The 55,088-nt window shown below is 72.4% G+C and carries 58 protein-coding genes and 1 pseudogene (2 of these 59 only partly in view); 22 read left to right on the top strand and 37 right to left on the bottom strand.

What is annotated here, in order from left to right; all coding sequences use genetic code 11:
* On the top strand, positions 1–84 hold the final stretch of the coding sequence (locus ACNTMW_RS01870; protein WP_426631530.1) for a LysE/ArgO family amino acid transporter. It extends 555 nt beyond the left edge of the window; the window shows 84 of its 639 coding nt (coding positions 556–639); its start codon lies beyond the left edge, outside the window; the stop codon is at positions 82–84.
* A gap of 194 nt (positions 85–278) precedes the next feature.
* Here ACNTMW_RS01870 and ACNTMW_RS01865 read toward each other — a convergent pair whose 3' ends face one another.
* The 4 genes from ACNTMW_RS01865 to ACNTMW_RS01850 form a co-directional block, all read right to left on the bottom strand.
* Entirely contained in the window at positions 279–1,505 is a 1,227-nt protein-coding gene (locus ACNTMW_RS01865) for a glycosyltransferase 87 family protein (RefSeq protein WP_426631528.1), read from the bottom strand.
* A 166-nt stretch (positions 1,506–1,671) separates the two neighbouring features.
* Positions 1,672–2,268 (bottom strand): copper resistance CopC family protein, encoded by a 597-nt coding sequence (locus tag ACNTMW_RS01860; protein WP_426631527.1) that lies wholly within the window; start codon positions 2,266–2,268, stop codon positions 1,672–1,674.
* Complete coding sequence (locus ACNTMW_RS01855; protein WP_426631526.1) at positions 2,253–2,843, bottom strand: hypothetical protein; 591 nt, start codon at positions 2,841–2,843, stop codon at positions 2,253–2,255. Before ACNTMW_RS01855 ends, ACNTMW_RS01860 begins: the two co-directional genes overlap by 16 nt.
* A gap of 368 nt (positions 2,844–3,211) precedes the next feature.
* The gene (locus ACNTMW_RS01850; RefSeq protein WP_426631525.1) at positions 3,212–3,922 is read right to left on the bottom strand and encodes a zf-HC2 domain-containing protein; all 711 of its coding nucleotides are present in this window, start codon (positions 3,920–3,922) and stop codon (positions 3,212–3,214) included.
* 193 nt (positions 3,923–4,115) lie between these two features.
* Between ACNTMW_RS01850 and ACNTMW_RS01845 the strand changes: the two genes are divergently transcribed.
* Positions 4,116–5,048, top strand: coding sequence for a cation diffusion facilitator family transporter (locus tag ACNTMW_RS01845; RefSeq protein WP_426631524.1), 933 nt, complete (start codon positions 4,116–4,118; stop codon positions 5,046–5,048).
* Here the strand turns inward: ACNTMW_RS01845 and ACNTMW_RS01840 are convergent.
* The gene (locus ACNTMW_RS01840; protein ID WP_426631523.1) at positions 5,039–5,236 is read right to left on the bottom strand and encodes a hypothetical protein; all 198 of its coding nucleotides are present in this window, start codon (positions 5,234–5,236) and stop codon (positions 5,039–5,041) included. The two genes, ACNTMW_RS01845 and ACNTMW_RS01840, sit on opposite strands and share 10 nt — an antisense overlap.
* A 220-nt stretch (positions 5,237–5,456) precedes the next feature.
* Between ACNTMW_RS01840 and ACNTMW_RS01835 the strand changes: the two genes are divergently transcribed.
* A complete protein-coding gene (locus tag ACNTMW_RS01835) occupies positions 5,457–6,278 on the top strand; it encodes an ArsR/SmtB family transcription factor (RefSeq protein WP_426631522.1) in 822 nt (273 codons plus the stop codon).
* Between the two features lie 14 nt (positions 6,279–6,292).
* Here the strand turns inward: ACNTMW_RS01835 and ACNTMW_RS01830 are convergent, their stop codons facing one another.
* The 3 genes from ACNTMW_RS01830 to ACNTMW_RS01820 form a co-directional block, all read right to left on the bottom strand.
* Positions 6,293–6,775, bottom strand: coding sequence for an ATP-binding protein (locus ACNTMW_RS01830; RefSeq protein ID WP_426631727.1), 483 nt, complete (start codon positions 6,773–6,775; stop codon positions 6,293–6,295).
* Entirely contained in the window at positions 6,762–7,637 is an 876-nt protein-coding gene (locus tag ACNTMW_RS01825) for an MEDS domain-containing protein (RefSeq protein ID WP_426631521.1), read from the bottom strand. The genes ACNTMW_RS01830 and ACNTMW_RS01825 overlap by 14 nt, the downstream gene beginning before the upstream one ends.
* A 108-nt stretch (positions 7,638–7,745) precedes the next feature.
* The gene (locus ACNTMW_RS01820; RefSeq protein ID WP_426631520.1) at positions 7,746–9,911 is read right to left on the bottom strand and encodes an amylo-alpha-1,6-glucosidase; all 2,166 of its coding nucleotides are present in this window, start codon (positions 9,909–9,911) and stop codon (positions 7,746–7,748) included.
* 584 nt (positions 9,912–10,495) lie between these two features.
* On the opposite strand from ACNTMW_RS01820, the gene ACNTMW_RS01815 reads away from it, so the two are divergent.
* From ACNTMW_RS01815 to ACNTMW_RS01800, 4 genes are all read left to right on the top strand, one after another.
* A complete protein-coding gene (locus ACNTMW_RS01815) occupies positions 10,496–11,338 on the top strand; it encodes a metallophosphoesterase family protein (protein WP_426631519.1) in 843 nt (280 codons plus the stop codon).
* The gene (locus ACNTMW_RS01810) at positions 11,329–12,096 is read left to right on the top strand and encodes a 4'-phosphopantetheinyl transferase family protein (protein ID WP_426631518.1); all 768 of its coding nucleotides are present in this window, start codon (positions 11,329–11,331) and stop codon (positions 12,094–12,096) included. Before ACNTMW_RS01815 ends, ACNTMW_RS01810 begins: the two co-directional genes overlap by 10 nt.
* Positions 12,097–12,342: 246 nt before the next feature.
* Positions 12,343–12,831, top strand: a complete 489-nt coding sequence (locus ACNTMW_RS01805) for a hypothetical protein (protein ID WP_426631517.1) — start codon at positions 12,343–12,345, stop codon at positions 12,829–12,831.
* On the top strand, positions 12,824–13,450 hold the full coding sequence (locus ACNTMW_RS01800; RefSeq protein WP_426631516.1) for a class F sortase: 627 nt from the start codon (positions 12,824–12,826) through the stop codon (positions 13,448–13,450). The genes ACNTMW_RS01805 and ACNTMW_RS01800 overlap by 8 nt, the downstream gene beginning before the upstream one ends.
* Before the next feature lie 294 nt (positions 13,451–13,744).
* Here the strand turns inward: ACNTMW_RS01800 and ACNTMW_RS01795 are convergent, their stop codons facing one another.
* The 12 genes from ACNTMW_RS01795 to ACNTMW_RS01740 all read right to left on the bottom strand — a co-directional run bounded on the left by ACNTMW_RS01795 (position 13,745) and on the right by ACNTMW_RS01740 (position 25,365).
* Positions 13,745–14,845, bottom strand: a complete 1,101-nt coding sequence (locus tag ACNTMW_RS01795) for a TolB-like translocation protein (protein ID WP_426631515.1) — start codon at positions 14,843–14,845, stop codon at positions 13,745–13,747.
* Positions 14,846–14,993: 148 nt separating this feature from the next.
* A complete protein-coding gene (locus ACNTMW_RS01790) occupies positions 14,994–15,965 on the bottom strand; it encodes an ATP-binding protein (RefSeq protein WP_426631514.1) in 972 nt (323 codons plus the stop codon).
* A 92-nt stretch (positions 15,966–16,057) separates the two neighbouring features.
* Positions 16,058–16,417, bottom strand: a complete 360-nt coding sequence (locus tag ACNTMW_RS01785) for a VOC family protein (RefSeq protein WP_426631513.1) — start codon at positions 16,415–16,417, stop codon at positions 16,058–16,060.
* A gap of 25 nt (positions 16,418–16,442) precedes the next feature.
* A complete protein-coding gene (locus ACNTMW_RS01780; protein WP_426631512.1) occupies positions 16,443–17,489 on the bottom strand; it encodes a sigma-70 family RNA polymerase sigma factor in 1,047 nt (348 codons plus the stop codon).
* Positions 17,490–17,643: 154 nt separating this feature from the next.
* On the bottom strand, positions 17,644–18,213 hold the full coding sequence (locus ACNTMW_RS01775; protein WP_426631511.1) for a gluconokinase: 570 nt from the start codon (positions 18,211–18,213) through the stop codon (positions 17,644–17,646).
* Positions 18,203–19,432 carry a D-mannonate dehydratase ManD gene (manD, locus tag ACNTMW_RS01770; RefSeq protein WP_426631510.1) on the bottom strand — a complete coding sequence of 410 codons (1,230 nt, stop codon included), beginning with the start codon at positions 19,430–19,432 and terminating at the stop codon, positions 18,203–18,205. Before manD ends, ACNTMW_RS01775 begins: the two co-directional genes overlap by 11 nt.
* A 75-nt stretch (positions 19,433–19,507) precedes the next feature.
* Positions 19,508–20,455 (bottom strand): sugar kinase, encoded by a 948-nt coding sequence (locus tag ACNTMW_RS01765; RefSeq protein WP_426631509.1) that lies wholly within the window; start codon positions 20,453–20,455, stop codon positions 19,508–19,510.
* Positions 20,452–21,087, bottom strand: a complete 636-nt coding sequence (locus ACNTMW_RS01760; RefSeq protein ID WP_426631508.1) for a bifunctional 4-hydroxy-2-oxoglutarate aldolase/2-dehydro-3-deoxy-phosphogluconate aldolase — start codon at positions 21,085–21,087, stop codon at positions 20,452–20,454. The genes ACNTMW_RS01765 and ACNTMW_RS01760 overlap by 4 nt, the downstream gene beginning before the upstream one ends.
* Positions 21,088–21,092: 5 nt before the next feature.
* A complete protein-coding gene (gene dgoD / locus ACNTMW_RS01755; protein ID WP_426631507.1) occupies positions 21,093–22,244 on the bottom strand; it encodes a galactonate dehydratase in 1,152 nt (383 codons plus the stop codon).
* 4 nt (positions 22,245–22,248) lie between these two features.
* A complete protein-coding gene (locus ACNTMW_RS01750; RefSeq protein ID WP_426631506.1) occupies positions 22,249–23,064 on the bottom strand; it encodes a carbohydrate ABC transporter permease in 816 nt (271 codons plus the stop codon).
* Complete coding sequence (locus ACNTMW_RS01745) at positions 23,061–23,990, bottom strand: carbohydrate ABC transporter permease (protein WP_426631505.1); 930 nt, start codon at positions 23,988–23,990, stop codon at positions 23,061–23,063. The genes ACNTMW_RS01750 and ACNTMW_RS01745 overlap by 4 nt, the downstream gene beginning before the upstream one ends.
* Before the next feature lie 115 nt (positions 23,991–24,105).
* Positions 24,106–25,365 (bottom strand): ABC transporter substrate-binding protein, encoded by a 1,260-nt coding sequence (locus ACNTMW_RS01740; protein ID WP_426631504.1) that lies wholly within the window; start codon positions 25,363–25,365, stop codon positions 24,106–24,108.
* A 174-nt stretch (positions 25,366–25,539) separates the two neighbouring features.
* Between ACNTMW_RS01740 and ACNTMW_RS01735 the strand changes: the two genes are divergently transcribed.
* Positions 25,540–26,301, top strand: a complete 762-nt coding sequence (locus tag ACNTMW_RS01735; protein WP_426631503.1) for a FadR/GntR family transcriptional regulator — start codon at positions 25,540–25,542, stop codon at positions 26,299–26,301.
* 89 nt (positions 26,302–26,390) lie between these two features.
* A complete protein-coding gene (locus ACNTMW_RS01730; protein ID WP_426631502.1) occupies positions 26,391–26,684 on the top strand; it encodes a hypothetical protein in 294 nt (97 codons plus the stop codon).
* A 36-nt stretch (positions 26,685–26,720) separates the two neighbouring features.
* On the opposite strand, the gene ACNTMW_RS01725 is transcribed toward ACNTMW_RS01730, so the two are convergent.
* Positions 26,721–27,128: a MerR family transcriptional regulator gene (locus ACNTMW_RS01725; protein ID WP_426631501.1), complete on the bottom strand. Its 408-nt coding sequence runs from the start codon at positions 27,126–27,128 to the stop codon at positions 26,721–26,723.
* A gap of 203 nt (positions 27,129–27,331) precedes the next feature.
* On the opposite strand from ACNTMW_RS01725, the gene ACNTMW_RS01720 reads away from it, so the two are divergent.
* The 4 genes from ACNTMW_RS01720 (at position 27,332) to ACNTMW_RS01705 (ending at position 31,780) form a co-directional block, all read left to right on the top strand.
* Complete coding sequence (locus ACNTMW_RS01720) at positions 27,332–28,678, top strand: hemolysin family protein (RefSeq protein WP_426631500.1); 1,347 nt, start codon at positions 27,332–27,334, stop codon at positions 28,676–28,678.
* Positions 28,675–29,769, top strand: a complete 1,095-nt coding sequence (locus tag ACNTMW_RS01715) for a hemolysin family protein (RefSeq protein ID WP_426631499.1) — start codon at positions 28,675–28,677, stop codon at positions 29,767–29,769. Before ACNTMW_RS01720 ends, ACNTMW_RS01715 begins: the two co-directional genes overlap by 4 nt.
* Positions 29,745–30,614, top strand: coding sequence for a zinc metalloprotease HtpX (htpX, locus tag ACNTMW_RS01710; protein ID WP_426631498.1), 870 nt, complete (start codon positions 29,745–29,747; stop codon positions 30,612–30,614). The genes ACNTMW_RS01715 and htpX overlap by 25 nt, the downstream gene beginning before the upstream one ends.
* A gap of 161 nt (positions 30,615–30,775) precedes the next feature.
* Entirely contained in the window at positions 30,776–31,780 is a 1,005-nt protein-coding gene (locus tag ACNTMW_RS01705; protein WP_426631497.1) for a sporulation protein, read from the top strand.
* 218 nt (positions 31,781–31,998) lie between these two features.
* Here ACNTMW_RS01705 and ACNTMW_RS01700 read toward each other — a convergent pair whose 3' ends face one another.
* On the bottom strand, positions 31,999–32,505 hold the full coding sequence (locus ACNTMW_RS01700; protein WP_426631496.1) for an SRPBCC family protein: 507 nt from the start codon (positions 32,503–32,505) through the stop codon (positions 31,999–32,001).
* Positions 32,495–32,863, bottom strand: coding sequence for an ArsR/SmtB family transcription factor (locus tag ACNTMW_RS01695; RefSeq protein WP_426631495.1), 369 nt, complete (start codon positions 32,861–32,863; stop codon positions 32,495–32,497). Before ACNTMW_RS01695 ends, ACNTMW_RS01700 begins: the two co-directional genes overlap by 11 nt.
* Before the next feature lie 173 nt (positions 32,864–33,036).
* Here ACNTMW_RS01695 and ACNTMW_RS01690 point away from each other — a divergent pair, with 173 nt between their 5' ends.
* From ACNTMW_RS01690 to ACNTMW_RS01675, 4 genes are all read left to right on the top strand, one after another.
* Entirely contained in the window at positions 33,037–33,759 is a 723-nt protein-coding gene (locus tag ACNTMW_RS01690) for a phosphatase PAP2 family protein (RefSeq protein ID WP_426631494.1), read from the top strand.
* 278 nt (positions 33,760–34,037) lie between these two features.
* Complete coding sequence (locus ACNTMW_RS01685) at positions 34,038–34,415, top strand: BlaI/MecI/CopY family transcriptional regulator (protein WP_426631493.1); 378 nt, start codon at positions 34,038–34,040, stop codon at positions 34,413–34,415.
* A gap of 64 nt (positions 34,416–34,479) precedes the next feature.
* Positions 34,480–35,166: a DedA family protein gene (locus tag ACNTMW_RS01680; protein ID WP_426631492.1), complete on the top strand. Its 687-nt coding sequence runs from the start codon at positions 34,480–34,482 to the stop codon at positions 35,164–35,166.
* Positions 35,163–36,104, top strand: coding sequence for an undecaprenyl-diphosphate phosphatase (locus ACNTMW_RS01675; protein WP_426631491.1), 942 nt, complete (start codon positions 35,163–35,165; stop codon positions 36,102–36,104). The genes ACNTMW_RS01680 and ACNTMW_RS01675 overlap by 4 nt, the downstream gene beginning before the upstream one ends.
* Positions 36,105–36,228: 124 nt before the next feature.
* Here the strand turns inward: ACNTMW_RS01675 and ACNTMW_RS01670 are convergent, their stop codons facing one another.
* The 6 genes from ACNTMW_RS01670 to ACNTMW_RS01645 all read right to left on the bottom strand — a co-directional run bounded on the left by ACNTMW_RS01670 (position 36,229) and on the right by ACNTMW_RS01645 (position 41,650).
* Positions 36,229–36,708, bottom strand: coding sequence for a hypothetical protein (locus ACNTMW_RS01670; RefSeq protein ID WP_426631490.1), 480 nt, complete (start codon positions 36,706–36,708; stop codon positions 36,229–36,231).
* Positions 36,709–36,782: 74 nt separating this feature from the next.
* On the bottom strand, positions 36,783–38,246 hold the full coding sequence (locus ACNTMW_RS01665) for a HAMP domain-containing sensor histidine kinase (protein ID WP_426631489.1): 1,464 nt from the start codon (positions 38,244–38,246) through the stop codon (positions 36,783–36,785).
* Positions 38,243–38,950 (bottom strand): response regulator transcription factor, encoded by a 708-nt coding sequence (locus ACNTMW_RS01660; RefSeq protein ID WP_426631488.1) that lies wholly within the window; start codon positions 38,948–38,950, stop codon positions 38,243–38,245. Before ACNTMW_RS01660 ends, ACNTMW_RS01665 begins: the two co-directional genes overlap by 4 nt.
* A gap of 220 nt (positions 38,951–39,170) precedes the next feature.
* On the bottom strand, positions 39,171–40,112 hold the full coding sequence (locus tag ACNTMW_RS01655; RefSeq protein WP_426631487.1) for a M48 family metalloprotease: 942 nt from the start codon (positions 40,110–40,112) through the stop codon (positions 39,171–39,173).
* Positions 40,109–40,504, bottom strand: a complete 396-nt coding sequence (locus tag ACNTMW_RS01650) for a BlaI/MecI/CopY family transcriptional regulator (protein WP_426631486.1) — start codon at positions 40,502–40,504, stop codon at positions 40,109–40,111. The genes ACNTMW_RS01655 and ACNTMW_RS01650 overlap by 4 nt, the downstream gene beginning before the upstream one ends.
* A 294-nt stretch (positions 40,505–40,798) precedes the next feature.
* Complete coding sequence (locus tag ACNTMW_RS01645; protein ID WP_426631485.1) at positions 40,799–41,650, bottom strand: helix-turn-helix transcriptional regulator; 852 nt, start codon at positions 41,648–41,650, stop codon at positions 40,799–40,801.
* Between the two features lie 101 nt (positions 41,651–41,751).
* Here ACNTMW_RS01645 and ACNTMW_RS01640 point away from each other — a divergent pair, with 101 nt between their 5' ends.
* The 3 genes from ACNTMW_RS01640 to ACNTMW_RS01630 all read left to right on the top strand — a co-directional run bounded on the left by ACNTMW_RS01640 (position 41,752) and on the right by ACNTMW_RS01630 (position 45,311).
* On the top strand, positions 41,752–42,480 hold the full coding sequence (locus tag ACNTMW_RS01640; protein ID WP_426631484.1) for an SDR family oxidoreductase: 729 nt from the start codon (positions 41,752–41,754) through the stop codon (positions 42,478–42,480).
* Positions 42,481–42,586: 106 nt separating this feature from the next.
* Complete coding sequence (locus ACNTMW_RS01635) at positions 42,587–43,507, top strand: adenosine kinase (RefSeq protein ID WP_426631483.1); 921 nt, start codon at positions 42,587–42,589, stop codon at positions 43,505–43,507.
* 178 nt (positions 43,508–43,685) lie between these two features.
* On the top strand, positions 43,686–45,311 hold the full coding sequence (locus tag ACNTMW_RS01630) for a methyl-accepting chemotaxis protein (protein ID WP_426631482.1): 1,626 nt from the start codon (positions 43,686–43,688) through the stop codon (positions 45,309–45,311).
* A gap of 102 nt (positions 45,312–45,413) precedes the next feature.
* Here the strand turns inward: ACNTMW_RS01630 and ACNTMW_RS01625 are convergent, their stop codons facing one another.
* Complete coding sequence (locus ACNTMW_RS01625; protein ID WP_426631481.1) at positions 45,414–46,559, bottom strand: inorganic phosphate transporter; 1,146 nt, start codon at positions 46,557–46,559, stop codon at positions 45,414–45,416.
* A 57-nt stretch (positions 46,560–46,616) separates the two neighbouring features.
* Positions 46,617–47,765, bottom strand: coding sequence for an MGDG synthase family glycosyltransferase (locus tag ACNTMW_RS01620; RefSeq protein WP_426631480.1), 1,149 nt, complete (start codon positions 47,763–47,765; stop codon positions 46,617–46,619).
* A gap of 161 nt (positions 47,766–47,926) precedes the next feature.
* Here ACNTMW_RS01620 and ACNTMW_RS01615 point away from each other — a divergent pair, with 161 nt between their 5' ends.
* Entirely contained in the window at positions 47,927–48,679 is a 753-nt protein-coding gene (locus tag ACNTMW_RS01615; protein ID WP_426631479.1) for an SDR family NAD(P)-dependent oxidoreductase, read from the top strand.
* Positions 48,680–48,779: 100 nt separating this feature from the next.
* On the opposite strand, the gene ACNTMW_RS01610 is transcribed toward ACNTMW_RS01615, so the two are convergent.
* Entirely contained in the window at positions 48,780–49,127 is a 348-nt protein-coding gene (locus ACNTMW_RS01610) for a hypothetical protein (protein ID WP_426631478.1), read from the bottom strand.
* Positions 49,128–49,298: 171 nt separating this feature from the next.
* On the opposite strand from ACNTMW_RS01610, the gene ACNTMW_RS01605 reads away from it, so the two are divergent.
* Positions 49,299–49,979, top strand: coding sequence for a pentapeptide repeat-containing protein (locus ACNTMW_RS01605; protein WP_426631477.1), 681 nt, complete (start codon positions 49,299–49,301; stop codon positions 49,977–49,979).
* Positions 49,980–50,002: 23 nt separating this feature from the next.
* Here the strand turns inward: ACNTMW_RS01605 and hpnH are convergent, their stop codons facing one another.
* The 5 genes and pseudogenes from hpnH to ACNTMW_RS01580 form a co-directional block, all read right to left on the bottom strand.
* The gene (hpnH, locus tag ACNTMW_RS01600; RefSeq protein ID WP_426631476.1) at positions 50,003–51,007 is read right to left on the bottom strand and encodes an adenosyl-hopene transferase HpnH; all 1,005 of its coding nucleotides are present in this window, start codon (positions 51,005–51,007) and stop codon (positions 50,003–50,005) included.
* Positions 51,004–51,966, bottom strand: coding sequence for a 4-hydroxy-3-methylbut-2-enyl diphosphate reductase (gene ispH, locus ACNTMW_RS01595; protein ID WP_426631726.1), 963 nt, complete (start codon positions 51,964–51,966; stop codon positions 51,004–51,006). Before ispH ends, hpnH begins: the two co-directional genes overlap by 4 nt.
* Before the next feature lie 87 nt (positions 51,967–52,053).
* Positions 52,054–52,497 (bottom strand): annotated as a pseudogene (locus ACNTMW_RS01590) (phosphorylase family protein); the annotation flags it as partial.
* A 56-nt stretch (positions 52,498–52,553) separates the two neighbouring features.
* The gene (gene shc, locus ACNTMW_RS01585; RefSeq protein WP_426631475.1) at positions 52,554–54,491 is read right to left on the bottom strand and encodes a squalene--hopene cyclase; all 1,938 of its coding nucleotides are present in this window, start codon (positions 54,489–54,491) and stop codon (positions 52,554–52,556) included.
* Positions 54,491–55,088, bottom strand: partial view of a polyprenyl synthetase family protein gene (locus ACNTMW_RS01580; RefSeq protein ID WP_426631474.1) — the 3' portion only. Its footprint extends 416 nt past the window's final position; the window shows 598 of its 1,014 coding nt (coding positions 417–1,014); the start codon falls outside the window, past its right edge; its stop codon occupies positions 54,491–54,493. Before ACNTMW_RS01580 ends, shc begins: the two co-directional genes overlap by 1 nt.

Here is a 55,088-nt window from a genome sequence, read left to right as displayed (position 1 = left end):
CGCCCCCGGGCCTGGCGGGTGCTCGACAGCCTGATCGCCGTCGTCATGGCCGTCCTGGGGGTGTCGATGCTGGTCGGCGCCTAACCCGCACGGCTGCCGCCCGTGGTTGTCGTGTCGGCCGCGGCGAACGGGTGGGCCACCACGATGCTGATGGTGAGCCGTATCCCGCGCCCGTTGCGCCGCTCGGCGGCGCCCCGGTCAACTCGCTGTCCGACGACCGGCCGCGTCGGGTGCCGCCGGACCGTCGCGTCGAGGCGAGCCCCGTCGAACGGAAGCTCTCACGCCTGCGCGGCGGGCATCGGGTGAGGCGTGGCCGGTGACCCAGGTGCGAGCATCCCCGCCGCGTCGTCCGTGGCCGACCGCGGTAGCCGCCGGTCCAGCGGGAGCGCGCCGGCGATCACCATCGCGAGCAGCAGTCGGAGGTTCTCCAGAAGGTCGCCGGCCGGGCCTGGCAGGGAGCCGAGTGACGTGACCGGGAAGATCATCACTCCGAGCGCGACCAGCGGCCAGGCCAGGCGAACGATCGTGCTGCCGCGTACCGGTAGGACGGCTGCCAGTACGAGCCAGATCTGGTGATGGGTCCATGAGACGGGGGAGATCACCACGCTCGCCGCGCCGACCACGACGACGGCGGACAGCCAGTCGCCGGACCGCCCGGCTACCGCCCCGCGCCACAGCGCGAGGGCGCCGACGACCACCGAGGCGGCCGCCGTCAGCGCGAACCTGGTCTCATCGTCGAGACCGAACCGCAGCAGGGCGCCGTTGACCGACTGGTTCCCGCCCGTCGCGATGTGGCCCAGCCGGCTGACCCGCCAGACTTCGGTGCCCCAGAACCGGGCCGAGTCGTCGGGCAGGATCGCCCACGCCAAGGCGGCCGCGGCCGCGAAGGTGATCGACGCGGTGACCGCCGCCCGGCGCCTGCCGGCCAGCCAGAGCAGCGGGATGAAGATCAACGGTGTCAGTTTCACCGCCGCGGCCAGCCCGGTCAGTACGCCACGCCACCGGCTCGGCCGCGGTCCGATCATGTCGATCAGAACGAGGACCGCGAGGACGATACTGACCTGCCCGAACCGCAGGTTGCTGGACACCGGTGAGGACGCGAACAGGGCCGCGGCAAGACCCGCGGGTAACCATCGCCGCCAGGCTCGCGGCATCGCCGGGCGCGCGACGCGGGCGACGAGGGCGGCGATACCGAAGCCGACAGCGACGCTCGCCACCGTCCAGGCGATCCCCGCCTGCCATTCCGGAAGGCCTGCCAGCGGCAGGAGGATCAGGCCGGCGAACGGGGGATAGGTGAACGGCGCATCGTTGCTCGTCATGAAGTCGTACAGACTCTGTCCGTCCAGCAGGCCGGACACGGCGCCCCGGTAGACATACAGATCGGCCAGGCGATCCGGGGGCTGGCGGAACAGGGCCGCGAGGACCATCGCCGCCGCGAGGGCGGTCGCCGGCAGCCAGGCGAGAACGAGGCCGGGCCGACTGTGGCGGTGCACGTCGACGCTCACGCCACTGTCGTCCACTTTGCCCCGTTTCTCGTGGAGTCAGGCGAAATATATCGACAGGCATGATACTCACGGCGGTGTGCCACCCGGTAGTGGCCGGTCGGCCGCGAAGGTACGGCCGGCCGGCGCGCTCGGCGTCCTGCTCCCGGAATGCGCCGCCGACGCGTCGTCAGGCGGTACCGCTGCCGGATGGCGTTCCGGCGGAACGCCGGCGGTTGCGCCGCATCGCCCGGATCAGCGCGATCGTGATACCGGCCTTGATCGCCAGTCCGGTGCCGAGGATCGCGGCCAGGATCGGGGTACCGACGGCCCGGCGCGGCGCCTGGGCCGCCGCCGTACCCGCTGTCGTGGGTGGCGGCAGCGGGCGGCCCTGGCACCCGGCCGGATCGGCGACCGGGTGCCCGTCGGGGACGACCTGGAAGTAGAACCTGCTCTGCTGCGGGTCGCCGTCGTCCGACACCGTCGAGTACGACACCGCGTACACCCCGGGCCGCTGCAGCTGCGCGACGGAGAAGCAGAGGGTCGTCCGGTCCACCAGCAACGGCTCTCCGGTGGCGACCGGCTTGTCGTCGGGGCCGGACACGCTGACCCGGTGTGGTCCCACGCCGCGGAGCGGGGCGAACGTCAGGCCCATGACCCGTACGCCGGGAGCGACCTTGTCGCCGGGGCCGGGGGAGGCGCTGACCAGCGCGCTGTGCGCGGACGCTGGCGCCGGTACGGCCACCAGTACCGCGATCAGCGGCAGGAGGATCAGAAGTCGGCGCATGCCAGTCGGTTGTCCATCGCGTCCATGGGGTGTACGACGACCGCGCGGGCGCCGTCGCCGACCTTGCGGTCGTTGCGGACCGTGGCCGTGGCGGCACCCGTCGCGTCGGCGGTGAGGCCCAGGTGTATCTCGTTGGGTGGCGTCGCCGGGCCGGCCGGGTCGAACCTGAAGTGCGGGCCGCCGTTGTCGCGCGCACAGGACTGGGCGTGCAGGTGGGCCATGTACGCCTGGCCGGGCCTGAGCCCGGTCATCGTGATCGTGACCGTCGTCCCCTGGTCGTTCTGGGCCAGCCAAGCGGTGCCGGCGGCCGCGTCGGTGCCCGGTGGTCGGGTGTCGAGCAGTGTGAAGGTGGACTTCTTGGCGCCGTCGATCCGGTCCGCCGGTGTGGCCGACGGGTCGCTCATCGGCATCCCGGACGGCATCGTCATCCCGGACGGCATCGCCGCCCCTGGCGCCGTGGCCGGGGAAGCGCCGTCGGTAGGCCCGTGTGCCGCGGTGCCGGCCGGGTCACCGCCGCATCCACCGGCCAGTGCCGCCACCGCCAGCAGTCCGGCGACGGAGGCGGCGACGCCCACTCGGCCGGATCCCGGCCCTCCGGTGTGACGTACTCGGACCCGGCGCATGGCACGCTCCCGCATCGACCCTCCACAAGACAGACATGTTCGAATCAGGTAGTCGCCACCCGAGGCGCGCCGGTTCCGGCCGGTGGCGGTCGCCCGGCGTGCCGTACATCACGGTTCGCGGCCGCCAGGGTTCGGTGCCGACCGGCGAGCTGACGTCGTGGTGCGGGTGCACGATTCGGTGGCCGAGGCGGGTGGTCGTGCCGATGTCACGCTCCGTGATGCCGTGGCCGGGTCAAATGGTACAGACCAGCCGTACCGGGCTGCCTGCGACGGATCTTGACGAGGGCGGGAACCGCCGACCGCCGATCGGCCTGCCGGCATCACGCCGAGGCCGGCGCGTCGGCGGGGGCGGTCGCGACCTCGGCCGGCCGGGCGTCGCCGAGCCTGCTGAGCGCCCACAACAGCCCGGCCTCGACCATGGCGCTCGAGTGCCCGAACAGCTCGTGGGCGGGACTGACTCGGCTCTGGAGCACGTCCCAGCTGCCGACGACGGTCAGCAGCGTGGCCAGCGCGATCGCGACGGGGGCGTACGCGCGGGCGATCGACGGGCGGAACGCGACGAACAGGAACCCGATCGCGACCGCGCTGTCGAAGCAGCCCAGCTCCCGTGTCGTGTGCACGTCGTAGCCGGCTCCGAGGATCGACGGTACGGCGAGCCCGAGCTGCATCGCGGCCAGGTATGCGAGGAGCACCTGGACCAGTCTGCGCAGCGCCGACCGTCGGGGGCTCGCGACTCCGCCGGTGTGCGTCGCGGTTCCGGTGGCGAGTGGCCTGACCGCCGGCGGGGAGGCGCGGCGGGCGCGGTCGGCGGCGACGGCGGACACGATCGTTTCGGTGAGATCGGGTACCCGGGCCGGTTGGATGCGCACCAGCCGGGTCACCTGCTCGGCTCGGGCCAGCCAGTCCCGGCATGCGGCACAGCCGTGCAGGTGGGCCTGTAGCTCCTCGACGGCCACGCCGATGGGCTCCCCGTCGAGGCGGGCGGACAACGATGTCCGTGCATGATCACAGCTGAGCGGAGCGGAGTTCATGGTCGGATAGTCGTACCGGTGGGTGGAAGAGTTCCCTGGCCGGGGCGCGAGGGCCCGGTACTATGCTCATATAAGAATTTCTGCATGTAACCGCTCCGGATAGCGGGGGCGCGCGTGACGGTGCGCCCGAGGGCGGGGCGACCCGGACGATCCGGGCGGTACAGACCAGCGACCGCGGGAGGGGGTGGATTCCATGGGTGCCGGGCACGGACACCACGGACACCACCACGGCGCTGTCACCGCCACGGGTCGGCACCGCTCGGTTCTGGCCGGCGTACTGGTGATCTCCGCCGTCATCTTCGTGCTGGAGGTGGTGGGCGCGGTCGTGTCCGGCAGCCTGGCGCTGCTGGCCGACGCCGGCCACGTCCTCGCCGACGCGGGCGGCGTCGCGCTGGCCCTGGGTGCCGCGCTCCTGGCGGCCCGCCCGGCCACCGGCCGCCGCACCTTCGGCTGGGCCCGGGTGGAGATCCTCGCCGCCGCGGTCAACGGGCTCGTCCTCGCCGGTATGGGTGTCTACGTGCTGATCGAAGGCGCGGGGCGGCTGTTCCGGCCGGCCGAGGTCCAGCCGGGCGGCATGGCGTTGTTCGCCATGATCGGTCTGATCGGCAACGTGGCCGGTGTCGCGCTGCTGTACCGGGTCCGCGACGCCAGTCTCAACATGCGCGGCGCGTTCCTGGAGGTCGCCACCGACGCCGCCACCTCCGTCGGCGTCCTCGTCGCCGCCGCGGTCATCGCGGACACCGGCTTCACCCGTGCGGACGCCATCGTGTCGATCGTCATCGGGCTCGTCATCGTGCCCCGTGCCCTGCGACTGCTGCACAGTGCCGCCAACGTCCTGCTCGAGGCCGTCCCGGCGGAGATCGATCTCGGCGAGATCCGTGCGCACGTTCTCGCGCTCGACCACGTCCACGGCATGCACGATCTGCACGTCTACACGATCACCTCGGGACTGCCGATCCTCACCGCGCACGTCGTGGTCGACGACAGTTGCTTCCTCGACGGGCACGCCCCGCAACTGCTCGACGCGCTCCAGAACTGCATCGCCGGGCACTTCGACGTCGAGCACTCCACCTTCCAGCTCGAACCCGCCAGCCACGCCGGCCACGAACATCCCGGTCACGTGTGAAGGGGTCGACGTCCGGCCATCCGGTGACCGGTGACGGCCGGTGCGGGGTCAACGGGTGAGCCGGACGGGCTCGGTGCCGCGGTGCGGCGGGCCCGCCGGAGGGCGGCGGCGAGCCGGCGGCGTTCGGCCGTGCGTACCAGCGCGGCCTGCTCGGCGCGGATCAGGTCGGACATGAGGATGGGGTGCACGGTGACCTCCCGGTGTCGGAATCGGCGTGACACGAGGAGCGTCGTGGGTGGGGCTGTCCGGGCTCTGTCCGATCGCTGAGCCCACCGCCGCACCCGGCGGACGGTGGACGGCCAGCGGGCCGCCAGTGCCGGCGGACGACCGCCGGGTGTTGACATGCAGCCGCCCGGCTGCGTAACTTTAGGCAGCCGGGCGGCTGCATATTTGGACGGATGGCAACGGATGGACGAGGTGTTCAAAGCGCTGGCCGATGCGAGCCGGCGTGAACTGCTCGACAGGCTGAACAGCCGTAACGGCCAGAGTCTGCGAGAGTTGTCCGCCGGGCTGGGCATGGCACGGCAGTCGGTCAGCAAGCATCTGGCCGCGCTGGAAGCGGCCAACCTCGTGACCACGGTCTGGCGCGGTCGGGAGAAGCTGCACTACCTCAACGCGGAGCCCATCAACGCCATCGCCGACCGATGGATCAGCCGGTACCACCGCGAACGCGTCCGGGCGCTCGCGGACCTCAAGGCGGCACTGGAGGCCCCACGGATGAGTGACACCGCTTTCGTCTACACGACGTACATCCACACCACGCCGGAGCGGCTCTGGCAGGCGTTGACCGACCCGGCCTTCACCAGCCGGTACTGGGGAGTGACCTTCGACACGGACTGGGCCGAGGGGTCGACCATGACCTGGCAGGAGGGTGGGGTCGCCACGGCCGACCCGGACCAGGTCGTCCTCGAGGCCGAGCCGTACCGGCGACTCGCGTACACGTGGCACACCTTCACCCGGGAGTTCGCCGACGCCCACGGTTTCGACGCGGAGTTCCTGCGCGCCGCGTCGACGGAGCGCCGGTCGAAGGTGACCTTCGACATCGAACCGCACGGTCCGCTGGTCAAGCTGACGGTCATCCACGACGACTTCGACCCGGGCAGCATCGTGCGGGAGATGGTCGGCCAGGGCTGGCCGGCGTTGGTGTCGAGCCTGAAGACGTTGCTGGAGACCGGCGAGCCCCTGCCGGACGGCGCGGAGGCGACCCGCGACGAGGTGTCGAGCCGGTAGGCGGCCGCGCCGGCTCAGTCCCCGTCACCGGGTGGCGCGGGGCGGTCGGTGAGGCGGAGGACGGCGGTGACGATCGCGCCGTGGTCGTCACCGCCGGCGCCGGCGATCGTGAGGTCGTCGCAGAGCCGCCGGCAGATCCACAGCCCGTGGCCGCCGTTGTCCGGCCGGGCCGGCGGCGTGCCGCCGGCGTTCGGGTCGGCGATGCCCGGGCCATGGTCGCTGACCTGGCAGTACAGCGTGGACGCGGTGCGCCACAGCCGCAGCCGCCCGGCGCCGCCGCCGTGCCGGATCGCGTTGGTGGCCAGCTCGCTGGCCACGATGAGCAGATGCTCGGCCGTCTCCTCGGTCAGCCCGAGCCGGACGGCGTGCGCGGCCAGGGTGGCCCGCAGCGCGTACAGCCCGTCGGCGTCGAAGGGCTGATCCACCCCGACCACCGCTGGCGCCTCGACCAGTGGCCGGTGCTCCTGGTCGCTGACCGGAACGTCAGGGCTGGTCATGCTCACGCGCCCGTCGTACCCGGAGGCGCGGTGCGCCAACCGCGCCGACCAGGTCCAGCATCGTGCCCACCAGCCGCCGGCAGGTCACGGTCATCCGCCGGGACGCCGGTAGCGCCACGGCGGTCGACACGATCACCGCGGCGCAGGCCGCGTCGATGAAGTCCAGCCCGGTCAGGTTGAGGTGCATGTGCCGGTCCAGCCGGCGGGACTCGGCGAGGGCCTGCTCGAGGATGTCGCGGTGGCGGTAGTCCAGCTCCCCGGCGATGCGGACGCCGGGCGGGCTGTACTGGCGGCAGACCCGCAGCAGCGGATGCTCGTGGTAGACCGGTGCGGCGACGGTCGTGGGGTGGGTCCTGGCGGCGAAGGCGAGGGTGACCGCGTCGAAGCGGTCCCGGTCGTACTGGCAGATCAGGCACAGCCGCCCGTCGGCGAACAGGTCGGCCACCTTCGTCTCGAACCCGACCAGGTCATCGGCCGTCGCCGTGGGCCGGGTGGCCCAGCCCATGTCGGCGGTCACCCGCAGCCCGGGGAAGCCCTCCCGGCCGGCCCGCTCCAACTCTCCGGCCAGTGCCTGGACCATGCCCGCCGCGCCGGCCCGGCTGGCCAGCAGGGACTGCCCGGCCGCCGCGACCCGTAGCTGCCCCCGCCGCAGTGCCGAGCCGGGACGCACCGACCGGGCCGCGAGCTCGTCGACGAGCGCCTCCGGTTCGATCGAGTCGGTCCAGCACACGACCTTCTGCCCGGTGCGCAACCCGTCGCGTACGAACCCGGCGAGCAGGTCCAGTCGCTCCTCCGTGTCGGAGAAGGTCAGGCACGCGTGGTCGCCCGCGCCCACCTCGTCCAGTACCGTCGTGTCCGCCATCACCGGGCCACCTGTTCGTGTTCGAAGGTCAGCCCACGGTAGAGCACGCGCCACGCGCCGCCGGTACGGCCGCCCACCGGCGCGTCCGGCCGGCGCCCCCGCCGGTGGTCAGCGAGCCAGCCGGACGTACCCTCGGCGGCCGATCGCCTCGATGTCCCAGCGGGTGCCGAACGCCTTGATCCCGGCCACCTTCACCCGGCCGACGGCCTCGGGCAGGTCGGGGTCGATGGTGAGCCGGCCGGCGTGCGGCTCCAGCCCGAGCATCGCGCGCTTGATCAGCAGGGGTGTGCAGGCCGCCCAGGCCTGCGGGTTGCAGGCGGTCGGGTACTCGACCGGGAAGCCGGTCTCGCCGCGCGGGTACCCGGCGAACGCCTCGGGCAGCCGGTGCTCGGAGAACGACGCCGCGTCGGTGAGCCCCATGGACAGGCGGTTGGCCTCGTCGCGGTAGCCGTAGCGGGCCATCCCGGCGACGATGAGCGAGTTGTCGTGCGGCCAGACCGTGCCGCGGTGGTAGCCGATCGGGTTGTACGGGATGTCGGTCGTGGCCAGGGTGCGCACACCCCAGCCGGAGAACAGCTGGTCGGACATGAGCTGCCCGACGATCGTGCCGGCGCGGTCGTCGGGGACGATGCCCGACCACAGCAGGTGGCCCATGTCGGAGGTCATGGAGTCGATGGGGCGTTTGTCGCCGTCGAGGCCGAGGGCGTAGTAGCCGCCCCGGGCGTCGATCCAGAAGTCGGTGTTGAACCGCGCTTTCAGCCGGGCGGCTTCGTCGCGCAGCCGGGCGGCGAGCGCGGGATCCCGCAACGGCCCGTCGGCGAGGTCGGCGACGCGCATCTTAGCGTCGTAGACGTAGCCCTGGATCTCGCAGGTGGCGATCGGCAGCGGCGGCATGCCGCCGTCGGAGTACAGCACCCCGTCCCACGAGTCGCGCCAGCACTGGTTGCCCAGGCCTTCCGGGGAGCGGGTCTGGTACTCGACGTACCCGTCGCCGTCCCGGTCGCCGTACTGGTCGATCCAGTTCAGCGCCGCCATGACGTTGTCGCGGAATGTCCGGACCAGGTCGTCGTCGTCGGTCCAGCGCCAGTACTCCGACAGCAGGATCAGCCACAGCGGGGTGGCGTCGGCGGTGCCGTAGTACGGGTTGTGCGGGCGCAGCCCCAACTGGGTCAGCTCGCCGGTGCGGACCTCGTGCAGGATCTTGCCCGGCTCCTCGTCGCGGAAGTCGTTGCACTCGGTGCCCTGGTACGCGGCGAGCGCGATCAGGGCGCCCTCGGCCAGCGCCGGACCCATGCACAGGGTCTGGTAGGCGGTGATGAGGGTGTCGCGGCCGAACAGGGTGAGGAACCAGGGCAGCCCGGCGGCGGGCAGCATGACGTCCTCGGTGCCGACCCGCATCATGATGCGTAGTGCCGCCAGGTCGCAGACGGTCCGGTTGAGGCTCTGCTCGAACTCGTGGGAGTCGCTTTCGAAGCGGGCCAGACTGGTGCGCCACTCGATCACCGGATCGAGGGACATGTGCGCCACGTGATCCGGCCGGCGCTGCGGCGGGGCGATCTCGGTGTCGGCGGTCGGCAGCGGCAGTTGCAGGTCGCACTGCCACCGGTCGCCCACCGACAGCTCCAGGTCCCACACCAGGGCGTTGCCGTCGATGACCGTGGCCGGCGGTGCCGCCCGCACCTCGGTACTGGCCTCGAATCCGTCGTTGCGGTAGACCAGTGAGAGCCGCGAACCGTCCGGCGCGTGATCCCGGCTGATCTTGTCCGACCGGTCCTGTACCCGATGCTTGATCTCGAACAGGTCGGCGAAGTCGCTGCCGGCCGTCAGCCGCACCCGCAACCGCAGTGTGCGGTCGGCGTAGTTGGTCACCTCGATCCGCTCGCCGATGCCGCGCCCGACCACCCGCCGGCGGCGCACCCCGATCGCGTTGGCCGGTAGGTCCGGCAGATCCGGGTTGGTCAGGTAGAACGTCGCCTGGAAGTGCTCACCGAGGCCGGAGCGCAGTTCCAGCAGTCGGGCGCCGTTGACGGTGAGCACCCACTCGTCGAGGTAGCGGGTGTCGGCGTGCACCAGCCCACCCACCGAGCCCTTCGGTACGTCTCCCACCGCGTCGGAGTACATGAACGTCCGGCCATCGAGCACCGCCAGCGCGCCGCAGCCCAGCTCCGGTGGCAGCGCGCGCAGTTCGGACTCCAGCAGGTTCGTCTCGTCGGCCGCACCGGGGTACGGGTTCGCAGGGGTCGCCCGACGCTTCTCCGCTGTCTGGGTGGTCATGGCCTAACCCTTTCCGTCTCACACCTACGGGAACGGTGACAGAGGAAGTCGTGACCCGTCCTCACCCGCGACGGGTGGTCTGTGGCACCGGGTGCCGGCGCGGCGTACCGCGGGTGCCCCGGGCGAGGGGCTCAGACAACGGGGACGGGTGAGCGGCGTAGCCGGCTGATCACCGGGCCCGGCGTCGGTCACCGCGTTACGGCCTCGGTGGACGGATGGCGGATCCCGGTGGAGGGGGCGTGACGCGAGCGTGGAGCGGATACCGCCGTCATGTTCAGTTCACCGCAATTCGGCGATTTCCAATACGTGAATCGGCGTATGTTCCGTCGTTTCTCCCCTCTCTCGCCTGGTGTGAGAGGGGCGCGTCCATCGTCTGGTGGGGCGTCGATCGGAACGGATGGCTACCCGGTCGCCTGGCGGTGCGAACCGGTTGCCCCTGCGGCACCGGAGTGCGGCATCGGGGTGCGACAGGGGTTGCGCCGCCGGGCACGCTCCATAGAGTGCATGACATGACGAGCCGCCCAGGCAGCCGGGCGGCTCGGGCGGTGCGGACACCGGGTGCCGGAACGGGGACGGATCGACCGATGGACAACCGGAATCTCTGGGCGGTGAGCGACCTGCACGTCGCTTACCCGGAGAACCGCCGGTTCGTGGCGGAGTTCGAGCCCGCGTCGCCGGGTGACTGGCTGATCGTCGCCGGTGACGTCGGCGAGCGGATGGCCGACGTCGAATGGGCCCTGATGCTGCTGCGTCAGCGGTTCGCCCGGGTGATCTGGGCACCGGGCAACCATGAACTGTGGACGTTGCCGGACGATCCGGTGCAGTTGCGCGGCGACCAGCGATACCGCCACCTGGTGCGGATGTGCCGGCGCATCGGCGTGGACACCCCGGAGGACCCCTACCCGGTCTGGGACGGCCCGGCCGGTCCGGTCATCGTGGCGCCGCTGTTCCTGCTGTACGACTACTCGTTCCGCGCGCCGGGCACGACCACCACGGAGCAGTCCCTGCGCCGGGCGTACGAGACGGGCGTGGTCTGTACCGACGAGACGCTGCTGCATCCGGACCCCTACCCGGGCCGGGAGGAGTGGTGCCGGATACGGGTGGCGCAGACCGAGCGGCGGCTCGCCGCTGTCGACCCGGACGTGCCCACCGTCCTGGTCAACCACTATCCGCTGGTCCGGGAACCGACCAGGATCCTGCGCTACCCCGAGTTCGCCCAGTGGTGCGGCACCACGCTCACCGCCGACTGGCACCTGCGTTTCCGCGCCGCCGTGGTGGTCTACGGCCACCTGCACATCCCGCGGACCACCTGGCACGACGGCGTGCGCTTCGAGGAGGTGTCGCTGGGGTACCCGCGGGAGTGGCGCCGGCGCGGCGATACTCCCCGGCCGGCGCGCGCCGTCCTGACCCCCGAGCCGTGTCGGTGATAGCGGCGCTGCTGCCGGAGCCGGTGGCTTCGGCCGAGGCGTTCGACGACTCCGCGCCGTGCGAGCTGTTCCCGGACGAGGAGCGGGCGATCGCCAAGGCGGTGGAGAAGCGGCGCCGGGAGTTCACCACCGTGCGCGGTTGCGCCCGGCGGGCGTTGGCCGCTCTGGGGTACCCGCCCGTGCCCATCGTGCCCGGGCCGCGTGGCGGCCCGGTCTGGCCGGAGGGCGTGGTCGGCAGCATGACGCACTGCGCCGGGTACCGGGCGGCGGTCGTCGCCCACGCCTGGGACATCGCGACGCTGGGAGTGGACGCGGAGCCGAACGAGCCGCTGCCGTCGGGGGTCCTGGACGTGGTGGCGCTCGACGAGGAGCGGCGGTGGGTCGCCGCGTACCTGCGTGACCATCCGGCGGTGCGGTGGGACCGGCTGTTGTTCTCCGTGAAGGAGGCCGTGTACAAAGCCTGGTTCCCGCTGACCCGCCGCTGGCTCGATTTCGACCAGGCCGCCGTCACGGTCGACCCGCGACACGGTGCCTTCCACGCCAGACTGCTGGTCGACGGGCCGGTACTGGCCGACGACAGCCGACTGGACCGGTTCACCGGCCGCTGGGCGGCGGGGCGGGACCTGCTGGTGACAGCCATCGCCGTGCCGGCGGCGCCCGGAGTCGTGGAGGCGGGTGCGGCGGTGGACGCCGTGCCCGGGGACCGGCCGCCGGCGGGTGGGCGACACCGGAGCGGTCGACCGGTCCTGGAGACCTGACACGCACCCGTGGCGCCTGCTCGCGTCGGGCGTGCGGGACGCGGAAAGAACCCCTCGGATTTTCCCGGGGTCGGAGGATAGCTCGCCGCGGTCGGGGTACTGCGCCTCCGCCGGTCTAGTACCGACGGCGTAGCCCGACCGGTACCGCCGGCGTAGGTCACGCCACGCATGTCGCACAAGGCGAAACCCCAGCAGTTCCACGGTCAGTACTCCGACTCTGAGATCCGAGGGGGAATTGTGCGTAAAGTGATCCGAAGTGCATCGTCGCCGCAGCCGGAACTCCCTGTTCACCGCCGCGACGGCCGTCGGGCGCGGCTGGCGGGGGCGGCGGCGCTTCCGGTGATGGTGGTCGCGCTGGCCGCGACGGCCCTGGGTGCTACCAGCGCCGCGGCGGCCAGCCGTCCGCTGGCCGGGGCGACTCCGACGCCGAGCGAGACCACCGCAACGGCCACCGTGACGGCGGTGCCGAAGGGTGCGATCAGTGCCGGCGGCGGTGCGATGGCCGACCGTCCGCTGACCGGGGCGACTCCGACGCCGAGCGAGACCACCACGACGGCCACCGTGACGGCGGTGCCGAAGGGCGTAGCGACGACACCGACCGGTGCGGTCAGCGCCGGTGGTGGCGGCACCGCCGGGTCCGGCGACCCGACCGTTCTGCTGTCGATGGCCACCGCGGGCCTGCTCACCGTGGGTGGCGTCGTCGTGGCGCGCCGCCGTCGGGCGTTGAATGAGTAGTCACCTGCCGCGGCAGGTCCGCAGCGTGGCGCTCGGCACGGTCGTCATCCTGGCCGCGCTGCTGGCCATTGGTTCACTCGCGTTCGAGGCTGTCTCGCTGACCGGTTGGTCGGCGGGGCAGCCCGCTCCCGCGCCGTGGCAGCCCGCTGAGGTGGCGTTGCCCCGGTCCGTACCGGTGCGCGTGTCCATTCCCGCCATCGGCGCGACCTCGTCGTTGCTGCCGCTCGGGCTCAACCCTGACCGGACCATCCAGGTTCCTCCGGTGGAGGACCCGATGCAGGCCGGCTGGTACTCCCTGGGGCCGACCCCGGGGGAGGCGGGCGCGGCCGTGATCGTCGGGCACGTGGACGGCTACAACGACCCGGGAATCTTCTACCGGCTGTCCAAGCTCAGGCGTGGAGACCAGGTGCTCATCACCCGCCGGGACGGCAGCACCGCCCGGTTCGTGGTCTACCGGACCGAGCAGGTGGACAAGGGTGAATTCCCCACCGGTCGGGTCTATGCCGCCACCACCCGCCCGGAGCTGCGCCTGATCACCTGCGGTGGCAGCTTCGACTCGGCGTCGGGCAACTACAACGACAACATCATCGTCTATGCGGCCCTCGCCGCGCCGGGGTGAGCGCGGGCCACCGGCCGACCACGCCGCTTCACCGCGCTGGTCGACCGCGCCGGTCGAGCGACACCCGACGGGCCGAAGCCCGGCCTGGCCGCGCCGGGCCGGCCGGCATGGTGGGCAGGAGCCGGGGTAGCTGTCCCGGACCCCGCCTCACCAGCAGGGTGGGGTGCCTTTCCATGCGAAGATCCCGATGAAGGCTGTCGTCTACGACGGGCCGGCCGGTCACGCCCGCGGCCCGGCGGCCGGCCAGTTCGGCGGTGACGGCGTCGGCGAGCGCACGTGCGCCGGGTCGGCGGTTCAGGCCAGGCTGGTCAGGTCGAGCAGGTGCCAGGTGAGCGTCTCGTTGTCCCCCGTGGACCACCACAGCCACCGGCCGCGGCCACCCGCGGCGGTGGTGACGGCGAGCGCGACGCGCCGGTGGGTCTTCAGGTCGTACATGGCCAGCTTCTCGCTCGCCACGGCGAGCGGGTGGGAGACCGGCGCGGCCAACAGCTCGAAGCGGTCGAGGACCGCGACGTCGACGATGACCGATCCTTCCCCGTCGGCGTTGACCCGTACCTCGCCGCTGCCGTCGAGCCGCCGGAGCGTGATGACCGCGTTGCTCGGCCCGGACGTGGTGGCCCGGCACCAGGTCGGGCCGCACGCCAGCTGCTCTCCCGGCCGCGGCTGGATGGTGCGCCGCTCGCCGGTGGTGGCGTTGAGCACGCTGACGGGCTGGCCGAGGGAGCCCCCGGAGGTGGTGAGCCACGGCCAGGCGGCCAGCGCGTACGCGGCGTCGAACGGGCGTACCGCGACCGGGCCGCCGTCGACCGGGACCGAGCGGAGTTCGCTGGTCAGCGGGTCGATGGTGCGGGTGGCGGTCCAGTAGACCCGGCCGTCGACCACCTGCAGGTCGTACTGGCTGCCGTAGTAGGTGGGGCGGCCGGTGTCGTCGGTGAGGCGGCGGGGCTGCCCGCCCGCGGCGTCGGCGCGGTACAGGCTGGTGTGCGGGCGGCCCTGGTCGTCCGCGGTGCCGGTCATCCAGTAGATCCGGCCGTCGACGGCGGAGACCGCGTCGATGGAGACGCCGTCGGCGGTGCGGTACTCCTGGAGGACCCGCGGGTGGGCCGGGTCGGCGGTGCGCAGCAGGACCAGGCTGGTGCGGTTGCCGTCCGCGCTGGTGACCGTGCCGACCAGCTGGCCGGGGTCCAGGACCGCCGACGGGAAGAACCGGCCGCCACCGGGCAGATTGGCGGCCAGTTCCGTCGTGCGGGCCGCCGGCCATGCCTGGGCCAGGGCCAGTGGCCCGGCGGGCGTCGCGGGGGCGGAGGAGCGCGGAGCGGGCAGCGCCAGCAGCGTCACGGCGGCGGCGAGCGCGGCGGTGACGGCCGCCCGCATTCGCCAGGTGGAGGCGTTCACGGCACCCGGTCCTTTCCGGCTCGGTCCTCTCTCGCTGGCCGACATCCCGCACAGGCTACGCGCCGGCCGGCGCGCGCGGGTTCAGGCGCGCGCCGGCCGGTGTGTTCAGCAGTCCCGCAGATGTGGGGACTGGTGCAGCGGCTGCCGGTCAGTGGACCGCGGCGGGCGCCGCCGGTCCGAGTACGAACTGCGGATCGACCTGGCCGGCGAGGTCCTCGCCGACCCGGTCGTTGGCCCATGCGGCCGCGTTGCGCAGGTGGAACTCCACGGCCTGGGACAGGTACCGCGCCCAGTCCTTGCCGCAGGAGTCCAGGGCGGCCCGCACCGTGTCCAGCGCGGCCCGGTTGTCCGGCTCCAGGTCGGCGATCGGCAGTACCCGGCCGCGCTCGCCGGCCCGGACGAACGGCGACCGTGCCACCCAGGTCAGCAGGTCGTCGCCGACCTGTGCGCGCAGGAACGCCACGTCGGCGGCGTCGTCGACCTTGTTGCCGACCACCGCCAGCCGCACGCCGAAGTCGCGGGCGTAGTCGACGTACTGCCGGTACACCCCGACGCTGCGCAGGGTCGGCTCGCACACCAGGACGGTCAGGTCGAAGCGGGTGAACAGGCCGGAGGCGAATGAGTCCGCGCCGGCGGTCATGTCCACCACCACGTACTCGCCGGGCCCGTCGACGAGGTGGTTGAGCATCAGTTCGACCGCGCCCACCTTGGAGTGGTAGCAGGCCACGCCGAGGTCGTCGGAGGCGAACGCGCCGGTGACCGCTAACCGGATTCCGCCGACCTCGCGTACGAGTCGGTCGTAGAGTGGGTTCGATTCCGCCACCCGCAGCAGGCGTGAACCCCGACCCGGCGGGGTGGTCTTGACCATCGCCGTGGCCGAGGTGATCCGCGGGTTCGTGCCGCGCAGGTACTCCTTGATCTCGATGAGGTGGTCGCTCAGCGCGGGGAGCGCTCCGGTGTCCGCTTCCGGCAGGCCCAGGGCCGCCGCCAGGTGCTGGTTGATGTCCGCGTCGAGGGCCAGCAGCGGTGCTCCGGGCGTCGACGCGACGAGTTGGCGGGCGAACAGCGCGGCCAGTGTGGTCTTGCCGCTGCCGCCCTTTCCGACGAAGGCAACCTTCACAAACGGTACTGATATCCGTTTTCAATAAGGATGTCAAACGGCACGACGCGATACCGCAAACGCGAAGAAGGCTTCGTACCCGCGTGTGCCCGTCACAGCGGCTGGGTCAGGTTGAGCATGTTGCCGTCGGGGTCGTGGACGTGGGCCACCCGCTGTCCCCACGGCATGTCGGTCGCCGGGCCGAGTACGCGTCCGCCGGCCGCCTCCACCCGGCCCAGCACGGCGTCGACGTCGTCGACGTCGACACTCAGCACGATCCGCTGCGGCGCGGACAGGTCGGCCGCCGCGTCGGAGACCAGGCCGAGCTCCGAGTCGCCCAGCCTCAGGCCCACGAAGAAGACGGGGCCGTCGTCCGGGTGGCGACGCACCTCCGCAGCCCCGAACAGACGCTGGTAGAACGACCGCAGGCGGGTCAGGTCGGTGGTGATGATGATGGGCTGGACGTTCGTCACGACGCTCCTCCGGATCGTGTTCAGGTCAGGTCGAACCGCTGTCCACCGTGGTACGGGCCGGCGCCGCGGAACTCATCGGCGGGGCGGCGCCGTTTCCGGTTGCCGCGGTCTCGGCCGGCGCACCGAACAGCCCGGCCAACCGGTCGGCGTCGAGGTACGTGGTGATGCCGGCGATCCGCCCCTCGTACACGTCGAGCAGAACCAGCCCGAACGGCACGTAGCCGCCGTCGGGGCCGGGTCGCAGCTGCCAGAACGCCGGCGAGCCGTTGGCCGCGGCCGGCACGAGACGGGCGCCGGCGCACGACGCGTCCGGGTCCCGCAGCGCCAGCCCGATCTGGTCACGGCCCCGCAGCCACCACCGGAAGGGCGGCATCGACATCGTGGCGTCCTCGTGGAGCAGCGCGACGAGCGCCGCGACGTCATGGCGCTCGAACGCGTCGCAGTACCGGGTGAGCAGTTCGCGCTGGGCCGGGTCGGCCGGTCGCAACGGTTCGCCGGGCACGGGGCCGACCGCCTGGAGCGTCGACCGCGCCCGCTGCAACGCGCTGGTCACCGCGGCGACGCTGGTGTCCAGCAGGTGCGCGACCTCCTCGGCCTTCCAGCACAGCACGTCCCGCAGGATCAGCACCGCCCGCTGCCGGGGCGGCAGGTGCGCGAGCGCGGCGACGAACGCCAGCCGGATCGTCTCCCGCTGTACGGCCAGCTCCTGCGGATCGCCGCCCGCCGGCAGCACCCGGCCGTCCGGGACCGGCTGGATCCAGCTCTGCTCCGCCGCCGGCTCGCCGATGTCCCGCCCGGCACCTGCCGCCGGGCCGAGATCCATGGCCAGGGCCCGGCGCTGGGCGCCGCGGAGCATGTCGATGCAGACGTTGGTGGCGATGCGGTACAGCCAGGTCCGCAGCGAGGCACGCCGCGCGTCGTAGCGGTCCGCCGACCGCCACGCGCGCACCAGCGTCTCCTGCACCGCGTCCTCGGCCTCGAAGCCGGAGCCGAGCATGCGGTAGCAGTAGCCGGTCAACTCGGCCCGGAACGGCTCCAGCGGCGCGCCGTCGCCGCTCCACGTCTCCGCCACCCGGATGACCATACGCACCGACAGGCAGCCGCGGGGCGACCGATGAGTTTCCGGCGCGCGGCGCTGACCGCGACTGACCGGTTCCTCGTAGACCTTGGAAAGTTTGGCTCCGGTATTGGTGTCAAACTTTCCAAGATCGGAACGGGGACCGGATCTACTCGACGACGATCAGGTCGGACGGCAGACCGAGGCCGTCGATCGCCGCCCGGACGAGGTCGTCCGGCGCCCGGGAGGCGTCGAGGACCAGGCCGGACTCGTCGGGTTGCAGCGGCTCGAGCGCCGCGATCTGGGAGTCCAGGAGGCTGGCCGGCATGTAGTGCCCGGTCCGCGCGGACAGCCGTTCCCGGATCACCGCGGCGGACCCGTCGAGGTGGACGAACTCCATCGCCGGCGCCCCCTGCCGCAGCACGTCGCGGTAGGCGCGCTTGAGCGCGGAGCAGGCCAGCACCGTGGGCACCCCCTCGGCCGCGCGGTCGGCGACCCAGGCGGCGAGCGCCCGCAGCCAGGGCCAGCGTTCGGTGTCGCTGAGCGGTACCCCGGCGCGCATCATCGCCACATTGGCCTCGGAGTGGAACTCGTCCGCCTCCGCGAACGCCAGGCCGGTCGCCGCGCTGATGCCCCTGGCCACCGTGGTCTTCCCGCACCCGGACACGCCCATCACGACGACGTGCCGGGAGCGGGCCGGGCCGGGCCGGACGGCGCCGGCGGGGCGGTCACCAGTCATGGACGGTCCCGTCCTTGAGCCGGTTGAACGGCAGGTAGGCCGGTACGTACGGGAACCGGGCGGCCGCCACCTCGTCCAGCTCGACGCCGATCCCCGGCTGGTCACCGGGGTGCAGGTAGCCGTCGGTGAACGTGAACGACTGCCGGAACACCTCGTTGGTGAGCGCCCCGTGCCGCATGTACTCCTGGATGCCGAAGTTGTGGATCGCCAGGTCCAGGTGCAGCGCGGCGGCCATGCCGACGGGGGAGATGTCGGTCGGGCCGTGGATACCGGACTTGATCTGGTACTGCGCGGCGAAGTCCAGCAGCTTGCGCATGGCCGTGATACCGCCGGTGTGCGTGACCGCCGAGCGGACGTAGTCGATGAGCTGGTCGCGGATGAGGGTCTGGTAGTCCCACACGGTGTTGAAGACCTCCCCGATGGCCAGGGGCGTGGTGGTGTGCTGGCGGACCAGCCGCAGCGCCTCCTGGTTCTCCGCCGGGGTGCAGTCCTCCAGCCAGAACAGGTCGTACGGTTCCAGGGCCTTGCCGAGCTTGGCGGCCTGGATCGGGGTCATCCGGTGGTGGCCGTCGTGCAGCAACGGGAGCTCCGGGCCGAACTCGTTGCGGACCGCCTCGAAGACGCCGGGCAGGTGGCGAAGGTAGGCGCGGGTGTCCCAGTCCTCCTCGGCCGGCAGCGGGGTGCGCTGCGCCGGCTCGTAGTCGTACCGCACGCCGCCGGTGCTCGGCTGCGCGGCGACGCCGTACACGGCGTTGATGCCCGGGACCGAGGTCTGCACCCGGATGGACCTGTAGCCGAGTGTGAGGTGCTCGCGGATCGAGTCGAACAGCTCCGGCAGGTCCCGGCCGGAGGCGTGGCCGTACGCCATGATGCCGGTCCGCGACGCGCCACCGAGGAGCTGGTACAGCGGCATCCCGGCGGCCTTGGCCTTGATATCCCACAGCGCCACGTCGACCGCGGCGATGGCCGCCATGGTGACCGGCCCGCGCCGCCAGTACGCCGAGCGGTACAGGAACTGCCAGGTGTCCTCGATGCGGTGCGGGTCCCGCCCGATCAGCAGGGGGACGACGTGGTCTTGCAGGTACGAGGCGACGGACAGCTCGCGCCCGTTCAGGGTGCCGTCGCCGAGCCCGGTGATGCCCTCGTCCGTGGTGATCTTCAGGGTGACGAAGTTGCGGTCGGGGCTGGTGACGATGACGTCCGCGCTGTGGATCTTCACGGCGTGCCTTTCTGGAGCGACGGTGCGTGCCGGACCGTACGGATTCAACGGATGGTGCTTCGCGGCTCGGGCGGTTCAGCGGATGGTGTTTCCCGGCTCGTGACCGTCCAGGAGGGACAGTTCGTCGCGGCGCGGCAGCCCTTCCCAGTCGCCGCCGGTCGATACGGCGAAGGCGCCGAGCGTGACGGCGCGGTGGAGGCAGCCGGCGACGTCGAGACCGTCCAGCCGGCCGGACAGGTAGCCGGCGGTGAAGGCGTCGCCGGCGCCGACGGTGTCGACGGCGGTCACGGCCAGGGCCCCGGCGGTGTGGACGCCGTCGGGCGTGTACGCCCGAGCGCCGGCGGCGCCGAGCTTGACCAGCACGGCCTCCGTGCCCTGGTGGAGCAGGCCCGCAACGATGTCCGAGCCCGGGGCGCCCACGAGGTCGAGTTCGTCGTCCGAAGCGACGACGATTGAGGCGTACGCCGCCAGCGGCGCGAGGACCGACCGCGCCTCGTCGCGCGACCAGAGCCGGGCCCGGTAGTTGACGTCGAGGCACACCAGGAGCCCCGCGGCGGACGCGGTCTCGGCGGCCCACCGCGTGGCCTCCCGGGCATGGCCGGACAGCGCCGGGGTGATCCCGGTGAGGTGCAGGATGCGCGCTCCCGCTGCCAGCGGACCGCGGAGGTCGTCGACGCACAGCGCCGACCCGGCCGAGCCGGCCCGCCGGTACTGCACCCGCGTCAGGTCGGCGGTGCGCTGTTCCAGAAACATCAGCCCGGTCTGTCGTTCCGCGTCCCGGACCACTCGGGCGGTGTCGACGCCCTCGCCGCGCAGCCGCCGCAGCACGTACTCGCCGAACTCGTCGCGGGCGACCCGGCCGACCCAGGCGGACCGGTGGCCGAGGCGGGCCAGCGCGATGGCGACGTTGGACTCCGCGCCGGCCAGGTGCATGGCCAGCGTTCCGCCGGCGGCGAGGGGGCCGGCCGAGCGGAACGAGGCCATGGACTCCCCGAACGTGAGGACGTCGGGCGTCCCCGTCATGCCGGACCCTTCCGCGCGGCCGCGACGTAGGCCCGGGCCCGCGCCCGCAGCTCGTCCAGGTTGCCGCCGGACGCGGCGTCCCCGACCAGCGGACCACCGACGCCGACGGCTACCGCGCCGACGGACAGGTAGGCGGCCATCTCGGCCAGCCCCACGCCGCCGACCGCGACGAACGGGATGGTCGGGAACGGGTCGCGCAGCGCCTTGAGGTACCCCGGCCCGCCCAGCGACGCCGGGAACAGCTTGACCACGGACGCGCCCATCGCGACCGCGCGGTACGCCTCCGTCGGGGTCAGCGCCCCGGCGGCCACCGGCAGGCCCCGGCCGACCGCCTCCGGGATCGAGTCCACAACGGCCGGGGTCACCACGAACTGGGCGCCGGCCGCGGCGACGTCGGCGACGTCGGCGGGGGTCAGCACGGTGCCCGCCCCGACCAGGGACCCGTCGGGCGCGTCGGCGCGGATGGCCTCGATGGCCCGCAGCGCGCCGGGCGTGGTGAGGGCGACCTCGACGAGGCGTACCCCTGAAGCCAGCAGCGCGTTGCCGGTCGCGATCACCGCGTCGGTGTCGGTGCCCCGGATGATCGCCAGTACCCGCGCGGCGGCGAGCTGGGCGGTGAAATCACCGGTCATGCCGCTCACCACTCCGCGAACGAGCCGTCGTGGTGGCGCCACACCGGGCCCCGCCAGGCGTGACCGCGCTTGTCCGCCGCCCGTACCGCCTGCTCGTCGATCTCGATGCCGAGCCCGGGGGCGGTGAGCCGTTCGACGTACCCGTTCACGAACGTCAGCGGCGTTTTGTCCAGGCAGTAGTCGAGCACCTCGGCGCCCAGGTTGTAGTGGATGCCGATGCTCTGCTCCTGGATCAGGTAGTTGGGCGTGGCGAAGCCGACCTGCAGGCAGGCCGCGAGCGCCAGCGGCCCGAGCGGGCAGTGCGGGGCGAGTTGGACGTCGTAGACCTCCGCCAGGGCGGCGATCTTGCGTACCTCGGTGATGCCGCCGGCGTGCGACAGGTCGGGCTGGGCGACCGCGATGCCGGCCTGGAGGACGGGTAGGAACTCCTGCCGGGAGTACAGCCGTTCGCCGGTCGAGACCGGCGTGCTCGTCGACCGCACGAACTCGCCGATGAGGTGCGAGTTCTCCGGTACCACCGGCTCTTCCAGGAAGAACGGCCGGTACGGCTCCAGCAGCGGTGCGACCCGCCGGGCGTTGGCGAGGGTGAACCGGCCGTGGAAGTCGACGGCCACGTCGCGGTCGTCGCCGAGCACCTCACGGGCGGCGGCCACCCGGGCGACCACCCCGTCGAGCTCGGCGACCGACGCGACCGGGCTCATCCGACCGGACGCGTTCATCTTGACCGCGGTCAGCCCCGCCTCGACCTGGGCGGCGATGTGGTCGGCGACCTCGCTCGGCTCGTCGCCGCCGACCCAGCCGTACACCCGGATCCGGTCCCGGACCGGTCCGCCGAGCAGCTGGTGCACCGGCGCACCGTAGTGCTTGCCGGCGATGTCCCACAGCGCCTGGTCGAGGCCGGACACGGCGCTGGCCAGGATCGGCCCGCCCCGGTAGAACGACCCCTTCGTCATGACCTGCCAATGGTCCTCGATGCGCAGCGCGTCCTGGCCGATGAGGAACTCGCTGAGCTGCTCCACGGCGGTGCGTACGGTCTCCGACCGCCCCTCGCACGTCGCCTCGCCCCAGCCGACGATGCCGGCTTGAGTCTCGACCCGGACGAAGAGCCAGCGCGGCGGGACGAGGAACGTCTCGACCCTTGTGATCTTTGTTGTCAAAACCTCAGCCCTTGGTGGCACCGGCGGTGAGGCCGGAGACGACGTACTTCTGGACGAACAGGGCGATCAGCATGATCGGCAGCGTGACGACGGTCGCCGCGGCCATCAGGCCGCCCCAGTCGATGCTGGCGTAGCCGACGAAGTCGAAGATCGCCACGGGCAGTGTCTTGGTGTCGGCGCCGGAGAGCACCAGCGCGAACATGAAGTTGTTCCAGGAGAAGATGAACGACAGGATGCCCGCGGTCGCGATGCCCGGCGTGGACAGCGGCAGCGTGATCCGGCGGAACGCGCCGATGTGGGTCAGGCCGTCGACCAGCGCCGCCTCTTCCAGTTCCAGCGGCAGACCGTCGAAGAAGCCCATCATGATGTACGTGATCAGCGGCAGCGACACGAACATGTGGCTGAGGATCAGTACGGTGAAGCCGCCGACCATGTGCAGGTTGGAGAAGACGTAGTACCAGGGCACCAGCAGCGACACGCCCGGGATCACGCGGGCCATGAGCACCACGAGGGCGGACTTCTTCATGTTGAAGCGGCTCATCGAGTACGCCGCCGGTACGGCGAGGATCAGCGAGAACACGGTGGCCGCGAAGGCCACCCACAGGCTGTTGCCGATGAACTGGAGGTAGTTCGCCTGCTTCAGGACGTTGGCGTAGTTGTCGAGGGTCGGCGAGAAGACGATCGCCTTGTTGGTGTCGTAGATGTCGACGTTCGTCTTGAACGACGCGGCGACCATCCAGATCAGCGGGGCGAGCAGCGAGACCACCACGACGGCCAGCGCCGCCACGCGGAAGACCCGGTACGGGGTACGCGACTTCACCGGCGCGCCTCCTCCTTCTTCTTGCGGTACGTCAGGGCCCACATCGCCGCGATGATGATCAGGAAGAAGATGATCAGGACGGTCGAGGAGACGCCGTACTCGTTGTAGTCGAAGCTGAGCCCGTAGGCGTAGACGTTGAGGGTCTCCACCTCGTGGAACGAGCCGCCGCCCTTGCCCTTCGTGGCGTAGAGGATGTCGAAGGTCTTCAGCGCGTCGATGCCGCGCAGCAGGATCGCGACGATCACGGTGGGCATCAAAAGCGGCAGGGTGACGTGCCGGAACCGCTGCCAGGTACTGGCGCCGTCGATGAGCGCCGCCTCCTGGGGCTCGTCCGACAGCGAGGTCAGCCCGGCGAGCAGGATCAGGATGACCATCGGGGTCCACTGCCAGACGTCGATGAAGATCGTCGTCGGCAGGGCCGAGTTCTGACCCGCGAGCCACGGCTGGGGACCGATCCCCACGAGCGCGAGTGCCTGGTTGGCCAGGCCGATGTTGGGGTCGAAGATGAGGCGCCACATCATGCCGACCGCGACCGGGGTGGCCACCAGCGGCATCAGGATCGCGACGCGGACCCACTTCTCGCCGCGGAACGGGCGCCAGAGCAGGAGGGCGACTCCCATGCCGAGGATGACCTCGAACAGCAGCGCGACGCCGGTGAACGTGACCGTGCGCAGGACCGCCGGCCAGAACCGGTCGGTGTCGGACAGCACGTCGATGTAGTTACGGAACCCGATGAACTCGGACTCGGCCCGGACCGACCCCTCGGCGTCGGTCAGGCTCAGGTACACGGTCCAGGCCAGCGGGAAGACGATGAGCGCGGCGACGAACACCATGGCGGGCGTCGCGAAGAGCCACTTGCGGTGGTTGTTGGCCCAGCGTGACCACGCTGGGTCGGATGGTCGGGCGGGGGAGGTGACGGTAGCCATGAGATAGATCTCCGCAATCGGCGGGCCCTGTCCCACCGATCGTGGCGGTGCCGGCGGGCCCGGTCCCGGCGCGGGTGGCTCCGGTCGTCCGGCCGGAGCCACCCGCGGGTTCGGCTTACTTCTGCTCGTCGTCCAGGAACTTCTGGAAGGCCTGGTGGGCCGTGTCCGTGCTGGCCGCGGCGTCCTTGCCGGTGATCGCGTCGACGATCGGCTGGCCGACGATCTCACGGGCCTGGGGAACCTTGACGACCAGCGGGCGGTCGTGGCCGACGCCGGCCTTGGCGCTGGCCGCGATGGCTTCGGCGAGGTCCTTCGGGTACGTCGCGGTGCCCTCCGGGTTCGCCCACACCGAGGTACGGGCGCTCGGCACACCGGCCTTCTGCGCCTCCAGCGCCTGCGTCTTGCTGGTCGCCCATTCGATGAACTTCCAGGCGTTGGCCTTGTTCTTCGAGGCGTCGTTGATGCCCAGGGCCCACGACGGGATGTTGTACGGCTTGGAGCCGGCGGGGCCGGCCGGGAACGGCGCGAAGCCGACGTTGTCCGAGACCTTCGACTTGGCCGGGTCGGTGGCGTTCTTGTACAGCGAGTCGGCCTCGGTGTAGAACGCCGCCTTGCCCTGGGTGAAGATGGCCATCGCCTCGGGCCAGCTCATGTCGGTGCTGACGTTCGCCGGGCCGCTGTCCTTGATGAGCCCGCCGTAGTAGGCGTACGCCTTCTTGGCGGCCTCGCTGTTGACGGTCGACTTGCCGTTGTCGTCGGCGAAGTCGCCGCCGAAGCTGTAGAGGTAGCTGGAGAACTGGGTGACGGCCGGCGACTTGCCGGTACGGGCCACGAAGCCGGCGACGCCCGGCTCGGCGGCCTTCACCGCGGCGGCCGCGGTCTTGAGCTCGTCCAGCGTCTTCGGCGGAGCGGTCAGGCCGGCCTTGGCCAGCAGATCCTTGCGGTAGTACAGCACCTCACGCTCGGTGATGATCGGGACGCCGACCACCTTGCCCTTGTACGAGGTGGCCTCCACCGGGCCGGCCTGGAAGTCGCTGAAGTCCCAGTCCTTGCTGGCCTTGACGTCCTTGGACAGGTCGGCCAGGTACTTGTTCTTCGCGAACAGCTTCCCCTCCTGGAGGGGGCGGTACATCATCACGTCGAGGTCGCTGGAGCCCGCGTTCAGCTTGACGTTGTACTGGTCCGACAGCTGGTCCTCACCCAACTGGGTGATCTCGACCTTCAGGCCCGTCTTCTGCTCGAACTCGGACTTCGCCTTCTTGAGGTTCTCCGTCCACACGTGGTTGGCGAGGGTCACGCGCACCGTCTTCGACCCGGTGTCGCCCTCTCCGCTGCCACTGCCGCCACAGGCCGACAGGCCGATGGCAACAGCCACGGCCAGCGAGCCTCCAATGACCGATCGACGCAACATTGCATCTTCCCTTCTAGAGCGGCTCGCCGCGCCCGTAACACCGGCGCCTCGCACGCTTTACATCTGCCTAACGCGGGGATGCTAGGGCAATAAATCTGACGTATGCAAGAACCTTCACACGACTGGTATGTTTTGTCGGTGGTCATCTCGTCGCCAGTAGACGCCGCCTCCCCGCCGGTAACCGCCCAGGCCGGGCTGCACGCGCGCGTACTCGAGCAACTCGGCACGGCCATCTGCTCCGGGGACCTGGCGCCCGGCTCCGTCCTGTACATCGACGACCTCGCCGACCAGCGCGCCGTGTCCCGGTCGGTGGTCCGCGAGGTCCTGCGGGTCCTGGCCGCCATGGGGCTCGTCGACACCCGCCGCCGGGTCGGCACGGTGATCCGTCCCGCGAGCGACTGGAACGTATTCGACCCTCAGGTGATCCGCTGGCGGCTCGCGTCGACCGACCGGATCGCCCAGCTGCGCTCGCTCACCGAACTGCGGACCGCGGTCGAGCCGCAGGCGGCCTTCCTGGCGGCCGAGCGGGCCACCCCCGACGAGGCGAGTGACCTGGTCGGGCTCGCCGCGAAGATGTGGGCGGCGGGCACGGCGGGCAACGAGGACGAGTTCCTGCGGCTGGACATCGAGTTCCACCGGCAGGTGCTGTACAGCTCCGGCAACGAGATGTTCGTCAAGCTCCAGGAACTCGTGGCGGAGGTCCTCACCGGCCGCCACCACTACGAGCTGATGCCGCACTATCCCGACGAGGATGCGCTCCACCTCCACGCGGAGGTGGCGCAGGCGATCCAGCGCCATGACGGGGAGCGCGCGAAGAACGCGATGGTGCACATCATGGAGCAGGCGCTCGGCGAGATGAAGTCCATCTGGGAGCGCGCCGGCGAGCCTGACCGGGTCTGATGCCACGGTCGGCGGGCCGCCCGCGGGTCGCTGTGGGAAACCCGACGGCGGGTTGACGCCGTGCCGGCGGAAGGCCGACGGTGGCGGTCATGGGCACTCAGCCGGTCACCCGGACGGGCGACGACCTGTCCGCCGCCGACGCGCGTCTTCGCAACGCCATCGCGTGCGAACTGCACGCGCAGCTCGCCATGCGGGGCGAGACGATCGAGCTCGCGGACGTCCCCGAGGTCGCCTACGCCGTGGCGGTCCAGCTCCGGCACGCGTTCCACGTCGAGTGGGCGCCCCGGTGGGCGGACGAACCGGCCGACGACGGGTCGTGGAGCCTGGACGCCGCGCGGTGGCGCCCCGACGTTCATGATCATGGAGACGTCGCGGGGCGATGACCCCGTGACGTCTCCACCATGGGCGGGCGCCGTCGCTCAGGTGGGCGGGGGCATGCTGGCGGCGATCTCCAGGGCGGTCGTGATGAGGGAGTGCGCCCGTGCGGTGATCGCGGCGAGCAGGCCGTGCACCTCGGGGCCGGCGTTGTGCGCCACCTCCTGCAGGTCGTGCAGGTCCCGGGTCAACTGGGTGAGCAGGCCGGCGATGGCGTCGCCGGCCGGTTCGCGCCGCATTGCGGCGGCGATGTCCTGGAGGCTGACGCCGTGGGCCTCCAGTTGCCGGATCATCGTGATGCGCTCGACCGCGTCGGGGGAGTAGAGGCGGTAGTTGCCGCCGGTGCGGCGGGCCGGGGTGAGCAGGCCCAGGCCGGTGTAGAAGTCCACGGTGCGGGGGCTCACGCCGGCGCGGGAGGCCAGCTCGCCGATGCGTAGGAGCTGGTCGGCCATGTGGCACCCCCTTCCGTCTCAGGCGTGACCGCCTGAAACTATCGCGACCCGGTCAACCATACAGTGGTACGTGCTAGTGTTGCCTGCGTGATCTGTTCGCCTGATGGTGAGGGCTGTAGTACCGGGCCGGGCTCTGCCCGGCTGCTGATTCCGCCGAGGCCGCCCGTCCGCGGCTCGGTGAAGGCCGAGGGCAGCGTCCCGGCATGTTGATCTCCATCGGACTCCTCCTGATCGTCGCGTTGACGGCCGTCACGGGCTACTTCGTGGCCCAGGAGTTCGCCTACGTCGCGGTCGACCGGGGCAGGCTGCGTCAGCTGGCCGACGCCGGGGACGACGCCGCGCGGCGGGCGCTGCGGGTGACCGGCCAGCTGTCGTTCATGCTCTCCGGCGCGCAGCTGGGCATCACTGTGACCGCGCTGCTGGTCGGTTACGTCGCCGAGCCGTACCTGGGCGTGGGGCTGGCCGAACTGCTCGGCCTGGCCGGGGTGCCGGCGGCGGTCGGCCTTCCGGTGTCGGTGGCGGCGGCGCTGCTGGTCGCCACCGTGGTGCAGATGGTGCTCGGCGAACTGGCACCCAAGAACCTCGCGATCGTCCGCCCGGAGCGGCTGGCCCGGGCGCTGAGCCGGTCGACGCTGGCCTACCTGAGGATGGCCGGTCCGGTCATCCGGCTGTTCGACGCCGCCGCGACCCGGCTGCTGCGCCGGGTCGGCGTGCAACCGGTCGAGGAGCTGCCGTCCGGCGCCACCGCCGACGAGCTGGCGCGCGTGGTCGCCGCGGCGCGCGCCGATGGTCACCTGGACGTGGAGACCGCCCACCTGCTGGCCCGCGGGCTGGAGTTCCGGCAGCGTACCGCCGGGCAGGTCATGACCCCGCGCGTCGACGTGCACACCGTGCACGCGAGCGACCCGGCGATCCGGGTGGTGCAGCTGATCGACACCGGTCACTCGCGCTTCCCCGTCATCGGCGACGGCGGCGTGGACGACATCGTCGGCGTGGTCGGCGTCAATGACGTGCTCGCGCTGGAGGCGCCCGAACGCGCCCACACCCCGGTCACCGCGGTGGCGACGCCGGCGCTGCTGGTACCCGAGACCCTTCCAGCGCTGGTGGTGCTCGACCGGCTGCGGGCCGAGCACCGGCAACTGGCCTGCGTGGTGGACGAGTTCGGCGGCTTCGCAGGCGTGGTCACCCTCGAGGACGTCGCGGAGGAGCTCGTCGGCTCGATCCTCGACGAGGACGACCCGGCCGAACCGGGAGCGCTGCGGCGCCCGGACGGGTCGTGGCTGGTCCCCGGCCGCTGGCGGGTCGACGAGGTCGCCGACGCGACCGGCGTGACGCTGCCGGAAGGCGAGCACTACGACACGGTCGGCGGCCTGGTGCTGACCCGACTGGGACGGGTTCCCCGACCCGGTGACCGCGTCGAGATCGAGGTACCGGGGCCGCTGACGGCCGACGGTGGTGACCCGCCGCGGGTCATGCTGGAGGTCATCGCGGTGCGGCGGCACGTGCCGGCCTCCGTGGCGGTCCGCGACGGTGTGGCGGTGTCGGTATGAGTACCACCTGGGCACTGGTCGTCTCGGTACTGCTGCTGGCCGGCAACGGATTCTTCGTCGCCGCCGAGTTCGCGCTGGTGGCCAGCAAGCGCCACCGACTGGAAGAGGCCGCGGCGCACGGGAACCGGGCCGCGGTCGCGGCGCTGGCCGGTAGCCGCGAGCTGTCGGTCATGCTCGCCGGCGCCCAGTTGGGCATCACGCTGTGCTCGCTCGGCATCGGCGCGCTGGCCGAGCCGGCGATCGCGCACCTGCTGGATCCGGTACTGGCCGCGCTGGGCCTGCCCCACGAAGTCAGCTACGCGGTGGCGTTCGGCATCAGCCTGGTGCTGGTGGTGTTCGCGCACATGGTGGTGGGGGAGATGGCGCCCAAGTCGTGGGCGATCAGCGACCCCGAGCGCTCCGCGCTGCTGCTGGCGCTGCCGTTCCGGGCGTTCGCCCGGCTGGCGCGCCCCGCGCTCACCGCGCTCAACGGGATGGCCAACCTCGCGCTGCGGGCGGTGCGGGTACCCCCGGCCGACACCCTCGCCCAGGCGCACGGCCCGGACGACCTGCGGATGCTGCTCGAACAGTCCCGGGAGCACGGGCTGCTGCCCGCCGACGAGCACCAGCTGCTCACCCGCCTGCTACAGGTGCAGGACACGACGCTGGGCCAGGTGATGGCACCCCGCGACCGGATCGTCGCGGTGGACGTACAGGCCGACGCGCACCGGGTGGAGCGGGTCAGCCACGGTGCCGGCCGGTCCCGGCTCGCCGTCGTCGACGACGGCCGCATCGTCGGCCAGGTCCACGTACGCGACGCCATCCGGGCCGTCACCGCGGGCCGGGCGGCGCGGGCCGGTGAGCTGATGACGCAGCCGCTCACCCTCGACGTGCGGGTGGCCGTGCCGGCGGCGGTCACCGCGATGCGACAGCACCGCGCCCAGGTCGCCTTCGTCACCGACGCCGGCGACGTCGTCGGCCTGGTCGCGCTGGAGGACCTGCTGGAGCAGGTCCTCGGCGAGTTCGACGACGAGACCGACCGCACCCCTGCTCTTACCACCGCAGTCCCGAAGGAAGTGAGGACACCATGCAACGCCATTACAACGGGGTGAAGACCGCCCTGCTGCTCGGGCTGCTCACCGCGTTCATCCTCGCCGCCGGCTACTGGATCGGCGGTAGCGCCGGCCTGGTCATCGGCCTGCTGCTGTCGCTGGCCATGAACGCCGCCAGCTACTTCTGGTCGGACAAGCTCGCGCTGCGGTCGATGGCCGCCCAGCCGGTCAGCGAGGCCCAGGCACCCGAGCTGTACGCGATGGTCCGCGAGCTGGCCACGACCGCCGGCCAGCCGACGCCCCGCCTGTACGTCAGCCCGACCCCGCAGCCGAACGCGTTCGCCACCGGCCGCAACCCGGCCAACGCAGCGGTGTGCGTCACCGAGGGCATCCTGCACCTGCTCACCCCGCGCGAACTACGGGCCGTGCTGGGCCACGAACTGTCGCACGTGTACAACCGTGACATCCTCATCTCCAGCGTGGCGGCGGCGCTGGCCGGCATCATCACCGCCGTGGCCAACCTCGCCCTGTTCCTGCCGTTCGGCTCCGACGACGAGGACGCGCCCAACCCCTTGACGGTGCTGATGATGCTCATCCTCGGCCCGATGGCCGCGGGGCTGATCCAGCTGGCCATCAGCCGCAGCCGCGAGTACCAGGCCGACGCCGACGGCGCCCGGCTGTCCGGCGACCCGCTGGCCCTGGCCAGCGCCCTGAACAAGATCGAGCACGGGGCGCAGGTGCTCCCCCTGCCGGCCGATTCGCAGTACGCCTCGCACGCCCACCTGATGATCGCCAACCCGCTCGCCGGCGGCGGCCTGGCGGCGCTGTTCCGGACCCACCCTCCGACCGCCGACCGGATCCGCCGCCTGCACCAGATGGCGAGCACTCCTACGGCGTCGCGCTGAGCACCCGGCGCGGCGCGCCGGCAGCCCCGGCGCGTCGCGCCGGTGGTACCGCCCCGGTCCGACCGGCGGTGGCCGTCACGGGCCCAGCCGGTCGGGTGCGCAACCAGCCCCGTACTCCCTGTTGTCGATGACGCCCGGTACACCTTGGTAAGGAGATCCTGATGGTTTTCAAGAAGATGCTCGGCGCGCTCGGCGTCGGTGGCCCGTCGGTGGACACGGTGCTCACCGACCCGAACACCCGGCCCGGTGCGATGCTGCAGGGGCAGGTCCACCTCGAGGGCGGCAAGAACGACGTCGACATCGAGCATGTCGCCGTCGGTCTGGTCACGCGGGTCGAGGTCGAAGGCGGTGGCAGCGAGTACAACAGCATGGTCGAGTTCCATCGGGTACCGGTGACCGGCCGGCTGCACCTTCCGGCCGGCGCCCGCCAGTCGATCCCGTTCCAGTTCCCGGTTCCGTGGGAAACGCCGATCACCGACGTGTACGGCCAGCGGCTGCACGGCATGACCATGGGCCTGCGTACCGAGGTCGCCATCGCCCGGGCGGTCGACAAGGGCGATCTCGACCCCGTCTTCGTGCACCCGCTGCCCGTCCAGGAGATCATCCTGGAGGCGATGGGTCGGCTCGGCTTCCGGTTCAAGTCCGCCGACCTCGAACGTGGGTACCTGCGCGGCGTGCACCAGAGCCTGCCGTTCTACCAGGAGATCGAGTTCTGGGCGGCACCGCAGTATTCCCACGCGCTCAACGAGGTGGAGCTGACCTTCGTCGCCAACCCGCACGGCCTCGACGTGATCATCGAGGTCGATAAGCGGGGCGGGCTGTTCACCGGCGGCCGTGACGTCTTCCACCACCTGCGCGTCGACCCCGCCACCGCCGACCGGACCGACTGGGCCGCGCAGATCGACGGGTGGCTGAACCAGGCCGTGCTCCCCCGCGCCGGGCACTACGCCCCGCCCGGTTACGGCCACGGCTACGGTCAGCCGGGGCACGGGTACGGTCAGCCGGGGCATGGCCACGGCCGCGGTGGCTTCGGCGCCGGCGCGGTCATCGGGGGCGTGGCCGCCGGCCTGGTCGGCGGCTACGTCGCCGGCGAGATCATGGACGAGGTCTTCGACGGGGATGGCGGCGAGGACCTCGCCACCGACTTCGGCGACTTCGGGGAGTAGTCCCGGGGTGCCGGGAAGTGGCCGGGGGCCGGGGAGCGGCCCCGGGTGCCGGGCCACCACGTTCGCCGGGCCACCACGTTCGCCGGGCCACCACGTTCGCCGGTGGCCCGGCGCCCGGCCCCAAGATCCGTGCAATGTCGCCGATATTGCTGCTTCCTCACGCGGGATAGCAGCAATGTTCGCGACATTGCACGGATCTTGGGGCGGGGCAGGCCGGGTCAGCCGGCGCGCTCGACCGCGGCGAGGTCGACCGCGACGTGCTCGAGCGCGTCTATGGCCTCCTGCATGCCGCCTTCCATGCCGGAGTCGATGTGCGCGTCGCGGCCTGCCTTGTCGCGGTGCTCGACGAGCACCTCCAGCAGGGTGCGGCCGTCCTTCTCGGTCAAGGTGGCCGTGACCAGCGCCGCCTGCTCCTCGGCGTCCGGGATACCCTCGTACACCTCGGTGTTGACCAGCCGCTCGGCCGGGACGATCTCCCGGTACTCGCCGTGGAACGCGACCTCGAAACCCCCGTTGGCCACGAGCGCGTAGCGCCACCGGCCGCCCACCCGCAGGTCGACGTCGGCGACGGTGACCGTGCCGCGTTCGCCGCCCCACCATCGCCGGATCAGGTCCGGCGTGGTGTAGGCCTTCCAGACCAACCGGGCGGGCGCGTCGAACTCGCGCGTGATCATGATCCGCGTGTCGGTGGGGAGCGTCACCGTCGCCGTGCCGCTACTCGTCATCGCCGTCTCCGATCTCTGTGTTGTTGAGTTCCGCGTCCTTGAGTTCCGCCAGCACCGCATCCATCCGGTCGAAGCGCTCCGACCAGAGCCGCTCGTACTTCGTCACCCAGTCGTGGATCGGTCTCAGCGGCTCGGGGTTGAGCCGGTACATCCGGTTGCGCCCCTCGTCGCGGACATCCACCAGGCCGACCTCGCGCAGCACCCGCAGGTGCTTGGAGACCAGCGGCTGGGCGAGGCCGAGCAGTGTGACGAGGTCGTTGACGGCGAGTTCGCGGCCGGAGAGCAGATCCAGGATCTGTCGCCGCCGCGGCTCGGCCACCGCGTTGAACGCATCCGTCGTCGTCGCCGCTCGCGCCATGGGACAATCGTATACCCATAAGGGAATGCGTCAAGCGGGGTCGGCGGCTCCGATCCATGACGGCCCGTGTCCGGGGCGGGGTGACTCAACTACATCTTGTAGGGTCTCCGGGAGGTCGGGTGGCGGGTCCGCGGACGACGGGTGGGTGTCCGGCCCGGTGAGGGAGGTTGTGCGTGACCGGTAGTCGCGGCTCGGCAGCGTCGGCGCTACGGCCCGGTACCCGGAGCCGGGTCGCGTCGGTGTCGCGCCCGGTGCTGGTCGCGGTGGCGGTACTCCTCGCGACGTTCGGGCTGGTGCTGTTGCTGGTCGAGGCCGCGTGGCGGCCGCTGGCCGGGGCGGATACCGGTCTCCGGGACGGCCTGTACCGGTACGCGCTCCGGCACCCGGGCTTCGTCACGGGGATGAAGGTGGTCAGCAACGTCGGGTCGTCGTCGGTGTACCTGGTGCTCTTCGCGGTGGTCGTCGGCTGGATGCTCTGGCGTCGGCGGTACCGCCTGGCGGTCTACGTCGTGGTCACCGTCGTCGGCAGTTCCCTGCTCAACAACGCGGTCAAGATCGGCGTGCACCGGGCCCGCCCGGTCCTGCCGCATCCGGTCGCGCACGCCAACGGAATGAGCTTCCCGAGCGGGCACGCGCAGGCGGCGATGGTGACCTGTGCGGTGCTGCTGCTGGTGGTGATCCTGCCGAGGCTGCGCCGGCCCTGGTCGGTGCTGGCGGCTGCCGGGTGCGGGCTGATGGTGCTGGCCATCGGCTTCTCCCGGATCGCGCTCGGGGTGCACTACCTCTCCGACGTGGTCGCCGGTTATCTGCTCGGCGCGGCGTGGGTGACGGCCATGACGGCGGCGTTCGGCGCGGTCCGGATCGCGCGCGACGCCCGGTCGATGCGGCCGGGCTGACCGGCCATGGTTCGACCGTGATCCGGTACCGGCCGGCGCGACCCAGCTCCTGATCCTGATCGGGTTGCTGGCGGTGGAGGCGGTCGTGGTCGTGGTGACGGTGGAGTTCGTCGCGCATGGCTGGCTGCGTCGGCCGTGACGCCCAACGGGCGCGGCGACCAGCCGGGTGGCCGGTTCCGGACGCCACGAGCGGTACGTTTACCGGAGCGCTCGCGTACGCTCGAAGGCCGGCCGATCACGCCATGATGGGTGTGGTCGCAGTCGATGGTGGAGGACTGGTGGTTCAACGACCGGCGCATGGCCGACGGGCGAGTGGCGCGCTGGAGGGTGAGGTGCTCGCGGCGCTGTGGGCGGCCGACGGCCCGCTCACCCCGGCGCAGGTCCAGGCGGCGCTGGGTACCGGGCTGGCGTACAACACCGTCCATACGATCCTGACCCGGCTGTACGACAAGCGCCTGGTCGTCCGGGTGCGCGAGGGTGCCCGCAGCGGATACCGGCCGGTCAAGGACGCCGCGCAGGATGCCGCCGACCGGATGCGCACCGTGCTCGAGAGCGGGCGCGACCGGGCCGAGATCCTCCAGCGCTTCGTGACGGCGCTGAGTCCCGACGACGAGCGGGTCCTGCGCGCCGTGCTGAGCGACGACGGGCAGGGGTAGCGCGCCACGCGGTGGCGGCGTTCGCCTACGGACCCAGTTCCCCTACATCGTGTAGGGTTTGGCCGTGCATGCTCTCCATGGCGCGCCCGCGCTGGCCGTCAACGTGCTGGACGCCTCGTCGATGATCCGGTCCTTCGGGCTGTTCGGCGTCCTGGCCCTGATGTTCGTGGAGACCGGCCTGCTGGTCGGCTTCTTCTTCCCCGGTGACTCGCTGCTGTTCCTGGCCGGCATCGCCGCCTCCCCGGTGGCGACCGACATCCTCCACATGCGGCCGTTGCCGCTGCCCGCCCTGCTGGTCGGCGCGCCGGTGTGCGCGGTCGCCGGCGCCCAGCTCGGCCACCGCCTCGGTGCCCGGTACGGCACTCGGTTGTTCACCCGGCCGGACTCACGGCTGTTCAAGACCGAGTACGTCACACGGGCCGAGGAGTACTTCAATCGGTACGGTCCGGCGAAGGCGGTGACCCTGGCCAGGTTCGTCCCGGTCGTGCGTACCTTCATCAACCCGGTCGCCGGCGTGCTCCACATGCCGGCCCGCCGGTTCCTGGTGTGGAACCTCGTCGGCGGCCTGCTGTGGACCGACGGCGTGCTGCTCCTGGGCTACCTGCCGGCGCGCAAGCTGCGGGACACGATCGGCGCGGCCAACATCGACAAATACCTGCTGCCGGTCGTCGCCCTGATCGTGGTGATCTCGCTGGTGCCGCTGGTCGTCGAGGTCCTGCGTAACCGCCGCGCCGGACGGGGGGCGGCATGAGCGGGCACCTCACCTACCCGGAGGCCATCGTCGTCGGCGCCCTGCAGGGCGTCGCCGAACTGTTCCCGGTCTCCAGCCTCGGGCACAGCGTGCTCCTCCCGGCGCTGGTCGGCGGCCGCTGGGCACGTGACCTCAACGTCTCCACCCCGGAGTCGCCGTACCTGGCGTTCATCGTCGGCCTGCACGTGGCCACCGCGCTGGCGCTGCTGGCGTTCTTCTGGCGGGACTGGGTCCGCATCATCACCGGGTTCCTCACCTCACTGCGGTACCGGCGGGTCCGCACCGCCGACGAGCGCCTGGCCTGGATGATCATCATCGCGACCATCCCGGTCGGGGTGACCGGCCTGCTGCTGGAGCACACGTTCCGCACGGTGCTGGGCCGCCCGGTGCCCGCGGCGGTCTTCCTCGCGGTCAACGGCGTCATCCTCTATGGCGCCGAACGGCTGCGCCGCGGGGCGGCGGCCGACCCGACCACCGCGGCCGCCACGATGGCGACCGTGGCCGGTGGCTCGTCGGACGCGCCGTACTCCGAAGGCATCGCCGCCGACCGGCGCATCGCCGGGCGTACCGTCAAGGACACCACGCTGATCGGCGCGGCGCAGATCCTCGCCCTGCTACCCGGCATCAGCCGGTCCGGCTCGACCATGGCGGCCGGGCTGCTGCGCGGCCTGTCCCACACCGACTCGGCCCGGTTCTCGTTCCTGCTGGCCACCCCGGTCATCTTCGCCGCGGGCGCGCTCAAGCTGCCCGACCTGTTCGGGCCGCTCGGCGCCGGCATCCACGGCCAGGTGCTGGCCGGAAGCGTCGTGTCGGGGGTGTGCGCCTACCTGGCCGTACGGTTCCTCACGCGGTACTTCGAGACCCGCACGCTGACCCCGTTCGCGGTGTACTGCCTGGTCGCGGGCCTCGGCAGCCTCGCCTGGCTGACGCTGGCCTAGGTCGGACCCGAGCGCGGGCGGCGGAAGGAGCACGGGCGGAGGGTAAGAAAGCACTCGCGGCGGGAACCCCGTTCGCCGAACGGGGTTCCCGCCGCGCGCGGTGTGCGGGCCGACGGAGGAGTGGTCAGGCGGTGGGGCTGACCGTCGGCGTCGGGGTGGACGGCTGCGCGGGGGTCGGCGTCGTGGCGCCCGGGGGCGTCGGGGCGGGTACGACCTTGCGGTGCCGCGGGCCACGCTCGTCGCCCGGGCCGTTCGGTCCCGGGCCGTACGGCCCGGGGACGCCGGGTCCGGGGCGCTCGCCGGGGCCCCAGCGTTCGACCCGGCCCACCTCGTGCCGGTCGCCGAAGCCGTGCGAGACCACGGCCCCGGCGATGAACCCGCCGCAGCCGATGACGCACGCCGACACGAACGCCAGCGCGGTCACCCATACGCCCAGCGGGCCGGGCAGCCGGCGGTACCACGCGGGCCGCGGCGCCGGGGAAGGCGCGGTAGCCGGGCCGGCGGACAGCGGAGTGGTCGCGGGCTCCGGCGGCGGTACCGGTCCGGGCGGCGGCACCGGTCCGGGCTGTTCGGGAGTCTCGGGGTGTTCAGGTGCATTCGTCACGGTGGGCTCCAAGGTTGACATACCGGTCGGTAGCCCATCGTGTGCGGCGCCGGTAAGAGCGGCCGAGGCCGACCTTAAGAATTCGATGAGAATCGCCGGCCGGGTGCCGCGTCCACCGGGTGGCCGGCCGGAAGCCGTACCGAAAACAGCGCGCCGCCGGCCGTGGACCGGCCGGCGGTGACCGTGCCGTGGTGCTGGGCGACGGTCTGCGCGACGATCGCGAGACCGAGGCCGGAGCCGGGCATCGACCGTGCCGAGGTCGCCCGGTAGAACCGTTCGAAGACGCGGGGCAGGTCACGGTCGTCGATGCCCGGCCCGGCGTCGGCGACGGTGAACAGGACGCCGCCGGCCTCGTGCGACAGCGTCACCTCGACGGTCCCGCGTGCGGGACTCCACTTGGCCGCGTTGTCGAGCAGGTTGAGCACCATGCGTTCGAGCGCTTGCGGCCGGCCGGTGACGACCGCGGGCCGCAGCGCGGTCTCGTACGTCACCGAGGTGGCCCGCAGTCGGGCCCGCTGCACCGCGGCCGCCACGACGTCGGCCAGGTCGACCTCCTCGTCCGGCTCCGGGCTGGCGTCCTGGCGGGCCAGCTCGACCAGTTCGTTGGTCAGCTGGGTCAGCTCGACGACCTGTATCTCCAGGTCCTGGAGCAGTTTCGCCCGGTCCTCGGCGGGCAGCAGCCGGCCGGTGTCCGTGGTGTCGGCCCGGATCAGCAACTCGATGTTGGTGCGCAGGCTGGTCAGCGGCGTACGCAGCTCGTGGCCGGCATCCTCGACGAGGGTGCGCTGCGCCGTGCGGGACGACTCCAGTGCCGCCAGCATCGCGTTGACCGACCGGGCCAGCCGGGCGATCTCGTCTTCGCCGCTCACCGGGATCGCGGCCTGCAGGTTCTGCGTGGCGGCGACGTGCTCGACCGCATCGGTCAGACGCTCGACCGGCGCCAGCCCGGCCCGCGCGACCGTACGCCCCAGCAGCGCGGCGCCCGCGACGCCGGCCAGGCACCCGAGCGCCAGCAGCAGGCCGAGCGCGCCGAGCGTACGGTCGGTGGGGTCGCGGGGGACCGCCACCTGCACGGCGCCCCCGCCCTGCGCCGGCACGGTGAGCATCCGGTAGGTCGTCGACCCGACCTCGACCTCTTCCCGCGCGTTGGCCCGACCGCTGGCGGCGATCGCCCGGGCCGCCGGCGTCACCGGCAGCACCGGCATGACGCCCGCCGCCGGCGTGCCGGTGGGGTCGAGAACCTGCCAGCGCGGACCGATCACCCGGCGTACGCGCGGACCGGGGCCGCCGTGCCAGTCACCGTCGCGGCCGTCGGGCTCCACCGGCGCGACCGCGGACGGCAACTGGTCGGGATGCGTGGCGATCACGCCGGCGTCCGCGCTGAGCTGGGCGTCCAGTTGCCGGTACAGTTCGGCGCGCACGGCCAGCCAGGCGAGCGAGCCGACGGCCACCACGGCGACCGCGACGGCCACGGCCACGATCGCCGACAGCCGCGCCCGCAGCGACAGCCTCGCCCACCGGGCGGCCACCGGGTTCACAGCGGCTGCTCCCGTAGCACGTACCCGACGCCGCGCACGGTGTGCAGCAGGCGGGGCTCGCCGCCGGCCTCCAGCTTGCGGCGCAGGTAGCCCAGGTACACGTGCAGGCTGTTCGAGGTCTCGCCGAAGTCGTACCCCCAGACCTGCTCGAACAGCACCTGCCGGGTCAGCACCTGGCGGGGATGCCGCAGGAAGACCTCGAGGATCGCGAACTCGGTACGGGTCAGGCGCACCGCACGGGCGCCCCGCCGCACCTCCCGGGTCTGCGGATCGAGCGTCAGGTCGGCGAAGCTGAGCACCGTCGCGGGTCCGGCGGCCGCGACCGGCTCGGCGGGGCCGGTCAGCAGCGACCGGCGCAGCAGGGCGCGCAGCCGGGCCAGCAGTTCCTGGAGGGCGAACGGTTTGACCAGATAGTCGTCCGCGCCGGCGTCCAGGCCGGCCACCCGGTCGCCGACGCTGTCGCGGGCGGTGAGCATGAGTACCGGCAGCAGCAGGCCCTCCGACCGCAGCCGCCGGCACGCCTCCAGGCCGTCCAGGCGCGGCATCATCACGTCCATGATCACGGCGTCGGGCTCCTGGCTGCGGATCAGGTCGATCGCGTCGACTCCGTCCACGGCGACGGCGACCTCGTAGCCCTCGAACCGCAGCGTCCGCGACAGCGAGTCGCGCACGGCGGCCTCGTCGTCGACCACCAGTACCCGCATCCGACGCTCCTGTCCCGGCTCCCGCGCCACGGTCCCGGCTCCCGCGCGCTCCGCGGGCGCCACGGTGCTCCACCCCTGATGAGCAGCGTACGGGCCGGTTCCGTGCTCCGGCGATCACCACCTCACCGGCTCGACCTGCGGATAAGAGTCGCGTAAGAAACGGGTAGGAGCGCGGTAAGAGGCGCGCCGGCGGCCCGTACGGGCAACTCGGGCCGCCGCGTCACCGATGCCGGACGTGCCCGGCGACGGCGACCGGGTGCAGGCTGGCGCCGTCGAACAGTTCCTCGCCGCGGTGCTGCACCATCAGGGTCGCGGCCGACAGCACCAGCAGCAGCGCGGTGACGACGGCGATGCTGGCCGGTCGGGACGGCGGGGGCGGGACCAGCAGAGCGCGGACCCGGTCGGGTACGTCGCCGCCGGTCGCGGCGAGGGCGACCGGGCCGGTGCGGTCGGCGTCGCGGGTGAGCAGGGCGATGCGGGCCAGCGTCCGGGCGGTCAGGCGGCGGTCGCCGACGGTGGCGGCGGCGTCCTCGTCGGCCCACCGCTCCGCGCATCGGGCGGCGGCGCGGGCGGTCGGGCGCAGCAGCGGGTTGGCCGCCGCGGCCAGGTCGGCGACGAGCAGCCACCAGGCGTGCCGGCGCACCAGGTGGGAGGTCTCGTGGGCGAGCACCACCCGCCGTTCGTCGCTGGTGAGGGCCCGCAGCAGACCGGTGGTGACCACGATCCGGCCGGCCGGATGGGGGGTGGTGAACGCGTCCGGCCGCTGGTGGTCGACGACGACGAGGGCGCCGGCGGCGGCCAGGTGCCGGCAGGTGCGGTAGGTGGCGACGAGGGCGGCGCAACGGCGGGCGACCACGACCAGCCACCATCCGGCGGCGGGCGGCAGCAGGACGGCACTGGCGGCGGCCACCTGGACGGGGATGGGGCTGGTCGAGCGCAGGATCGCCGCCGACCAGTCGCCCAACGCGGCGACCAGTGGCAGTTGGCCGATCCAGGTGAACGCCATGACGGCGGTGACGAGGACGCTGCACCCGGCGACCAGGACGCTGGCGGCCACGAGCAGCCGGGTGGCCGCCGCGGGTGGCAGTCGACGGCCCAGGGCGGGGCCGACGGCCGCGATGAGCAGCGACACCGCGATGGCGATGACCACGGCGGCCCTCACCGGGTGCCACCCTCGTCGATGCGGCCGATCAACTGGATGAGGGCCCGTTCGTCGTCGTCGCTGAGGACCCCGACGAAGCGGCTGAGCACGGCGACCCGGTCGTCGCCGGTCTCCAGCAGTCGGTGCATCTGCCGGGCGGTCACCTCGGCCCGGTCGGCCACGGCGGTGTAGGCGAAGGCCCGGCCGGACCGCCTGCGCGCGACCAGCCCCTGCTCGCACAGCCGGGCCAGCACGGTCATCACCGTCGTGTACGCCAGGTCGAGGTCGATGGCATCGCGTACCTGAGCGGGGGTCATCGGGGTGTCGGAGGCGAGCAGGACGTTCAGGACCCGCTGCTTGAGGTCGCCGCGTGCCCGGCGCTCCACGTCCATGCCGTCGCCCTTCCTGTCCACGGCGCCCTGCGCGGCGAGTATCTACTACGCAAGAGAGTAGTAGGACGCGCGGCCGGATACGTCATCGATCCAGGTGCACGTGTTCAGTCGCGCTTCCGTAGGCGGTCACACGAGCCCCCTGACGTCCGGTTCGCCAGAGACATCTCGTCGCCGCCACGGTCACCGTCGGCACGTACCCCAACCGCGAGGCTATCGGCGCGAAGCGCCACCTGCGCTATGCCGCGGGCGGCGGCAGCGGTACCGGCTCACCACGGGGGAGCCGGGACCGCCCGAGCCGGGCTCCGGGGACTCGGCTCAGGCGGGGCTGTTCGCCGCCCACTGGACGCCCACCACGCCGAGCAGTTTCAACGCCTCAGCGGCCGGGCTGCCCGGCGCGGCGCTGTAGATGACCAGCCGCTGCCCGTGCCCGGCGACGTCCAGCACCTCGCACTCCAGGGTCAGCTCCCCGACCACCGGGTGACGGAAGTGTGTGGTGGTCGAGCCACGCCGCACGCACACCCGCAACTGCTCCCACCGTCGGACGAACTCACGACTCGTCGCCCGCAGCCGGGCGATCAGGTGGTGGATGCCCGGGTCCTCCGGGTACCGGGCCGCGGCGGCGCGCAGATCGGCGACGCACTCGTCGGCGAACGCGCTACCCTGCGGATCCGCGAGCGCCGTGGCGGAGCACTCGCCGGCGAACAGGTTCCAGATCATGTTGCGCCGGCCGGGCGGCCACCTGGACGGGTCGCCGAGCAGCGCGGCCGCGAGCTGGTTCCAGGCGAGGATCTCGTACTTCGCGTCGATCACGTACGCCGGTGTGTCGTCGAGCCGGTCGAGCAGGTGCAGGACACCGGCGGGCACGTCCGGGCTCGGGCTGGCCGGCGGGGTGGGCACCTCGCCGACCAGGTGGTACAGGTGCGCGCGCTCGGCGTCGTGCAGTCGCAGCGCCCGCGCCAGCGCGGACAGCACCTGGCGCGACGGGCGCGGCCCGCGGGCCTGCTCCAGCCGGGCGTAGTAGTCCACCGAGATGCCGGCGAGCCGGGCTACCTCCTCGCGGCGCAGGCCTGGCGTGCGCCGTCGGGTACCGGCGGCCAGCCCCACGTCGCCGGGGTGCACGCGGGCGCGGCGGCTGCGCAGGAACTGGGCGAGCTGGGAGCGGTCCATGTGGTCATCTTCGCGGCGGCGGGGACCCGTAGCCAGGGACCGTCGATCCGTGGTTCCGCCGGTCTCTGCACGGGCCGCCGCGACCGCCGCAGACTCGGCGCATGAGCGAACCACGGATCGCCCTCGTGTCGGGGGCCAACAAGGGGATCGGGTACGAGATCGCGCGCGGGCTCGGTCGGGCGGGGGTCACGGTGCTCGTCGGCGCGCGCGACCCCGGCACCGGTACCGTCGCGGCCGAGAACCTGGCCGCCGAAGGGGCCGTCGCGGTGCCGCTGGAACTGGACGTGACCGACCCGGTGTCGGTCGCGGCCGCCGCCGCCCGCATCGAACGCGACTACGGCCGGCTCGACATCCTGGTCAACAACGCCGGCATCCTGCTCGAACACGGCCGGAAGCCCAGCCAGACGCCGGTGGAGCTGCTGGCGCGCACCTATGCCACGAACGTGTACGGCGTGGTGGCGCTGACCAACGCCCTGCTGCCGCTGATCCGGCGGGCCCCGGCCGGGCGCATCGTGAACATGTCCAGCGGCCTGGGTTCCCTGGCGTTGACCAGCGACCCGCGGCACCCGTACGGCCAGGCGCCGCTGCTGGCGTACAACTCGTCGAAGAGCGCCCTCAACGCGGTCACCGTCTCGTACGCCAACGAGCTGCGCGACACGCCCGTCAAGGTGAACGCCGCCGATCCCGGCTACTGCGCGACCGACATGAACGGCCACTCCGGGCCGCGTACCCCGACGCAGGGCGCGGTCGCCGCGATCCGGCTGGCCACCCTGCCCGACGACGGTCCGACCGGCGGCTTCTTCGACGAGGACGGCGTCCAGCCCTGGTGACCGGATCGGGCGGGCCCGTCCGTCCACACGCGCCGGTGTGCGGCCCGGTCACGGTACGGTGGTCGCGGCCGGGACGCACACCGGTGCTCGCCGAAGGGGTACGGGGATGGCGGACAGGTGCGAGGTGCTCGTCCTGGGCGGCGCGGGAGTGGACACGGTCGTCTACGTGCCCGAGCTTCCCCTGCCGATGGCGGACAGTTACCACGTGCCGGCGATCCGGACCCGGGCCGGCCAGACCGGCGACGGGGTGGCGCTGGGGCTGACCGCCCTGGGCGCGCGGACCGCGCTCGTCGACGTGGTCGGCGACGATCCGGAGGGCGATCTGGTGCGCGCTCTGCACGCGCGCCACGGGGTCGCGTTCACCGGGATCGCGACGCCCGCGGGTACCAAGCGGGCGGTCAACCTGGTCGACCCGGCCGGCCGGAGGCTGTCGCTGTACGACAGCAGCCGCGGCCACGAGGCCGACCGCCTGCCGGTCGCGCTCGTCGCCGACCTGGCGGCCGGCGCCCGGCACGTCCATGTGTCGATCACCCATCCGTGCCGGCACGCGCTCGCGACGGTGCGCGCGTCCGGCCGCACCGTCTCGACCGACCTGCACAACTGGGACGGGGTCGAGCCGTACCACGAGGCGTTCGCGTACGAGGCCGACATCGTCTTCCTGTCCACCGCCGCGCTGTCCGACCACGGGGCGACCATGCGCCGGATCCTGGCGCGGGGGCGGGCCCGCGTCGTGGTCGCGACGGCCGGTGCCGCCGGAGGGTACGTCCTGGCGAGGGGCGAGGCGGCGCCGCGGCGGTACCCGGCGGTCGCGCCGCCGGTACCCGCGGTCGACAGCAACGGCGCGGGCGACGCCTTCGTGGCCGGGTTCCTCCTCGGCGCGCTCGCCGGGGAGCCGGTCGAGACGTGTGTCCGCTACGGCTCGGTGGCCGGCGCGCACGCCTGCACCGTCCCGAGCACCGAGGTCGGCCCGATCGACCGGGCGACCCTGCTGGCACGCAGTCGCGCCGTCGGCACCGCCCCGGCCTAGCACCGCTCCGGCCGGGCCCCGCTCCCGGCTCCTGCGCGGGTGGATGGTTAACGGCAGGTGAACGGCAGTGAAAGTTTGGCAATGGGTCAGATTTCCGCGCGTCCGGCCGATGTTCGACACATCCCGTTTCGGCTGGGCTGCGGCGATGGCGCCGCCGAATGCAAGGAGGCTGGCGGTCATGGCATCGCACGTGGACCCCGCAGACCCCCGCGGAGTGGACCGGCGGGGTCTGCTCGGCTGGTTCGCCGACCGAAGGGTCGGCACCAAGATCATTTTCACCGCGACCGTCGGCATCATCCTCGCGGTCCTGGTCGGGGCGCTCGCGCTCGTGCGCATCAGCGACCTGCGCACGTACCGGCAGGAGGAGGTGGGCCGGGCGGTGCCCTACATCATCGGCCTGGAGAACGCGGCCCTCGCGGCGAAGTCCGCCGCCACCGACGAGCGCGGCTACCTGATGGCCGGTGACGCGAAGTTCAAGACCGAGTTCTCCGGCCGCCAGACGGTCGCCGACGCGGCCCTCCAGCAGGCCCGTGACGCGGCCGCCACGCCGGCCGAGGTCGCCACCGTGGACAAACTGAAGACCAGCGTCGACGGCTGGTTCAACGCGGTCAACGCGGAGTTCGCCCTCTTCGACAGCGGTAACCGGGCCGGCGCGGTCGAGGCCGGCTACGGGCCCAACCGCGACCTGCGCAAGGCGTACGAGACGGCGCTCGCAGCCGAGATCGACCGGGCCAGCAAGGCACTGGTCGCCGCCAAGGGCTTCGACGCCACGGTCCGCAGCGCCGAGTACAGCGTGCTGGCACTGATCGGGATCGGCCTGGTGGTCGCACTGGCGCTGGCGGTGTACGTCGGGCGCCTGGTCGTCGTCCCGCTGCGCCGGGTGGCCCACGTCCTACGGGCGGTCGCCGACGGCGACCTCACCCAGCAGGCGGTGGTACGCCAGCGGGACGAGGTCGGCGAGATGGCCGACGCCCTGGGTACCGCTACCGGCAGCCTTCGCGACACGGTCCAGGCGCTGGACGACGCCGCCGGGGCGCTGGCGGCGTCGGCCGAGGAACTGTCGGTCACCAGCGGCCGGATCAACGACGGCGTCGCCGACGCGGCACAGCGGGCCTCCGCGGTCTCCCGGTCGAGTGAGGAGACCTCCCGCGGCGTCACCGCGGTCGCGACCGGCGCCGAGGAGATGGGCCAGTCGATCCAGGAGATCGCCACGAACGTGAGCCAGGCCGTCGAGGTCGCCGGCAAGGCGGTGGCGACGGCCGACTCCACCAACACCGTCGTCGCGCGCCTGGGCGAGTCGTCGACCGAGATCGGCAACGTGGTCAAGGTGATCACCTCGATCGCCGAACAGACCAACCTGCTCGCCCTGAACGCGACCATCGAGGCCGCCCGCGCCGGTGACGCCGGCAAGGGGTTCGCCGTGGTCGCCAGCGAGGTCAAGGACCTCGCCCAGGAGACCGCCCGGGCCACCGAGGACATCAGCCGGCGGATCGAGGCCATCCAGGGCGACACCGCCAGCGCGGTCACGGCCATCGGCGAGATCTCCCACATCATCGGCCGCGTCAACGACTACCAGACCATGATCGCGTCGGCCGTGGAGGAGCAGACGGCCACCACGGCGGAGATGAGCCGCAGCGTCCACGAGGCGGCCACCGCCGGCAACCAGGTGGCCGAGAGCGTCGCCGGCCTGGCGGACGCCGTACAGGTCGCGGCCACCGGTGTCGGCGAGGCCAGCGCCGCCGCCCGGCACCTGGCCGAGATGTCGGCGCACATGCAGCAGGTCGTGGGGCGCTTCCGGTACTGACCGCACCCGGCGGGGGCCGGCCCCCCGCCGGGTGCGATCGGTGGTGGCCTGTCCGGGTCCGTCAGCCCGGCCTCGCCCGGCTGTAGCGGTCCGTCCGGGTCGTCAGGCCGGCGCGCCGGTCGGTTCGGACCGGCGACCGCGGTCGGTCACCTCGCGTTCGAGGTCGGCGGCCCGGACCGTACGCCGGGTCGCGGCCACGACGCTCAGGACCAGTACGGCGAGGACCGCGACGACACCGGCGGTGGAGACCGGCCGGGGCAGTCGGGTGATCCGGTACATCCCGGCGGCCGTGACCGCCGCCGCCGGGATCGTCGCCACCCAGGCCACGCTCATCGACCCGAAGGTGCGCCAGCGCACCGGCCGCTGTACCGTGCCGACGCCGGTGACCGCGCCGGAGACCGTGTGTGTGGTGGAGACGGGGGCGCCCAGGGCGGTCGAGGCGAACAGCGCCGTCGCGGCCCCGGCCTCCGCGGCGAAGCCGCTCACCGGCCGCAACGGCGTGATGCGGGTGCCGAGGGTACGGACGATCCGCCAGCCTCCCGACAGCGTGCCCGCCGCGATCATGGCGTGGGCGGCCAGCACCACCCACAGTGGGATCCGCAGCGCCGCCCCGGACCGGTGCAGGTAGCCATTCGCGACCAGCAATGCGGTGATCACGCCCATGGTCTTCTGGGCGTCGTTGGTGCCGTGGCCGAGCGACACGGCGGCGGACGACACCAGTTGCAGGGCCCTGACCGGCCGGCCGCTGCCGTCCGTCCGCGTGCCGCGGAGCACCGCCCGGGCGACCACCATCAGCAGCGCGCCCAGGACGAGGCCGGCGACCGGGGAGACGACCATGAACAGGGCGGCCTTACGCACGCTGCCCCAGTGGATCGCGTCCAGTCCGCCGGCGGCGACACCCGCCCCGGTCAGTCCGCCGATCAGCGCGTGGGACGAGGAGGTCGGCAGCCCGAGCCACCACGACACGTAGTTCCACACCACCGCACCCAGCAGGGCCGAGAAGACGACGGAGGTACTCGCGACGCCGAGCCTGACGGTCTGGCCGATCGTGTTCGCCACGGCCGTACCGAAGACCAGGAACGCGACGAAGTTGAAGAACGCGGCCCAGAGTACCGCCCAGCGCGGCCGCAGGACGCCGGTGGACACCACGGTGGAGATCGAGTTCGCCGAGTCGTGGAAGCCGTTGGTGTAGTCGAACACCAGCGCGAGAGCGACGACACCGACGGTCGCCGCGAACATCGCCGACATGGGTCAGAACCTGCCCCGGCCGGGTGATCCGGCCGCCAACGGACGGTGAACATCCGGCTACACCGGCCGGCGGCCCTCCGACACCGGCCGCCCGCCGGTGATGATGTCGGCGATCACGGCCGCCGGGTCCGACTCGAACAGCGCCAGCCCGGCAGCGCGCTGCCGCCGGCCCCGTACGCCGTCGGTCAGCTCGACGAGGGTCGGCCCGAGCGCGTCGCGGCTGTGCACCAGGCTCACCACGCCGGCATAGTCCATCGTGACCGCGTTCGCCGTGCCGTGCCCGGGTATCGGCCGGTAGGTGAGCACGGGCAGCCCGCACGCCATGGCTTCCAGCGCGGTCAGCCCGCCGGCGTTCTCCACCAGGACGTCGGCGGCCTGCAGGAGGGATGGCATGTCGTCCACCCAGCCGAAGACCCGCCCGATGTCCCGCCGGCGCAGCCGGTGGTACAGGGCCGCGTTCCGTCCGCAGACCGTGATCGGGACCGCCACGTCGGTGGCCGCGATCTCGGTCGCCGCCGCCTCCAGCTCGCCGACGCCCCACGAGCCGGCGACGAGCAGCGCGAGCCGCTCCTGCGACGGCAGGCCGAAGCGTTCCCGCGCCTGCCGTTTCACCGCGGCCGAGACGGGGCGGCACTCCGGCGACACCAGCCGGCCGGCCACCCGGACATCGTCTGCGCCGTGGGCGAGCGCCTGCGCGCGACTCGTGTCGTGGGCCGCGCAGTGGACGTCGACTCCGGGGGAGACCCAGATCGGGTGGACGGCGAAGTCGGTCAGGTAGGTGATCACGGGTACCGCCAGCTGGCCGTCGCGGCGTAACGGGCCGAGCAGTTGGCTGACGATCGGGTAGGTCGACACGACCGCGCGGGTGTCCGCGGGCAGCACCCGACGCACCCGTGGCCGTACCGGGCGGAGCAGGGCGCGGGTGATCGGAGCCGCGCCGGAGAACCGGCAGCCGATGGCGAACAGTCCCTCGTAGACCCACGGCAGCCGTATCAGCATGCCGTGGTAGGTGCCGCGGAGCAGCCGCCCGATCCGCCACGGGAAGATGTCGGTGACGTCCAGGCAGTCGACCTGGAAGCCCCGGCCGTCGAGCCGGTACGCCAGCTCGCGGGTCGCGCCGTCGTGTCCGGCACCGGCACTGGCGGAGATCACCACGACGCGGGGGCGCCGGTCGTGGCCGACCGGGCGTAGCTCGGGAATGGACACGGGGCTGCTCTACCACGATGGGCGCGGGTTAACCGTCGACACGCCCGGCCCCGTGGTCGGCGGCCGGGCGCCCGGCCGCCGACCACGCGTGGGTTGACCGCGCGGAAACGGGGAAGCGGTCGCTGCGGCCGACGGGACGGCGCTGACTCGGGAGGGTACTGATGCGGATCGCGGGCCGGGTCGCGCTAGTCACCGGCGCGTCGTCCGGTATCGGCCGGGCGAGCGCCCTCCGGCTGGCCGACGCGGGCGCGCGGCTGATCGTCCACGGCCGTGACCAGGCACGACTGTCGACGGTGGCCGAGCGGACGGGCGGAGTCCCGCTGGCCGGGGACCTCGCCGATCCGGCGGAGGTGGACCGCCTGGCGGCGGAGGCCCGGCGGCTCGGTGAGCCGGTCGACATCGTCGTCCACAGTGCCGGGATCGGCTGGGCCGGACCGTTCAGCGGGATGGATCCGTCCGACATCGACCGGCTGGTCGCGGTCAACCTGGTCGCGCCGATGCGACTCACCCGGGCGTTGCTTCCCGCGATGGGTACCCGCGGTCCCGGGTACCTGATGTTCGTCACGTCGATCGCCGGCCGGATGGGCGTGGCCGGCGAGGCGGTCTACTCGGCGACGAAGGCCGGCCTCGACAGTTTCGCCGAGAGCCTGCGGCTGGAGCTGCGTGGCTCGCGGGTGGGGGTGGGTGTGCTGGTGCCCGGCGTGGTCGCCACCGAGTTCTTCGAACGCCGGGGGCGGCCGTACGAGCGGGCCAGTCCCCGGCCGCTGCCCGCCGGTCAGGTCGCCGATCTGTTGGTCCGGGCGATCGAGACCGGTGACGCCGAGCGATACGCGCCGGGCTGGCTGCGGCTACCCGTCGCGGTACGCGGCGCCGCGCCGGGACTGTACCGGCGACTGGCCGCCCGGTTCGGCTGAGGAGACCCGGTGGTCGCCGCCGTGCAGGCCCGGCCCGTTCCTTGGCAGCCTCGGCGTGGCATGGCCAGCGGGCGCCCGCGGCTCGATCGACGCTGACCGTTCACGCTCTGTAGGCGGGAGCGTGAAGCCGGGGCTCACGCTGGTCAGCGCTGTCCCACACGTAGAGCGCCGGCTCCTGCCAGCGTTCGCGCGTGCCGGCCAGTTCGGCCAGGACGCCCCCGGCCGCGCGAAGGCGCTGCGCGAGCCGGTCCCGTTCGGCTTCGATCGCGCCGCAGGCTGCTGCGCGTGCCCGGTCCTGGTCGGGGTAGAGCTGGTCGAGGGCGTGGGTGTCGGGGGCCTGGCCGACCTCGGCGACCCATTCGGCGCCGGCTGGCCAGACGCGGCCGGCGCTGACGGTCGCGGCACTGGGTAGGCCGGTGACCCCGCTGTCCCGCGCGGCGTCGAGCACGGCGGCCAGCGTGATCGGTCCTCGGGAGTCGATGAGGGTACGGGCGGCCCGTAGCCTGGGACAACCGCTCGTCCTGGGACAACTGGTCGCGCCATCGGTAACGCAAGCCCCCGCGTGGTGGGGCGGCGCTCGCCGGCCCACCACCTCATTCGAATGCTGGAGTGGGACACGATGGAAACCCGAAGCGTCGGCGATCTGGTCATCCTCACACCCGACCTTGACCCCCGCGACCTCGACGACACCACCGACCCACCCGATGATGACCTGGTGGAGGCAAACGTCGACGGTACGGACTGGTCACGGCTCCACCTCACCGGCGCGCGTGTCCGGCTCAGCCATCTGGCCGGCGTCAACCTCGTTGAGGTGGCCTGGCGCAACGTCACCTTCTACGGCTGCCGCTTCGAACGGGTGGACTTCTCCAGCGCCCGTCTCACCGGCATGACCGTCGAGCGGTGCGAGTTCGTCGGCTGCCGCATGACCGGCCTGCTGCTCGGCGAGACCACCCTCAAGAACGTGATCTTCGAGGACTGTCGCCTGGACTACGCCACCCTGGCCGACGTACGCGCGACCGGACCGGCCGCGTGGACGCGCTGCACTCTCACGGAGACGACCATGGCCAACTGCCGGTTGCCGTCAGTGGCGATCCGGTCATGCAACTTGGCCGGCCTCGTTATGGACACCTGTGACCTGCGCCAGGCGGACCTGCGAGACAACGACCTCAGCCAGGTAACCGGGCTGGCCAGCCTGCACGGCGTTCGCCTGGCGCAGGAGCAACTTCCTGGGCTGGCCACGAGCATGCTGCGCGAACTGGCCATCGAGATGGACGGCCAGGACAGCCATTTCAGATCTTGAAGGGCCAGGTCGGGCGCGGGAGGCTAGCCGGAGCGCATCGCGCGCAGCGACTGCCGCAGTGACGACATCGTCGCCAACACGGCGGTCGGCTCGTAGCCACAGTGCGCCATGCAGTTGGCGCAGCGGGGGTCGCGGCCCCGGCCGTAGCGCTGCCAGTCGGTGGTCTCCACCAGTTCGCGGTAGGTCCGGGCGTACCCGTCGGCCATCAGGTAGCAGGGCCGCTGCCAGCCGAACAGCGAGTACGACGGGATGGCCCACGCCGTACAGCCGAAGTCCACCTTCCCTTCGAGGAAGTCCAGGAACAGCGGCGAGTGGCTCAGCCGCCAGCGGCGGCGCCGGCCACCGGCGAAGGCCTTCCGGAACAGCTCGCGGGTCTGCTCGACGCCGAGGAAGTGTTCCTGGTCGGGCGCCTTCTCGTAGGCGTACCCCGGAGAGAGCATCATCTCGTCGACCCGCAGCTCGTCGTTGAGGTAGTCGAGCACCTCGATGATGGTCTGCGGGGTGTCGGTGTTGTAGAACGTGGTGTTGGTGGTGACCCGGAACCCGCGCCGCTGCGCCTCGCGGACGGCGGCCACCGCCGTATCGAACACGCCGTCCTTGCAGACCGAGGCGTCGTGGCGGTCGCGCAGCCCGTCGATGTGGACGGTGAACGCGAAGTACGGTGACGGCCGGAACCTGTCGATCTTCTTGGGTAGCAGGACGGCGTTCGTGCACAGGAACACGTACCTGCGGCGCCGGACGAGTCCGTCGACGATGGCGTCGATCTCCGGGTGCATCAGCGGCTCGCCGCCGGCGATGGAGACCATGGGCGCGCCGCACTCGTCGATCGCGGCGAGCGCCTGTTCGGCGGGCATGCGGCGTTTGAGGACGTCGGCCGGGTGTTCGATCTTGCCGCAGCCGGCGCAGGCGAGGTTGCAGGCGAACAGCGGTTCCAACTCGACCAGCAGCGGGAACTTCTCGTGCCGGCGGAGCTTCTGGCCGGCCAGGTAGCGGCCTATCCGCAGTTGCTGGCGGAACGGGATGCTCATGCGCGCACCTCCTTGGGGAGGGTGAACCGGACGTCCTCGGCCGGACCGGCGTGCTCATGCACGGCGCGCGCGCCGAGCACGGACAGCGCGGACAGTGCCTCGACCGCCTCGTCGACGAGGGCGGGCGGTGCCGAGGCGCCGGCCGACACGCCCACCGTGCGGGCACCGGCGAGCCAGCGCAGGTCGATCCCGGTCGCGTCGTCGACCAGGTACGCCGGCGTCCCGGCCCGTTCGGCGACCTCGACCAGGCGGCGGGAGCTCGACGAGTTGGCGGAGCCGAGGATGATCATTACATCGCAGGCGGCCGCGACGGTACGCAGCGCGTGCTGCCGGTTGGTCGTGGCATAGCAGATGTCGTCCGTGGGCGGGGCGGCCAGCGCGGGGAACCGGTCGCGCAGCACGGCGACGATCTCGGCTACGTCCTCGACGGCGAGGGTCGTCTGGACCAGGTAGGACACCCGTCGCGGGTCGTCGACGCGCACCCGCGCGGCATCGGCGACGCTCTGCACCAGCCGGATCCTGCCGGGCACCTCGCCGACGGTGCCGTCGGTCTCCTCGTGGCCGGCGTGGCCGATGAACAGGACGGTGTCGCCGTGTTCGGCGAACCGGCGGGCCTCGCCGTGCACCTTGGCCACCAGCGGGCAGGTGGCGTCGACGGTGGACAGCCGCCGGGCGGCGGCGGCCGACCGCACGGCCGGGGAGACACCGTGCGCGGAGAACACGGTCACCGCCCCCTCGGGTATCTCGTCGACGTCGTCGACGAAGACGGCCCCGCGCCCGGTGAGGTCGGCCACCACGTGGGTGTTGTGCACGATCTGCTTGCGTACGTAAACCGGCGCGCCATACAGGTGCAGGGCCCGCTCGACGATGACGATGGCGCGTTCCACCCCGGCACAGAACGAGCGGGGGGAGGCCAGCAGGACCCGGCGCACCGTGGTGGCGGCCGCCCACTCGCTCAGCGCGGCGGCCACCGCCGGTAGCGTCGCCAGCGCCGTGCCCACCTGCCGCAGGGTGCCCGGCCGCAGCACCGGGCCGGTGTCGGCGACGACCCGTACGCAGGCGCATGCCCGACCGGTGCGGCCGGCCACCAGCCAGGCCGATTCGAGGTCCGCGACCAGTGCACCGGTGGCGGCGAGGTGGGGACGGTCCGCGCCGTCGACCAACCGGTCGGTGCTGACCACCGGCCCCGCCCGTACGGTCAGGCCGCGGCGGCGCAGTGCCGCCACGAGCAGGGCGGGTGAGCCGAGCGCGGTGGGGCCGGGCGGGGTGCCGGCGGCTCGCGGATCGGTGCGGACCTCGTCGGCCACGACGACGTCGCCCGGGTGCAGCGCCGGGTCGAGGCGGCCGCCGATACCGGCGACGGCGAGCACATCCGCACCGGCCACGGCGGTCGAGCGGGCGGTGCGCCGGGCGCGCCGGTGCCCGACGCCGCTGTGTACGACGGCGCCGGACGCGCCGGGCAGGCCGCGACGCAGCGCGATCGCCTCCATGCGCATCGGCGCGCAGAGCACCCAGGCGGAGTCCGCGCACTGCGGGTCCGGCCGACTCATCCGCGGCCGTCTCCGGCGTCGGGCGACACGTGGCCGTCTCCGGCGTCGCGCAGCACGCGGCCCAGTGCGCTGATGGGGAACACCAGCCGGTAGAGGTGGTAGTTGATGTAGAAGTCGCCCGGGAAGCCGGTGCCGGTGTAGTACGGATCGTCCCACCCGCCGTCGGGCCGCTGCGTCGACACCAACCAGGCCACCGCCCGCCGCGCGGCCGCCGACCGGTGTCGGCCGGTGGCGTGCAGCGCCAGCAGTGCCCAGGCCGTCTGCGACGCGGTCGAGGTGCCGCGGCCGCGCAGCGCGGGATCGTCGTAGGAGCGCATGTCCTCGCCCCAGCCACCGTCGTCGTTCTGCCGGTCGAGCAGCCACCGCACCCCACGGGCGACCGCCTGGTGGTGCGGTGGTACCCCCGCGGCGACGAGCGCCGGTACGACGCAGCCCGTGCCGTACACGTGGTTGGCTCCCCAGCGGCCGAACCACGACCCGTCGGGCTCCTGTGCGCGCAGCAGCCACCGTACGCCCCGGCGGGTCGCGTGCGCCGTCGTCAGGCCCTGGGCGCACAACGCCTCCACGATGTGCGCGGTGACGTCGGCGCTGGGCGGGTCGATGACCTCACCGAAGTCGCAGAACGGCAGGTCGGCGACGAGGGCGCGGGTGTTGTCGGCGTCGAAGGCGCCCCACCCTCCGTCGCGGGACTGCATGCCGACCAGCCAGCGGGTGGCCCGGCGCAGCGCGGGGTCGTCGCGCACGTCGGTACGCCGTAACGCGAGGATCACCTCGGCCGTGTCGTCGGTGTCGGGGTAGCCGTCGTTGTCGAACTCGAACGCCCACCCGCTCGCCGGGAGGTGGCGCCGGCGGACCGACCAGTCGCCGCGCGTCGTGATCTCCTGCCCCAGCAGCCACCGTCCGGCGCGTACCAGCGCGGGATGGTCGGCCGGCAGCCCCGCGTCGGCGAGCGCGGTGACCGCGAGCGCGGTGTCCCACACCGGTGACTGGCACGCCTCCAGCCGGCGGACCGTACCGTCGGGTGTGGACTCACGGACGGTGAAGCGCTCCAGCCCCGCGAGGCCGGCCCGCAGTACCGGGTGTTCGAGCGGATAGCCGAGCAGGTGCAGCGCGATCAGCGAGTACACCCACGGCGGCTGGATGCCGCCCCACGAGCCGTCGGCCTCCTGCCTGGCCACGATCCACTCGGCGGCGCGGCGCAGCGCGTGCCGGCGCACGCCACCGACCGCGACCCGCTCGTACCCGCGCGCGGTCAGGTCCAGGCGGTGCAGCCAGCCGGCGCGGCTGACGAGCGGCGGGGCCGGCGGCGGACCCAGCCCCGTGTGCAGTTCGGGCAGGCCGAAGCCGAGGGAACGGACGGGTCGCAGCGCCCGCACGATCGACAGCGGCACGATGGTCTGCCGGGCCCAGCAGGCGAAGTCGTACACGTTGAACGGTACCCAGGACGGCAGCAGGACCAGTTCGGGCGGGATGGCGGGTACCTGGTGCCACGGCCATTCGCCGAACATCGCCAGCCAGATCCGGGTGAAGACGCGGCTGCGCTCGATGCCCCCCGCGCGCCGGACGAAGCGGGCGGCGGCGGCCATGTGGGGGGCGTCGACGTCGTCACCGGCCAGCCGCAGCGCGACGTACGCCTCGATGGTGGTGGACAGGTCGCCCGGCCCGCCGTGGAACGTCGCCCACGTGCCGTCGTCGCGCTGTCGGGCCCGGATCCACCGGGCCGTCTGCGCGGTCAGCGTGCGGTCGGAGATACCGAGGAACTGCCGTAGCAGCAGGTCCTCGGCCTCCATCGTCACGTTCGTCTCCAGCTCGCCCTTCCACCAACCGGCCCGGTCCTGCCGGCCGAGCAGGTGGGCCGTCGCCCGTTTCAGGCTGGCGCGGGCCCCGTCGTCGAGTTCGTCCTCGGTGAGGGTCCGGGGCAGGAGTACGGTCATCAATGATCACGTCCCGTCACGAAATGGGCGAGGTCGACCAGCTCACCGTGCACGTCGGCGGGCAGGTCGAGGCCGGTCAGCTCGGCGAGGGCGCACGCCAGGTGGCGGTCGGCCTCGTCGCGGGTCCAGGCCCGCGAACCGGACTCCTCCAACAGGCGCGCGGCGAGCGGAAGATCAGATTCGGTCAGGTCGCGGGTGGGGGCGTACAGCATCTGGAACGCCTCACCGGCGGGCGTGCCCGAGGTGAGGGCGTGCACGATCGGTACCGTCTTCTTGCGGGCCCGCAAGTCGGATCCCACCGGCTTGCCGGTGCGCTCCGGCCGCCCCCAGATGCCCAGCAGGTCGTCGACGAGCTGGAAGGCGAGACCGAGGTGGCTGCCGAAGCGGGACAGGCCACCGCTCACGGCCGCCGGCGCGCCGCACAGCAGCGCGCCGAGCGCACAGGCGCACGACAGCAGCGCGGCCGTCTTGTCGGCGGCCATCGCCAGGCACTCGTCGAGGCACACGTCGTCGCGGCGCTCGAAGTCCAGGTCGGCCACCTGCCCGGCGATCAACCGGCGCACATCGGCGTCCAGCCGCCGCGTGGCCGGCACGCTG

It is taken from the genome of Planosporangium spinosum, from assembly GCF_049999945.1.
Lineage (GTDB): Bacteria > Actinomycetota > Actinomycetes > Mycobacteriales > Micromonosporaceae > Planosporangium > Planosporangium spinosum.
The sequence above is the reverse complement of the archived record's forward strand: the minus strand, read 5'-3'. Positions and strand labels throughout refer to the sequence as shown.

Bases quoted from the DNA above. Each gene is read 5' to 3' on its own strand.
- ACNTMW_RS01860 (WP_426631527.1), bottom strand. From the start codon at position 2,268: ATGCGCCGACTTCTGATCCTCCTGCCGCTGATCGCGGTACTGGTGGCC.
- ACNTMW_RS01850 (WP_426631525.1), bottom strand. From the start codon at position 3,922: ATGAACTCCGCTCCGCTCAGCTGTGATCATGCACGGACATCGTTGTCC.
- ACNTMW_RS01845 (WP_426631524.1), top strand. From the start codon at position 4,116: ATGGGTGCCGGGCACGGACACCACGGACACCACCACGGCGCTGTCACC.
- ACNTMW_RS01835 (WP_426631522.1), top strand. From the start codon at position 5,457: ATGGACGAGGTGTTCAAAGCGCTGGCCGATGCGAGCCGGCGTGAACTG.
- ACNTMW_RS01830 (WP_426631727.1), bottom strand. From the start codon at position 6,775: ATGACCAGCCCTGACGTTCCGGTCAGCGACCAGGAGCACCGGCCACTG.
- ACNTMW_RS01825 (WP_426631521.1), bottom strand. From the start codon at position 7,637: ATGGCGGACACGACGGTACTGGACGAGGTGGGCGCGGGCGACCACGCG.
- ACNTMW_RS01820 (WP_426631520.1), bottom strand. From the start codon at position 9,911: ATGACCACCCAGACAGCGGAGAAGCGTCGGGCGACCCCTGCGAACCCG.
- ACNTMW_RS01815 (WP_426631519.1), top strand. From the start codon at position 10,496: ATGGACAACCGGAATCTCTGGGCGGTGAGCGACCTGCACGTCGCTTAC.
- ACNTMW_RS01800 (WP_426631516.1), top strand. From the start codon at position 12,824: ATGAGTAGTCACCTGCCGCGGCAGGTCCGCAGCGTGGCGCTCGGCACG.
- ACNTMW_RS01775 (WP_426631511.1), bottom strand. From the start codon at position 18,213: ATGACTGGTGACCGCCCCGCCGGCGCCGTCCGGCCCGGCCCGGCCCGC.
- ACNTMW_RS01765 (WP_426631509.1), bottom strand. From the start codon at position 20,455: ATGACGGGGACGCCCGACGTCCTCACGTTCGGGGAGTCCATGGCCTCG.
- ACNTMW_RS01760 (WP_426631508.1), bottom strand. From the start codon at position 21,087: ATGACCGGTGATTTCACCGCCCAGCTCGCCGCCGCGCGGGTACTGGCG.
- ACNTMW_RS01745 (WP_426631505.1), bottom strand. From the start codon at position 23,990: ATGGCTACCGTCACCTCCCCCGCCCGACCATCCGACCCAGCGTGGTCA.
- ACNTMW_RS01730 (WP_426631502.1), top strand. From the start codon at position 26,391: ATGGGCACTCAGCCGGTCACCCGGACGGGCGACGACCTGTCCGCCGCC.
- ACNTMW_RS01725 (WP_426631501.1), bottom strand. From the start codon at position 27,128: ATGGCCGACCAGCTCCTACGCATCGGCGAGCTGGCCTCCCGCGCCGGC.
- ACNTMW_RS01720 (WP_426631500.1), top strand. From the start codon at position 27,332: ATGTTGATCTCCATCGGACTCCTCCTGATCGTCGCGTTGACGGCCGTC.
- ACNTMW_RS01715 (WP_426631499.1), top strand. From the start codon at position 28,675: ATGAGTACCACCTGGGCACTGGTCGTCTCGGTACTGCTGCTGGCCGGC.
- htpX (WP_426631498.1), top strand. From the start codon at position 29,745: ATGCAACGCCATTACAACGGGGTGAAGACCGCCCTGCTGCTCGGGCTG.
- ACNTMW_RS01705 (WP_426631497.1), top strand. From the start codon at position 30,776: ATGGTTTTCAAGAAGATGCTCGGCGCGCTCGGCGTCGGTGGCCCGTCG.
- ACNTMW_RS01700 (WP_426631496.1), bottom strand. From the start codon at position 32,505: ATGACGAGTAGCGGCACGGCGACGGTGACGCTCCCCACCGACACGCGG.
- ACNTMW_RS01695 (WP_426631495.1), bottom strand. From the start codon at position 32,863: ATGGCGCGAGCGGCGACGACGACGGATGCGTTCAACGCGGTGGCCGAG.
- ACNTMW_RS01675 (WP_426631491.1), top strand. From the start codon at position 35,163: ATGAGCGGGCACCTCACCTACCCGGAGGCCATCGTCGTCGGCGCCCTG.
- ACNTMW_RS01660 (WP_426631488.1), bottom strand. From the start codon at position 38,950: ATGCGGGTACTGGTGGTCGACGACGAGGCCGCCGTGCGCGACTCGCTG.
- ACNTMW_RS01645 (WP_426631485.1), bottom strand. From the start codon at position 41,650: ATGGACCGCTCCCAGCTCGCCCAGTTCCTGCGCAGCCGCCGCGCCCGC.
- ACNTMW_RS01640 (WP_426631484.1), top strand. From the start codon at position 41,752: ATGAGCGAACCACGGATCGCCCTCGTGTCGGGGGCCAACAAGGGGATC.
- ACNTMW_RS01635 (WP_426631483.1), top strand. From the start codon at position 42,587: ATGGCGGACAGGTGCGAGGTGCTCGTCCTGGGCGGCGCGGGAGTGGAC.
- ACNTMW_RS01630 (WP_426631482.1), top strand. From the start codon at position 43,686: ATGGCATCGCACGTGGACCCCGCAGACCCCCGCGGAGTGGACCGGCGG.
- ACNTMW_RS01625 (WP_426631481.1), bottom strand. From the start codon at position 46,559: ATGTCGGCGATGTTCGCGGCGACCGTCGGTGTCGTCGCTCTCGCGCTG.
- ACNTMW_RS01615 (WP_426631479.1), top strand. From the start codon at position 47,927: ATGCGGATCGCGGGCCGGGTCGCGCTAGTCACCGGCGCGTCGTCCGGT.
- ACNTMW_RS01605 (WP_426631477.1), top strand. From the start codon at position 49,299: ATGGAAACCCGAAGCGTCGGCGATCTGGTCATCCTCACACCCGACCTT.
- hpnH (WP_426631476.1), bottom strand. From the start codon at position 51,007: ATGAGCATCCCGTTCCGCCAGCAACTGCGGATAGGCCGCTACCTGGCC.
- shc (WP_426631475.1), bottom strand. From the start codon at position 54,491: ATGACCGTACTCCTGCCCCGGACCCTCACCGAGGACGAACTCGACGAC.